The organism is Stenotrophomonas sp. NPDC077420, assembly GCF_044543385.1.
Classification (GTDB): domain Bacteria; phylum Pseudomonadota; class Gammaproteobacteria; order Xanthomonadales; family Xanthomonadaceae; genus Stenotrophomonas.
Map to the genome: position 1 here is coordinate 1 of NZ_JBITVZ010000015.1, position 56,133 is coordinate 56,133.

The 56,133-nt window shown below is 68.8% G+C and carries 54 protein-coding genes and 1 other RNA gene (1 of these 55 only partly in view); 34 read left to right on the top strand and 21 right to left on the bottom strand.

Annotated elements, in window-relative coordinates:
* Window positions 1-154: 154 nt before the first annotated feature.
* Window positions 155-769 carry an HAD-IA family hydrolase gene (locus ACIGII_RS14420; RefSeq protein WP_399639268.1) on the bottom strand — a complete coding sequence of 205 codons (615 nt, stop codon included), beginning with the start codon at window positions 767-769 and terminating at the stop codon, window positions 155-157.
* A 143-nt stretch (window positions 770-912) separates the two neighbouring features.
* Here ACIGII_RS14420 and azu point away from each other — a divergent pair, with 143 nt between their 5' ends.
* Window positions 913-1,341, top strand: coding sequence for an azurin (gene azu / locus ACIGII_RS14425; RefSeq protein WP_399639276.1), 429 nt, complete (start codon window positions 913-915; stop codon window positions 1,339-1,341).
* Between the two features lie 25 nt (window positions 1,342-1,366).
* Here the strand turns inward: azu and hemL are convergent, their stop codons facing one another.
* Entirely contained in the window at window positions 1,367-2,656 is a 1,290-nt protein-coding gene (hemL, locus tag ACIGII_RS14430; protein ID WP_399639266.1) for a glutamate-1-semialdehyde 2,1-aminomutase, read from the bottom strand.
* Window positions 2,653-3,300: a thiamine phosphate synthase gene (gene thiE, locus ACIGII_RS14435; protein WP_399639264.1), complete on the bottom strand. Its 648-nt coding sequence runs from the start codon at window positions 3,298-3,300 to the stop codon at window positions 2,653-2,655. Before thiE ends, hemL begins: the two co-directional genes overlap by 4 nt.
* A 72-nt stretch (window positions 3,301-3,372) precedes the next feature.
* Between thiE and ACIGII_RS14440 the strand changes: the two genes are divergently transcribed.
* Complete coding sequence (locus ACIGII_RS14440; protein WP_399639262.1) at window positions 3,373-3,564, top strand: rubredoxin; 192 nt, start codon at window positions 3,373-3,375, stop codon at window positions 3,562-3,564.
* A 169-nt stretch (window positions 3,565-3,733) separates the two neighbouring features.
* Here ACIGII_RS14440 and ACIGII_RS14445 read toward each other — a convergent pair whose 3' ends face one another.
* The 8 genes from ACIGII_RS14445 to ACIGII_RS14480 all read right to left on the bottom strand — a co-directional run bounded on the left by ACIGII_RS14445 (window position 3,734) and on the right by ACIGII_RS14480 (window position 7,781).
* On the bottom strand, window positions 3,734-4,579 hold the full coding sequence (locus ACIGII_RS14445; protein ID WP_399639260.1) for a SirB1 family protein: 846 nt from the start codon (window positions 4,577-4,579) through the stop codon (window positions 3,734-3,736).
* 73 nt (window positions 4,580-4,652) lie between these two features.
* A complete protein-coding gene (locus tag ACIGII_RS14450) occupies window positions 4,653-5,108 on the bottom strand; it encodes a DUF192 domain-containing protein (protein WP_399639258.1) in 456 nt (151 codons plus the stop codon).
* 46 nt (window positions 5,109-5,154) lie between these two features.
* Window positions 5,155-5,802 carry a ribose-5-phosphate isomerase RpiA gene (gene rpiA, locus ACIGII_RS14455; RefSeq protein WP_282247326.1) on the bottom strand — a complete coding sequence of 216 codons (648 nt, stop codon included), beginning with the start codon at window positions 5,800-5,802 and terminating at the stop codon, window positions 5,155-5,157.
* A gap of 24 nt (window positions 5,803-5,826) precedes the next feature.
* Complete coding sequence (locus tag ACIGII_RS14460; RefSeq protein WP_399639256.1) at window positions 5,827-6,303, bottom strand: EVE domain-containing protein; 477 nt, start codon at window positions 6,301-6,303, stop codon at window positions 5,827-5,829.
* Window positions 6,304-6,310: 7 nt separating this feature from the next.
* On the bottom strand, window positions 6,311-6,913 hold the full coding sequence (locus ACIGII_RS14465; RefSeq protein WP_399639254.1) for a 5-formyltetrahydrofolate cyclo-ligase: 603 nt from the start codon (window positions 6,911-6,913) through the stop codon (window positions 6,311-6,313).
* Between the two features lie 70 nt (window positions 6,914-6,983).
* Window positions 6,984-7,168, bottom strand: a non-coding RNA gene (gene ssrS / locus ACIGII_RS14470) — 6S RNA.
* A gap of 98 nt (window positions 7,169-7,266) precedes the next feature.
* Window positions 7,267-7,563, bottom strand: coding sequence for a cell division protein ZapA (locus ACIGII_RS14475; RefSeq protein ID WP_399639252.1), 297 nt, complete (start codon window positions 7,561-7,563; stop codon window positions 7,267-7,269).
* Window positions 7,560-7,781 (bottom strand): TIGR02449 family protein, encoded by a 222-nt coding sequence (locus tag ACIGII_RS14480; protein ID WP_399639250.1) that lies wholly within the window; start codon window positions 7,779-7,781, stop codon window positions 7,560-7,562. Before ACIGII_RS14480 ends, ACIGII_RS14475 begins: the two co-directional genes overlap by 4 nt.
* 129 nt (window positions 7,782-7,910) lie before the next feature.
* Between ACIGII_RS14480 and ACIGII_RS14485 the strand changes: the two genes are divergently transcribed.
* Entirely contained in the window at window positions 7,911-8,459 is a 549-nt protein-coding gene (locus ACIGII_RS14485; protein WP_399639248.1) for a UPF0149 family protein, read from the top strand.
* Between the two features lie 7 nt (window positions 8,460-8,466).
* Entirely contained in the window at window positions 8,467-9,795 is a 1,329-nt protein-coding gene (locus ACIGII_RS14490) for an aminopeptidase P N-terminal domain-containing protein (RefSeq protein ID WP_399639274.1), read from the top strand.
* Between the two features lie 250 nt (window positions 9,796-10,045).
* Here the strand turns inward: ACIGII_RS14490 and pepQ are convergent, their stop codons facing one another.
* The 7 genes from pepQ to rph all read right to left on the bottom strand — a co-directional run bounded on the left by pepQ (window position 10,046) and on the right by rph (window position 17,305).
* Window positions 10,046-11,371 (bottom strand): Xaa-Pro dipeptidase, encoded by a 1,326-nt coding sequence (gene pepQ, locus ACIGII_RS14495; protein ID WP_399639246.1) that lies wholly within the window; start codon window positions 11,369-11,371, stop codon window positions 10,046-10,048.
* A gap of 81 nt (window positions 11,372-11,452) precedes the next feature.
* A complete protein-coding gene (locus ACIGII_RS14500) occupies window positions 11,453-11,800 on the bottom strand; it encodes a PilZ domain-containing protein (protein ID WP_399639244.1) in 348 nt (115 codons plus the stop codon).
* Window positions 11,797-14,250: a DUF1631 domain-containing protein gene (locus ACIGII_RS14505; protein WP_399639242.1), complete on the bottom strand. Its 2,454-nt coding sequence runs from the start codon at window positions 14,248-14,250 to the stop codon at window positions 11,797-11,799. The genes ACIGII_RS14500 and ACIGII_RS14505 overlap by 4 nt, the downstream gene beginning before the upstream one ends.
* A gap of 89 nt (window positions 14,251-14,339) precedes the next feature.
* Entirely contained in the window at window positions 14,340-15,551 is a 1,212-nt protein-coding gene (hemW, locus tag ACIGII_RS14510) for a radical SAM family heme chaperone HemW (RefSeq protein WP_399639241.1), read from the bottom strand.
* Window positions 15,552-15,600: 49 nt separating this feature from the next.
* Window positions 15,601-16,197 carry an RdgB/HAM1 family non-canonical purine NTP pyrophosphatase gene (gene rdgB, locus ACIGII_RS14515; RefSeq protein WP_399639239.1) on the bottom strand — a complete coding sequence of 199 codons (597 nt, stop codon included), beginning with the start codon at window positions 16,195-16,197 and terminating at the stop codon, window positions 15,601-15,603.
* Entirely contained in the window at window positions 16,194-16,580 is a 387-nt protein-coding gene (locus ACIGII_RS14520) for a VOC family protein (RefSeq protein WP_399639237.1), read from the bottom strand. The genes rdgB and ACIGII_RS14520 overlap by 4 nt, the downstream gene beginning before the upstream one ends.
* A complete protein-coding gene (gene rph / locus ACIGII_RS14525) occupies window positions 16,577-17,305 on the bottom strand; it encodes a ribonuclease PH (RefSeq protein WP_282247465.1) in 729 nt (242 codons plus the stop codon). Before rph ends, ACIGII_RS14520 begins: the two co-directional genes overlap by 4 nt.
* 121 nt (window positions 17,306-17,426) lie before the next feature.
* On the opposite strand from rph, the gene ACIGII_RS14530 reads away from it, so the two are divergent.
* The 15 genes from ACIGII_RS14530 (at window position 17,427) to ACIGII_RS14600 (ending at window position 34,777) form a co-directional block, all read left to right on the top strand.
* Window positions 17,427-18,287 carry a YicC/YloC family endoribonuclease gene (locus ACIGII_RS14530; protein ID WP_399639236.1) on the top strand — a complete coding sequence of 287 codons (861 nt, stop codon included), beginning with the start codon at window positions 17,427-17,429 and terminating at the stop codon, window positions 18,285-18,287.
* Window positions 18,284-18,946 carry a guanylate kinase gene (gene gmk / locus ACIGII_RS14535; RefSeq protein WP_399639234.1) on the top strand — a complete coding sequence of 221 codons (663 nt, stop codon included), beginning with the start codon at window positions 18,284-18,286 and terminating at the stop codon, window positions 18,944-18,946. The genes ACIGII_RS14530 and gmk overlap by 4 nt, the downstream gene beginning before the upstream one ends.
* A 116-nt stretch (window positions 18,947-19,062) precedes the next feature.
* On the top strand, window positions 19,063-19,362 hold the full coding sequence (rpoZ, locus tag ACIGII_RS14540; protein ID WP_068853884.1) for a DNA-directed RNA polymerase subunit omega: 300 nt from the start codon (window positions 19,063-19,065) through the stop codon (window positions 19,360-19,362).
* A gap of 182 nt (window positions 19,363-19,544) precedes the next feature.
* A complete protein-coding gene (locus ACIGII_RS14545) occupies window positions 19,545-21,704 on the top strand; it encodes a RelA/SpoT family protein (RefSeq protein ID WP_399639232.1) in 2,160 nt (719 codons plus the stop codon).
* A 113-nt stretch (window positions 21,705-21,817) separates the two neighbouring features.
* Complete coding sequence (locus ACIGII_RS14550; RefSeq protein ID WP_399639231.1) at window positions 21,818-22,204, top strand: RidA family protein; 387 nt, start codon at window positions 21,818-21,820, stop codon at window positions 22,202-22,204.
* Between the two features lie 10 nt (window positions 22,205-22,214).
* Window positions 22,215-24,326: an ATP-dependent DNA helicase RecG gene (recG, locus tag ACIGII_RS14555; protein WP_399639229.1), complete on the top strand. Its 2,112-nt coding sequence runs from the start codon at window positions 22,215-22,217 to the stop codon at window positions 24,324-24,326.
* A 144-nt stretch (window positions 24,327-24,470) separates the two neighbouring features.
* Window positions 24,471-25,409 carry a nucleoside hydrolase gene (locus ACIGII_RS14560; RefSeq protein ID WP_399639227.1) on the top strand — a complete coding sequence of 313 codons (939 nt, stop codon included), beginning with the start codon at window positions 24,471-24,473 and terminating at the stop codon, window positions 25,407-25,409.
* 114 nt (window positions 25,410-25,523) lie between these two features.
* On the top strand, window positions 25,524-25,787 hold the full coding sequence (locus ACIGII_RS14565; RefSeq protein WP_399639225.1) for a type B 50S ribosomal protein L31: 264 nt from the start codon (window positions 25,524-25,526) through the stop codon (window positions 25,785-25,787).
* A gap of 281 nt (window positions 25,788-26,068) precedes the next feature.
* A complete protein-coding gene (locus ACIGII_RS14570; RefSeq protein ID WP_399657551.1) occupies window positions 26,069-27,385 on the top strand; it encodes a citrate synthase in 1,317 nt (438 codons plus the stop codon).
* A 697-nt stretch (window positions 27,386-28,082) separates the two neighbouring features.
* Complete coding sequence (locus ACIGII_RS14575; RefSeq protein WP_399639222.1) at window positions 28,083-28,595, top strand: CS1 type fimbrial major subunit; 513 nt, start codon at window positions 28,083-28,085, stop codon at window positions 28,593-28,595.
* Between the two features lie 49 nt (window positions 28,596-28,644).
* Window positions 28,645-31,263, top strand: coding sequence for a TcfC E-set like domain-containing protein (locus ACIGII_RS14580; RefSeq protein WP_399639221.1), 2,619 nt, complete (start codon window positions 28,645-28,647; stop codon window positions 31,261-31,263).
* Window positions 31,260-32,138 carry a CfaE/CblD family pilus tip adhesin gene (locus ACIGII_RS14585; RefSeq protein ID WP_399639220.1) on the top strand — a complete coding sequence of 293 codons (879 nt, stop codon included), beginning with the start codon at window positions 31,260-31,262 and terminating at the stop codon, window positions 32,136-32,138. Before ACIGII_RS14580 ends, ACIGII_RS14585 begins: the two co-directional genes overlap by 4 nt.
* The gene (locus tag ACIGII_RS14590) at window positions 32,104-32,394 is read left to right on the top strand and encodes a CfaE/CblD family pilus tip adhesin (protein ID WP_399639219.1); all 291 of its coding nucleotides are present in this window, start codon (window positions 32,104-32,106) and stop codon (window positions 32,392-32,394) included. Before ACIGII_RS14585 ends, ACIGII_RS14590 begins: the two co-directional genes overlap by 35 nt.
* Window positions 32,394-33,116 (top strand): pilus assembly protein, encoded by a 723-nt coding sequence (locus tag ACIGII_RS14595; RefSeq protein WP_399639218.1) that lies wholly within the window; start codon window positions 32,394-32,396, stop codon window positions 33,114-33,116. The genes ACIGII_RS14590 and ACIGII_RS14595 overlap by 1 nt, the downstream gene beginning before the upstream one ends.
* Window positions 33,117-33,238: 122 nt before the next feature.
* Complete coding sequence (locus tag ACIGII_RS14600; protein WP_399639216.1) at window positions 33,239-34,777, top strand: YadA-like family protein; 1,539 nt, start codon at window positions 33,239-33,241, stop codon at window positions 34,775-34,777.
* Window positions 34,778-34,795: 18 nt separating this feature from the next.
* On the opposite strand, the gene ACIGII_RS14605 is transcribed toward ACIGII_RS14600, so the two are convergent.
* On the bottom strand, window positions 34,796-35,443 hold the full coding sequence (locus ACIGII_RS14605) for a hypothetical protein (RefSeq protein ID WP_399639215.1): 648 nt from the start codon (window positions 35,441-35,443) through the stop codon (window positions 34,796-34,798).
* Window positions 35,444-35,764: 321 nt separating this feature from the next.
* On the bottom strand, window positions 35,765-38,185 hold the full coding sequence (locus tag ACIGII_RS14610) for a penicillin-binding protein 1A (protein ID WP_399639213.1): 2,421 nt from the start codon (window positions 38,183-38,185) through the stop codon (window positions 35,765-35,767).
* A 224-nt stretch (window positions 38,186-38,409) separates the two neighbouring features.
* Between ACIGII_RS14610 and ACIGII_RS14615 the strand changes: the two genes are divergently transcribed.
* The 15 genes from ACIGII_RS14615 to tkt all read left to right on the top strand — a co-directional run bounded on the left by ACIGII_RS14615 (window position 38,410) and on the right by tkt (window position 54,792).
* Complete coding sequence (locus tag ACIGII_RS14615; RefSeq protein WP_038686523.1) at window positions 38,410-39,468, top strand: pilus assembly protein PilM; 1,059 nt, start codon at window positions 38,410-38,412, stop codon at window positions 39,466-39,468.
* On the top strand, window positions 39,468-40,274 hold the full coding sequence (locus tag ACIGII_RS14620; RefSeq protein WP_399639212.1) for a PilN domain-containing protein: 807 nt from the start codon (window positions 39,468-39,470) through the stop codon (window positions 40,272-40,274). The genes ACIGII_RS14615 and ACIGII_RS14620 overlap by 1 nt, the downstream gene beginning before the upstream one ends.
* A complete protein-coding gene (locus ACIGII_RS14625; protein WP_399639210.1) occupies window positions 40,271-40,945 on the top strand; it encodes a type 4a pilus biogenesis protein PilO in 675 nt (224 codons plus the stop codon). Before ACIGII_RS14620 ends, ACIGII_RS14625 begins: the two co-directional genes overlap by 4 nt.
* Window positions 40,946-40,980: 35 nt before the next feature.
* Window positions 40,981-41,478, top strand: a complete 498-nt coding sequence (locus tag ACIGII_RS14630; RefSeq protein WP_399639272.1) for a pilus assembly protein PilP — start codon at window positions 40,981-40,983, stop codon at window positions 41,476-41,478.
* 20 nt (window positions 41,479-41,498) lie between these two features.
* Window positions 41,499-43,475, top strand: a complete 1,977-nt coding sequence (locus tag ACIGII_RS14635; RefSeq protein WP_399639208.1) for a type IV pilus secretin PilQ — start codon at window positions 41,499-41,501, stop codon at window positions 43,473-43,475.
* A 98-nt stretch (window positions 43,476-43,573) separates the two neighbouring features.
* A complete protein-coding gene (locus ACIGII_RS14640; protein WP_399639206.1) occupies window positions 43,574-43,843 on the top strand; it encodes a YkgJ family cysteine cluster protein in 270 nt (89 codons plus the stop codon).
* Window positions 43,844-43,933: 90 nt separating this feature from the next.
* Window positions 43,934-44,965 (top strand): AAA family ATPase, encoded by a 1,032-nt coding sequence (locus ACIGII_RS14645; RefSeq protein WP_399639204.1) that lies wholly within the window; start codon window positions 43,934-43,936, stop codon window positions 44,963-44,965.
* A gap of 7 nt (window positions 44,966-44,972) precedes the next feature.
* Window positions 44,973-45,899 carry a DUF58 domain-containing protein gene (locus ACIGII_RS14650; protein WP_399639203.1) on the top strand — a complete coding sequence of 309 codons (927 nt, stop codon included), beginning with the start codon at window positions 44,973-44,975 and terminating at the stop codon, window positions 45,897-45,899.
* Complete coding sequence (locus ACIGII_RS14655) at window positions 45,896-46,357, top strand: DUF4381 domain-containing protein (protein WP_399639201.1); 462 nt, start codon at window positions 45,896-45,898, stop codon at window positions 46,355-46,357. Before ACIGII_RS14650 ends, ACIGII_RS14655 begins: the two co-directional genes overlap by 4 nt.
* On the top strand, window positions 46,357-47,358 hold the full coding sequence (locus ACIGII_RS14660) for a vWA domain-containing protein (protein ID WP_399639199.1): 1,002 nt from the start codon (window positions 46,357-46,359) through the stop codon (window positions 47,356-47,358). The genes ACIGII_RS14655 and ACIGII_RS14660 overlap by 1 nt, the downstream gene beginning before the upstream one ends.
* Entirely contained in the window at window positions 47,355-49,055 is a 1,701-nt protein-coding gene (locus ACIGII_RS14665) for a VWA domain-containing protein (RefSeq protein ID WP_399639198.1), read from the top strand. Before ACIGII_RS14660 ends, ACIGII_RS14665 begins: the two co-directional genes overlap by 4 nt.
* On the top strand, window positions 49,052-50,734 hold the full coding sequence (locus tag ACIGII_RS14670) for a BatD family protein (protein ID WP_399639196.1): 1,683 nt from the start codon (window positions 49,052-49,054) through the stop codon (window positions 50,732-50,734). Before ACIGII_RS14665 ends, ACIGII_RS14670 begins: the two co-directional genes overlap by 4 nt.
* Window positions 50,735-50,795: 61 nt before the next feature.
* Entirely contained in the window at window positions 50,796-52,121 is a 1,326-nt protein-coding gene (locus tag ACIGII_RS14675; protein ID WP_399639195.1) for a dicarboxylate/amino acid:cation symporter, read from the top strand.
* 83 nt (window positions 52,122-52,204) lie between these two features.
* Window positions 52,205-52,624 carry a hypothetical protein gene (locus ACIGII_RS14680; RefSeq protein WP_399639193.1) on the top strand — a complete coding sequence of 140 codons (420 nt, stop codon included), beginning with the start codon at window positions 52,205-52,207 and terminating at the stop codon, window positions 52,622-52,624.
* Window positions 52,625-52,782: 158 nt separating this feature from the next.
* Window positions 52,783-54,792 (top strand): transketolase, encoded by a 2,010-nt coding sequence (tkt, locus tag ACIGII_RS14685; RefSeq protein ID WP_399639191.1) that lies wholly within the window; start codon window positions 52,783-52,785, stop codon window positions 54,790-54,792.
* Window positions 54,793-54,849: 57 nt separating this feature from the next.
* On the opposite strand, the gene ACIGII_RS14690 is transcribed toward tkt, so the two are convergent.
* Window positions 54,850-56,133 carry the 3' portion of an acetyl-CoA hydrolase/transferase C-terminal domain-containing protein gene (locus ACIGII_RS14690; protein ID WP_399639189.1) on the bottom strand. It continues 666 nt past the right edge of the window, so the window shows 1,284 of its 1,950 coding nt (coding positions 667-1,950); the start codon falls outside the window, past its right edge; the stop codon is at window positions 54,850-54,852.

Here is a 56,133-nt window from a genome sequence, read left to right on the forward strand (position 1 = left end):
CTCTTTGGGCGTGGACAGGTGTGGTAACCACCATTTTCCAAAGATGTCCCGGATGAACAACCTACTGAGAGATCACAACTAACAGTCGGCTCTACACGTCGGCGTTCCCGTCCCGTTGGGGGGTAGAGCCGACTGTTAGTCGGCTGCCCCTGCATCAGGCATCGATGCCGAACCGGTGCATGAGCTTGCCGAAACTACGGCTGTCGTTCGCGGTATCGGCGTGCAGCCCCGCGAGGCGCGCGCCGCGGACGTTGACGAACAGATCGTCGACGAACAGGGTGCGGGTGGGACGTGCGTCGAGCCGTTCCACCGCTTTCAGGAACACCGCCGGGTCTGGCTTGCGGCCTCCCAGTTCGCCGCTGCACAGGATGCGCCCTTCCAGCATCGGGGCCAGCGTGGGCAGGATGCGTGGAATGGTCTGCGCCATCAGTGCGCCGTTGTTGGTGAGGATGGCGATCGGCATTACCTGCGCGATGCGCTGCACGCGTTCGACCACGCCGGTCTGCGGCGGCGAGGCGGCCATGCGCGCGTCCTGCCACTGGGTGAGGCTGATGGCCACGCCGAGTGCATCGCCCAGTTGCTGCAGGTAGCGCGTGCTGTCCAGGCCCAGATCGAACTGCTGTTCCAGTCCGCTGTCGAACAGTGCCGCGTGCACCTGTGCGGGCGTGCATCCGCAGGACCCGGCCAAGTGGCGCACACGCAGGTGCCGCGCGTAGTTGACCAGCACGCCATCGAAATCCAGCAGCAGGCAGTCCAGGGCAACCGGCATGGTCCACTCATGGGCAAGGCGACAGCCGACGTTACCGCACTGTCGGGGTTCGCTGCGACATCCCGTCGCACCACGCCCTGGGTGCAGCTGCCTAGAATTGCAGTGATTGAAGGATGGAGAACGCCGTGAAACTGTTTGTCCCCATGATCCTGGCCGGGTTGGCGCTGGCGCCCGCCGCGCAGGCGCGCGTGTGTGCGGTCAGCATCGACAGCACCGACCAGATGCGCTTCAGCAGCAAGGAGATCAAGGTCGCCGCCGACTGCAGCCAGGTGAAGCTGACGTTGCGCCACACCGGCCGGCTGGCCGCCACGGCGATGGGCCACAATTGGGTGCTGACGAAGACGGCGGACTACCAGCCGGTGGCGATGGCCGGCATGCGGATGACGCTGGCCGACAGCTACCTGCCGAAGAAAGATCCACGTGTGCTGGCACATACGGCGGTGATCGGCGGCGGGCAGAGCGCCAGCGTGACGTTCTCTACCGCAGCATTGCGCAAGGGCGGCGACTACACGTTCTTCTGCTCGTTCCCCGGGCACTTCGCGATGATGAAAGGCAGGTTTGTGTTCGGCTGATGCCGAACACAAACCTCCGGGCTGCTCAGCCCTTGGCGACCTTGAACGCCTCGCGCGCGGCGTCAATCGTTGCGTCGATGATGCTGTCATCGTGCGCGCTGGACAGGAAGCCTGCCTCATACGCCGACGGGGCCAGGAACACGCCGCGCTCGAGCATCGCGTGGAAGAAGCGGTTGAACGCGGCGGTATCGCAGGCCGTGGCCTGGGCATAGGTTTCCACCTTCTGGTCGGTGAAGAACAGCCCGAACATCGCGCCCACCTGGTTGGTGGTGACCGCTACACCCGCATCGGCCGCCGCGGCTTCCAGCCCTGCGCACAGGCGCGCGCTGGCCGCGGAAAGGCGGTCATGGAAGCCAGGTTCCTGCACCAGGTCCAGCATCGCCAGGCCGGCGGCCATCGCCACCGGGTTGCCGCTCAGCGTGCCGGCCTGGTAGATCGGGCCAGCCGGGGCGATCTGCGACATCAGTTCGCGGCGGCCACCGTAGGCACCCACCGGCATGCCGCCGCCGATGATCTTGCCGAAGGTGGTCAGGTCCGGGGTGATCCCGTAGTGCGCCTGCGCGCCGCCCAGGGCCACGCGGAAGCCGGTCATCACTTCATCGAAGATCAGCACCGCGCCATGCTGCGTGCACAGCGCGCGCAGGTGCTGCAGGTAGCCGTCGCGCGGGGGAATGCAGTTGGCGTTGCCTACGACCGGCTCGATGATCAGGCCGGCGATGTCCGCGCCCTGCTCGGCGAACAGCGCCGTGGCCGCCTCGAAATCGTTGTAGGGCAGGGTCAGGGTGAGTTCGCTCAGGCCGGCCGGAACGCCCGGCGAGGTCGGCACGCCCAGGGTCAACATGCCGCTGCCGGCCTTGACCAGGAACGAGTCGCCGTGGCCGTGGTAGCAGCCTTCGAACTTCACGATGCGGTTGCGGCCGGTGGCGCCGCGCGCCAGCCGGATCGCCGACAGCGTGGCTTCGGTACCCGAATTGACCATGCGCACCATCTCGCACGAGGGCACCAGCCGGGTCAGCGTTTCAGCCATGGTCACTTCGGCCGCGCACGGCGCGCCGAACGAGAGGCCGTTGTGGATCGCGTGCTTGACCGCCTGGCGCACCGTGGGGTGATTGTGGCCGACGATCATCGGGCCCCACGAGCCCACGTAATCGATATAGCGGTTGCCGTCGACGTCGTACAGGTACGGGCCATCGGCGCGCTCGACGAAGAACGGCTCGCCGCCCACCGACTTGAACGCGCGCACCGGCGAATTGACGCCGCCCGGCAGCAGCGCCTGGGCGCGGGTGAACAGGGCGTGGGACTGGTCGTGCTTCATGCGGAAGGGTCCTGGAAACAAGCAAGGTAAGCGTGCAGGGTGGCCACCGGGTCGTTCGCGGCGAAGACGCTGCTGACCACGGCCACCAGATCGGCGCCGGCGCCGATGATCGGGCCCACATTGTCCGGCGTCAGCCCGCCGATCGCCACCCGCGGCACCCCGAGTGCGGCGCTTTGCCGCAGCAGGTCAGGACAGGCGCGGCTGCTGGTGACTTTGGTGGTGGTCGGGAAGAAGGCGCCGAAGGCCACATAGCTGGCGCCGGCGGCCACCGCCTGTTCGGCGTTGGCCAGCTGGTCGTAGCAGGAGGCGCCGATGATGGCGTCGGCGCCGAGCAGTGCCCGCGCGGCACCGATGTCGCCGTCGGTGCCGCCCAGGTGCACGCCGGCCGCGCCGACCGCGCGCGCCAGGTGCGGGTCGTCGTTGATGATCAGGGGCACGCCATGGGCCGTGCACAGGTCCAGCAGGGCGGTGGCCTGCTCGTGGCGCAGGGTATCGCTGGCGGTCTTGTTGCGGTACTGCAGCCAGGTCGGGCCGGCGGCCAGCAGCGGCGCCACGCGGGCCAGCAGGCGGCCGGTGTCGGGCTCGTCGGGCGTGATCAGGTACACGCCGCGCGGGGGCGCGGCCGGGGAAGCAGGAGCGGTCATCGATGGCTACCGGTAGGGCGGCGGGAGTGGGACAATGGCCTATGACCGTACTGCCCAACGCCTGATTATCCGATGACCGACGCCACTGCCACCACCTTCCGCACCTGGATGTGCGTTGTCTGCGGCTTCATCTACCGGGAGGTCGACGGCCTGCCCGAAGAGGGCATCGCCCCGGGCACTGCGTGGGAAGACGTGCCCGATACCTGGACCTGCCCGGACTGCGGCGTGACCAAGGACGATTTCGAGATGGTCGAGGTCGATTGACCGGTAGCGTCAACGGATGGGGCCGGCTGCCAGTCAGCGGGTAGAGCCAACTGACAGTCAGCGGGTAGAGCCGACTGTCAGTCGGCTGCAGCGCGCAGCGCTGCTACGTTTTGCGACCCCGCCAGGAGCAGCCGACTGACAGTCGGCTCTACCGGAGGGCGTCCCATGTTCAATGCAGCCGCGGTACCCGGCCACCCATCTCCACCAGCTTCTCGCGCACCCACTGGGCGTCGTTGGCCTGGCCGTTGCGTTGCAGGTACAGCGCCAGGTCCTGGCGCGCGCCCGCCTGGTAGTCCAGCTGCAGGTAGGCCAGCCCGCGGTCGCGCAGGGCGTCGTCCTGTTCGGGGGCCAGCTTCAGCAGGCGATCGGCGCTGCGCGCCGCGCGGTCCCATTCGCTGCGCTCCACGTAGACCCCGTGCAGGTTGCGCAGCATGCGCATCAGGATGGCGCGCGCGGGGGCGGCGTCCAGGATCTGCGCCAGCACCTGGTCGTCAGGCACCTCGCCCCCCAGATGCGAGCGGGCACGCTCGCGCAGTTCGTCCACGTCCAACGGGCGACCGCCATTGAACGGGTCCATCACCAGCATGCCGTCGTCCACCGGCAACCGGACCAGGAAATGGCCCGGGAAGGACACCCCATCCAGCGGGATGCCCAGGCGCCGCGCGACTTCCATCTGCACCATGGCCAGCGAAATCGGGTTGCCCAGGCGGCGTTCGAAGACCTGGTTGAGGTAGCTGTTGCGGGGGTCGTAGTACTCGCCGTGGTCGCCGCCATAGCCGAGCTCGTCGAACAGGTGCCGATTGACCGCGGCGATCTTGAGCGGCCAATGCGCGATGGTGTCCACCTCGCCGCGCAGGTGGTCGGCATGGCTCTGCACCAGTGCGTCGTAGACCTGCGGGTCCAGGTCGGGGTATTCGTCGCGTGCGATCAGCAGGGCCGTGGGCAACAGCGGCAGCGCGTCGTCGTCCAGTTCGGCCAGGGAGTCCCACGCCGGCAATGTCATCTGCCCCTGCATGGACACAGACTGGCGACAAACGCGGCCCGATTCAAGCGGTGCGGCGTGAAAACAACGCCGCACCGGCACCGGGTCAGGGCTGGTCGGCGATGCCGGGGCCGAAGGTCAGCAGGGCACCGTCCTGCAGGCCCAGTTTCTCGGCCTGGCCGGCGTTGAGCTCCAGCACGTAGCGGGCCGGGCCGCTGCTGGGGTAGGGCGGGCAACGGTCGCCGGCCGAGCACGGGGGCACGTCGCGCTGCTGGCTGACCAGCCGGCGCTGCTCGTCGAAGTACAGGATGTCCAGTGCGATCCGGGTGTTCTTCATCCAGTACGCCTGCAGCTCCTCGCGCTCATGCAGGAACAGCATGCCGTGGTCGACCGGCATCTGGTCGCGGAACATCAAGCCGCGGGAACGGGCTTCGTCGGTGGTGGCCAGTTCGACCTGGTAACGCGCGCCACCCAGTTCCACCCAGTGGCTGGCGCCGGTGCTGGCGCAGCCGGACAGGGTGAGCAGCAACAGCAGCGGCATCAGAAGACGCATCAAGCGCATGGGCAGGCCTCGCAGGAAAGCCGGCACGGGCGTGCCGGCGGGGGTATCAGAACACCATCGGCGGCTCACCGCCAACAATGACCACGTCGGCCGGGCGGCGCGCGAACAGGCCCACCGCCACCACGCCGGGCAGCTGGTTGAGTTCGCGCTCCAGCGCCACCGGGTCGGTGATCTGGAGGTGGTGGATGTCCAGGATCTGGTTGCCGTTGTCGGTGACGACGCCTTCGCGCCAGGCCGGCTGGCCGCCGGTCATGTCCATGATGCGGCGGGCGATCAGGCTGCGCGCCATCGGGATGACTTCCACCGGCAGCGGGAAGCGGCCCAGCACCGGCACCTGCTTGCTCGGGTCGATGATGCACACGAAGCGCTCGCTGGCCTCGGCGATGATCTTCTCGCGGGTCAGCGCCGCGCCGCCGCCCTTGATCAGGCACTTGTTGCCGTCGCACTCGTCGGCACCGTCGACGTACAGCGACAGGCCGCCGGTGTGGTTGAGTTCGAGGACGTCGATGCCGTGCTGCTTCAGCCGCGCGGTGCTCTGCTCGGAACTGGACACGGTGCCCTTGATGCGGTGCTGGATGCGGGCCAGGCCGTCGATGAAGTAGGCAACGGTGGAGCCGGTGCCGACCCCGACGATCATGCCGTCTTCGACGTATTCCAGGGCTTTTTCTGCGGCAAGGCGTTTGGCTTCGGACATGGCGGGAACTCGTGAAGGAAAGGGTCAATGCTTTTCGAGCGACAGCAGCAGCTTCCACTGCGCGGCGGTCACCGGCAGGATCGAGAGCCGGTTGCCGCGCGCAATCAGGGGGAACCCTTCGCCCAGCGCATCGGCGTGCAGCTTGATCTCGTCCAGCGAAATGGTGTCGCGCAGCTTGCGCTCGAAGGCCACGTCCACCAGCAGCCAGCGTGGCGTCTCGCGGGTGGCCTTGGGATCGTAGTAATCCGATTTCGGATCGAACTGGGTGTCGTCGGGGTACGCCTCGGTGGCGACCGTGGCGATCCCCACGATGCCCGGCACCTTGGTATTGGAGTGGTAGAACAGGATGCCGTCGCCGACCTTCATGCCATCGCGCATGAAGTTGCGCGCCTGGTAGTTGCGCACGCCGTTCCAGGGTTCCTGGCCCACGCGCTGGAGGTCATCGATGGAAAAGGCGTCCGGTTCGGACTTCATCAGCCAGTAGCGCTTGCGTGCGGTCATGCGGTATCTATTCGGGTAGGTGCCGACCGTGGGCCGGTACGGCGTTGATCGTGGCGCATTCGGTGCAGATCGCATCCACGCCGACGTCCCACGGCTGCACGGGCAGGTCATCGACCTGCTGCACCGAAAAACCGACGCCAACCAGCCACGGCGGGGCCGGGCGCTGGTTGCGGAATGCGAAACTGCGATCATACCAGCCGCCCCCCATGCCCAGCCGTCGGCACTGCGCGTCGAACCCCACCAGCGGGGCCACCACCAGCGCCATCTGTTCCGGTGCGAGGGTGTCGTCCATGGCCACGTCGGGCTCGGGGATGCCGAAGCGGTTGCTGGTCAACGCCTGGCCGGGACGCCAGGGAGCGAAGCGCAGCGTGTCGCCGGCCAGCACGGGCAGGCAATAAGGGGCGGTGTCGGGCAGGCGCATCTGCCAGCGATGCAGGGCGATCTCGCCATCCAGCGCCCAGTAGCCGGCAACAGGGCCGTGGGTGGGCGCGAAGGGCAACGCAAGCAGGGCATCGGCGAGCTGTTCGGCGGCGGCCAGGCGCTGCGCGGGGGGAATGTCTCGGCGGCGTTGGCGCAGCTGCTGGCGCAGCGCGGAGCGCGGGTCGGTCATGCCTGGGTCCGTTGGGGCCGGATAAAACAAGAGCGACGTCCCGTAGGAACGTCGCTCTTGCCGGAATACTGCATTCTCCGCGGTGACGATGCGTGCGAAACGACCTTGAACCCGGGGTTCAAGTGGGTACGCTGGGCCTCCATTGGGCTTCCCGCTACAAGGCGGACCTGCACTCCCGGCGACGTCGCGCACCCGTGGTCGTAATTAAGGGACAAGGCGAATGTTTGCACACGCCGTCGTTCACAGCAGAGAACGCGCTGCCATTATAGCCAACCCGACCGGATCGGATACCCCGTTCGTCGGTTCGATTACAGGCCAATTCAGAACGATGAAACCGGGCGTGCACCCGCCGCTCACGCGCCGTCGATGGCGCGGTCCATCCGCCTGTTCAGATCGGCCAGGGTCTGCTGCAGCGCGACCGCCTGGCGGGCGTGGTCGTCGCGCAGCTGCTGCAGTTCGTGGGCCAGGTTGAGCGCGGCCAGCACGGCGATGCGGTCCACCGCGGCCATGCGGTTGCTGCCACGGATCTCGCGCATCTTGGCATCGAGCAGGCGTGCGGCGGCGGTGAGGCTTTCGCGTTCGTCAGCGCCCACCCCTACGGTGTATTCGCGATCCAGGATGCGGACACTGACCGGTTCGGTCTGGCTCATGTGTGCTGCTCCAGGGATTTGAGCCGGGTGATCATGGCTTCCACGCGGGAACGGGCCTGCTCGTTCTTGGCCAGCAGCTGCGAGCGCTCGTTGACCAGGGATTCCTGCTGGTGACGCAGGCTGCGGTTTTCCTCGGCCAGGCGCTGGTTGCGCTCCAGCAACGCCTCCACCCGGGCGGCGAAGGCCTGCAATTGGGCGATGGCGTCGGCGGGTTCCATGTCCGGCACGATAGGCAAGGGGACTGGAGCCGGTCAAGCGAATAATGAACACCGGTGGATTGATACACTGTGACGCTGCCAACCCGGGGTCGCCGACAGCGTCGGCGGCCCACCTGAAAGAGCCCTGAAATGACCGAACTTCCAAGTGTCCATGACGTAAACCAGGCCAGCCAGGCGGCGGGCCTGGGGGCCGGTGCGGCCGAGCTCCACGGCGGCCTGTGCGGCTGGCTGTCGGCCGGCGGCGCGGCGGTGCGCGAATGGCCGGCAAGGGTGCTGGCCGACGACAATGCGCCCACGCCGGTGCAGGGCGACGCACTGGACCAGCTGCTGGATGCCACCGTGACGCAGCTGGAAGACCGCGAGTTCGCCTTCGAGCTGCTGCTCGGCGACAGCGATGACACCGCCGCGCAGGCTGACGCCCTGTTCACCTGGGCGCGCGCGTTCCTGGGCGGCTTCGGGCTGGGCGCGGGCGGCAGCCGTCCGACCCTGTCCGAAGAAGGAGAGGAGGCGCTCAACGACCTGGCCAAGCTGGCCCAGGCCTCGAGCGAGGATTTCGAAAGCGGCAATGATGACGACGAAGATGCGCTCGCGGAGATCGAGGAGTTCATCCGCGTGGCGGTGCTGATCCTGCACGGCGACTGCGTGATGGCCGCGCGCCACCGGCAGCGCCTGAACTGAGATGGATATCCATGCGTTGACCGGCATCGACGCGGCCGAGTACGCCGCGCGCCGCCAGCAGTTGATGGAGATGGCCGGCGATGACGCCATCCTGGTGTTGCCGGCCGCCTCCGAACGCGTCCGCAGCCTGGATACGCATTATCCGTTCCGCCAGGATTCGGATTTCTGGTACCTGAGTGGGTTCCCGGAGCCGGACGCGGTGCTGGTGCTGATTCCCGGGCGCCGCCACGGTGAAGTGATCCTGTTCTGCCGCGAGCGCGATGCCGAGCGTGAGGCCTGGGACGGGGCGCGTGCGGGCCAGGAAGGCGCGGTGGCCGACTACGGCATGGACGATGCGTACCCGATCGACGATCTGGACGACATCCTGCCGGGCCTGCTGGAAGGGCGCTCGCGGGTGTATTACCACTTCGGCCGCGATGCCGATTTCGACCTGAAGCTGATCGGCTGGGTCAACCGGGTGCGTTCGCAGGTGCGCCACGGTGCGCAGCCGCCGCACGAGTTCCTGGAGCTGGGCCACCTGCTGCACGAGCAGCGGCTGTTCAAATCCAGCGCGGAGATCGCGCTGATGCAGCGTGCGGCGGACATCACCGTGCGGGCGCATCGCGCCGCCATGCAGGTGGCGCGACCGGGCATCCACGAGTATGAACTGCAGGCCGACGTGGAACGGGTCTTCCGTGCCCATGATGCCTGGGCGGCGTATGGCAGCATCGTCGGCACCGGTGCCAACGGCTGCATCCTGCACTACCGCGCCAACAACGCGCGCAGTCGCGATGGCGAGCTGGTGCTGATAGACGCGGGTGCCGAGTACCGCGGCTACGCCAGCGACATCACCCGTACGTTCCCGGTCAACGGTCGCTTCACGGCCGAGCAGCGCGCGCTGCACGACCTGGTCGGTGCGGCGCAGGCGGCGGCGCTGGCCCAGGCCAGGCCGGGCGTGCCGTACGAGGCCGGCCACCTGGCGGCGGTGCAGACGCTCACCGAGGGCTTGCTGCGGCTGGGCCTGCTTGCGGGCACGCTGGAAGAGAACATCGCCGACGGCCACTACCAGCGTTTCTACCGGCACAAGACCGGCCATTGGCTGGGCCTGGACGTGCACGACGTGGGCGACTACCGCCTGGCGGGCGATTCACGCCTGCTGGAGCCGGGCATGGTGTTCACCATCGAACCGGGCCTGTACATCAGCGCCGACGACCGCAGCGTGGAAGCACGCTGGCGCGGCATTGGCATTCGGACCGAGGATGACGTGGTGATCACCGACAGCGGGCATCACGTGCTGACGGCTGGGTTGGCGCGAAGTGCTGATGAGATCGAGCAGGAAATGAACGCTGTTCGCTGAGTTGAGTTGAGTTTAAGGCGAAGAGCGGCGTTTCAGTTTTCCCGGGCTGGGGAGGCCGACGGGCAGCCCCTTACGGGACACGCCGTAAACCCATCCTTGGGGGCTTGGCAAAAACATCCATGTTTTTGACAGTCCCTACAGGGGCTGCCCGCCGGCCCAGCTCAGGCCACGCGATACGCACCGGCTGTTCGCCAAAATGCATGAAGCAGCCGGGCAACAGCCCGGCTGCATGGGCAAGCGTCGATCAACGTTACGCCTTGGCGAATTCCGGCCGGGTCAGGTTGTCCGCATCGCCTTCGGTGCACAGCACTTCGTCTTCAATGCGGATGCCACCGTAAGGACGGAAGAAGTCCACGCGGCTCCAGTCGATGCTGTCGCCGTGGCCGCGCTGCTTCACTTCGTCCAGCAGCATGTCGATGAAGTACAGGCCCGGTTCGATGGTGACCACCATGCCGGGTTCCAGCGTGCGGGTCAGGCGCAGGTACGGGTGGCCTTCCGGGCGCTCGACGCGACCGCCGCGGTCGCTGGCGGCGAAGCCAGCCACATCGTGGACCTGCAGGCCGATCAGGTGGCCCAGGCCGTGCGGGAAGAAGGCCGCGCTGACGCCGGTGGCCAGCGCCGCGTCCGGCGAGACCTTCAGCACCCCGACGTCCTTCAGGATGCCCATCAGCGACAGGTGCGCATCGATGTGCAGCTGCTTGTAATCCACGCCCGAACGCACGCCGGCACCCATTTTCTGCTGGGCCGCGTCGACCGCATCGATCATCGCCTGGAATTCGTCGTGGCCGGCGGCCGCGTAGGTGCGGGTGATGTCGCTGGCATAGCCGAACGCGCTGGCGCCGGCGTCGATCAGGAAGCTGCGCAGCGGCTGCGGCGCACGGCGGCCCAGGTCGGTGTAGTGCAGCACGGCGGCGTGTTCGTTGAGCCCGATGATGTTGCCATAGGGCAGTTCATTGGCGTCCTGGCCGACGGCGCTGCAGTACGCCATGTGGATCTCGAATTCGCTGGCGCCGGCGCGGAAGGCGGCTTCGGCAGCACGATGGCCGCGCACGCCCAGGCGCTGGGCCTGGCGCATCAGTGCGATTTCGTAAGGGGTCTTGTACGCGCGGTGCCAGTCCAGATAGTGCAGGACCGGTTCGGGATTGTTGGGCACGAACGCGCCCAGCGCGCTCTGCGCCTCGCCCAGGATCGCGCAGCGCGACGGATCGCGCGGCAGCAGCGCCCTGGCGTCATCGGCAGTGCGGATGATCTCGATGTCGAAGTGCTCCACCCACCAGCCGTTGGGTGCATCCGGTACCACGTGCCAATAGTCGAACGGCTGGTGGAAGATCACCTTCGGGCGCTGGCCCGGCGTATACACCACCCAGCTGTTGGGCACTTTGGTCAGCGGCAGCCAGGCCTTGAAGTTCGGATTCACCGCATACGGGTAGTCGCGGTCGTCGAACGCCTGGTAGTGCAGGGTGCCGCTGGGAATCACCAGGTGGTCGAAACCGCCGCGCGCCAGTGCCTGGTCGGCACGTTGGCAGAGCACGCGGACATGCTGGGAATACAGGGCGCCAAGGTCGGGCTGGTTCATCGCGGGGCTCATCAGGCAGTGCGGAATGCAGCCCTTGATTCTGCCGGAATCGGCCGTTGCGCGCTGTGCCGGAACCGGCACTCAGCGCGCCGAAGATTCCTCGGCGACCCACGCCCGCAGCTGCTCGCGGTGTTCGCGGCTGAGGGTCAGGAAGCGGAAGCCTGCCCAGCTCTGGCCGGTGACATGGCTGGGCTCGTTCCACAGCAGGTGCACGCCGACGTCGAGCGGCAGCGGCTGGCCGTTCGCACCGGGTATGGCGAAACGCAGCTGGTACAGCGCGTCTTCGTTCATCGGCACCGAACACAGCATCAGCATGCCGGTTTCGGACACGTTGCCCAGCCGGCCGATCACGGCCTCGGCCAGGGTATCGGTCACCGGGACCTGGTCGTCCACGTTGCGGCGCGGTGCGCGCCGGGTGTCGTCATTCATTCCTCGGACTCCGCAGGGGCCGGTGTGCCGGCCAGCGAACGCAGGGTGCGCAGGGTCGCCTGCCACGCCCGGTCGATCAGGCGGCTCTTGCCTTCGCTGACCAGTCGCGCCTGGCCATGCGCCATCAGCCGGGCCAGATGGTCCAGCGAGTGCTCGGCCACCTTCTGCCCGCGCGGATTGACGAACAGCGCGTTGTCGGTGATCAGGCTGTACCAGGACAGCCGCTGGCGGCGCAGGTCGCCCTGCTGGTTGGTGATGAACTCGAACCAGGTCCCGAACGGCAGCGTGCGCAGCTGGCGGTAGTAGTCCTCCTCCGCTGGGCTGCGCGCCAGCGGCGCCTCGCGCCGGGCGTCGCCGCCCTCGGCATGTTCGCCCAGCCGCGACCGCGCACGGATGCGTGCGGTCAGTTCGGTACGCGAGCTGGCCTCGTCTTCGCCACCCGGCGTGGACAGCCGCCGCGCGATCGCCGACGCCTCGTCCTGGTGATAGCCGACCTGCAGCAGCGCGGCCTCGACCTGCTGGCCCAGCTGGGCATCGCTTTCCGCACTGCCTGGCGGCTGGCAGGTCACCTCGGCGATCCGCGCGGTTTCCTGCTCGCGTGCGTGCCACTGTTCGGACCCCTCTCCATTGCGCAGCAGGGTGAGGGTGAGCACGTCCGACCAGGCCTGCTTCAGCAGCGACTGCACGAAGCGTGGCGGCGCCGTCTGCTCGCACAGCTGTTCGATGCTGGCGCCCGCCTGCTGCTTGGCCGATTCCAGGCGCTCCTTGCCGCGTGCGGCTTCCACGTGGCGGCGCTCGGCCAGTTCGGCCTTGTGCGCCAGCGCACGGAAGTGCTGCTGGATCTCTTCGTTGGCGGCGTCGAAGACCGCCGCGTCGCCTTCGTAGTCGGCGACCACCTTCTCCACGGCGCGGTCGAGCTTCTGCACCAGCTGCGGGTCGACATCCTCTTCGCCCAGCCAGTTGGCGCCGGCTTCGGCCACCGCGTTGAGCAGCTCCCGCGCCGGGTGCTGGTCACGGACGAAGAACGCCGGGTCGGACAATGCCGCCCGTGCCACCGGCACCTGCAGCCGGGTCAGCAGGTCCACGGCAACGGCGTCGGGGCGGACCTCGCGGTGGATCTGCCCGTACAGCATGTCCAGCAGATCGAAGGTGTCGGTGTCCTTGACGGTCAGGCTGGCCTGCGGCCCGTGGTCTGCCCGCATCTGCGCCAGCAGCGCGTTGTGCAGGTCGGCCATGCTGCGGCGCATGCCGGAGGTCTGCACCTGCAGCTTGGCCAGGGTGGCGTGCACGGTGCCACTGTCCACCGCCACCGGCGGTGGTTGCTGATCGGCGCCTGCATCGATGCCGGTCGACGCGGTGTCGGTGGGCAGGGCGCTGGATCCCTCCGGCGGGAGCGTCCCGGCCGCACCCGCGCCGCCCGTGGCGCCGTTGGCGACGCCGGCAGCGCCGCGGCCGACATGGGTGTGCCTGGCCGCATCCAGCAGCTGGTGCAGTGCCGACACCGCCGGCGCGTTGAGGTCGGCGGGGCCGGCACCTGCGGCGTCGGCCGGCAGGGGCGGCGGGGTCGCCGCTGCGGCACCGGGCGCGCTCATCGGGCCGATCGCCGCGCTGGTCATCGCGGCCCAGCTGCCGGTGCTGGCCGAGCCGCTCCAGCCGGTCAGCGGGCGGTTGCCGGTGCCGCCCGGTTCACGGCCGGGGCCGCGCTCGGGACCGGTGACGATGCGACGGGTGGTGGCTGAGCGGGCCAGATAGGGCGTGTAGACCAGGCCGGGCAGGATGCCTTCGTGGGTCAGCAGGATGTTGGCACGTTCCAGCAGCTCGCCCAGGCGTTCGACCAGCTGGCGGTCGAACACCCGGTACAACGCCAGCTGGGTTTCCAGGCCGAGCGCGAATGCGTCACCCAGGTCGCGGGTGATCCGGCACAACACGTGCGGCCCGAAGGGCAGGTCTTCCGCGTCGAAGGCGGGGCCCGCGGCGAGCACGCCGAAGCGCTGCCCGAGCAGCTGCAGTGCGCTGGCCGAACGTTGCGACTCGCGGCGGACGATATCGGCCAGCACGATGTCGCGGTCGATGTCGGTGTCGGTCACCAGGGTCAGGGTCGTGGCCGACAGTTGCGCACTGGGGGCCGGCAGGTGGCGGACACGCGGCTCGCGCAGGTTGGCCAGCGCCGTGCCCAACGCCTCCAGGAAGCGCGGGGCGAACTGTGCGTTGACCTCGTGCAGGCGCCGGGTCTGCGCATAGATATCGGCCTGGATCTGGCTGTTGCGCGCGCGCTCGGCGTCCCGGAACAGCTCGCGTTCGAGCTCCACGATGGTCAGCTTGAGCGGGGTGCTGAGCGTCTGCACGGCCAGCGCGTGCAGCGCGGCCAGCAGGCGCCGCACGCGCGGTGGCGCGGTGACGCCGGCGAACCGGGTCAGGTCGGGTGTCGATGTAGGTGCGGACGCAGACATCCGTTGTAGGTTCCGGCTCCCCTGAGAGCAGAGAATCTACCGTTTCCACCCCATCTACGGTAGTGCCCACCGTTGGTCGGCACCGCACCCTACAGGAACAGCTCCACCACATCATTGGTGAAGCGCCGGCCCAGCTCGGTCGGCCGCACCCGGTCGCCGTCCACCGTCATCCATCCCTTCGCCACCGCGACCTGCACCGGCGCGGCGATCCGGGCCCGCTCCAGCCCGGTGCGCGACTCGAAGTCCTTCAGCGAAAATCCTTCGTGCAGGCGCAACAGGTTGAGCATGTATTCGAACGGCAGGCGCGCGGCGTCGATCACCTCGTCGCCGCCGATCGAGGCGGCGCTGCCTGCGGTGTCCATGAAGGTCTGCGGGTGCTTGTGCTTCCAGCGCCGCAGCACCTGCTGGCCGGCGCCGCTGCTGATCTTGCCGTGGGCACCGGCGCCGATCCCGAGATAGTCGCCGAAACGCCAGTAGTTCAGGTTGTGCTGGCTCTGCCGGCCCGGCCGCGCATACGCGCTGACTTCATACTGCGCGTAGCCCGCCTCGGCCAGCAGGCGCTGGCAGTGTTCCTGCATGTCCCAGGCCGCATCATCGTCGGGAATGCCCTGCGGCGGTCGCGCGAAGAACACCGTGTTCGGCTCCAGGGTGAGCTGGTAATGCGACAGATGGGTGGGCTGCAGGGCAAAGGCACGTTCCAGGTCGTGTTCGGCCTGGGCCAGGGTCTGCTCCGGCAGCGCGTACATCAGATCGATGTTGAAGTTGTCATAGCCGGCGTCCTGGGCCAGCTTCACCGCGCGTTCGGCTTCGCCACTGTCATGGATCCGTCCCAGCCGCTGCAGGGCCGCATCGTTGAAGGTCTGGATGCCGAAGCTGATCCGGTTCACCCCCGCGGCGCGGTAGCGGTCGAAGCGGCCGTGTTCGGCGGTGCCCGGGTTGGTTTCCAGGGTCACCTCCAGGTTCGGGGCGAAGCGCAGCCGCGCCGACGCGGCCTGCAGCAGGCGGTCGATCGCCTCGGGCGGGAACAGGCTGGGGGTGCCGCCGCCAAAGAACACACTGTTGACCACCCGGCCCCAGACCAGCGGCAGGTCCTGGTCGAGGTCACGGACCAGCGCGTCGACGTAGGCCTCGAACGGCAGGTCGCCCTTGGCCTGGTGCGAATTGAAGTCGCAGTACGGGCACTTGCGCACGCACCAGGGCAGGTGCACGTACAGCGACAACGGCGGCGGCACCAGCGACACGCTGTGGTCGTGGTCGCAGCTTCCGTCCGGGTGGCAATGGTGGTCGGTCTGGGGGCTCATCGGCAGCGCCGGCCGTTGGCCGGCCCTCGGGAAATCATCGACATTCCAGTCAGCCCAACGCCGCCAGCTTCTGCTTCAACACCTGCAGTGCTTTGCCGCGGTGGCTCATCGCGTTCTTCACGTCCGGCGCCATTTCCGCCGCGGTCTGGCCCAGCACGGTGTCCAGGAACAGCGGGTTGTAGCCGAAGCCGTGGCTGCCACGCAGTTCGTCGAGGATCTCGCCCTCCCAGCTGCCTTCGCAGATCAGCGGCTGGGGGTCGTCGGCGTGGCGCAGCAGCACGATCACGGCATAGAAGCGGGCGGTACGGCTGCCGGCGGGGACATCGCGCATCGCCTCCAGCAGCTTGGCATTGTTGGCCGCGTCATCGGTCGAGGTACCGGCGTAGCGCGCGCTGTACAGGCCGGGCGCGCCCTGCAGCGCGTCGACGATCAGGCCCGAATCGTCGGCCAGGGCCGGCAGGCCGGTGCTGGCGCAGGCGTGGCGCGCCTTGATCAGGGCGTTCTCGACGAAGGTAAGGCCGGTTTCGGGCACGTCGCTGACGCCCAGCGCGCCCTGCGCCACGATCTCCAGCGGCAGCCCGGCCAGCATGGCCTGCAGCTCCTTCAGTTTGCCGGCGTTGCCGCTGGCCAGTACCAGTGTCTTCATTTCGGCTCCAGCAGGTCCCAGGTGTTGCCGTACAGGTCGCGGAACACCGCGACCGTCGCATAGGCTTCCTCGCGCGGGGCGTCCAGGAACTCCACGCCGCGCGCGGTCATTGCCGCGTGGTCGCGATGGAAGTCGTCGGTGTTGAGGAAGAAACCGACCCGGCCACCGGTCTGGTTGCCGATCCGGCTGCGCTGTTCGTCCGTGCTGGCGCGCGCCAGCAGCAGCCCGGCAGCCGTGCCGTCGGTCGGACCCACCACCACCCAGCGCTTGCTGCCCTGGTCGATGTCCTCGATCAGGGCGAAGCCCAGCTTGCCCGTGTACCAGGCGATCGCCTCGTCGTAATCGGCCACCACCAGGGTGACCAGGGCGAGGCGCCGGCTCACGGCTGCGCCAGTGCGGCCTGCTGGGCCGCGAACAGGTCGGTGATGCCCTTTTCGGCCAAAGCCAGCAGCGCGTCCAGCTCGTCGCGGCGGAACGCGTGGCCTTCAGCGGTGCCCTGCAGCTCGATGAAGCCGCCGCCGTCGTTCATCACCACGTTCATGTCGGTGTCGCAGTCGCTGTCTTCGGCGTAGTCCAGGTCCAGCACCGGGGTGCCGCGGTAGATGCCGACCGACACCGCGGCCACCGCGCCGAAGATCGGGTTGCGCTTGATGTCGCCCCGCTTGATCAGGAAGTTCACCGCGTCCACCAGCGCCACGTAGGCGCCGGTGATGGCGGCGGTCCGGGTGCCGCCGTCGGCCTGCAGCACGTCGCAGTCCAGGGTGATGGTGCGCTCGCCGAGGGCACCGCGGTCGATGCAGGCGCGCAGGGTGCGGCCGATCAGGCGCTGGATTTCCAGGGTGCGGCCGCCCTGTTTGCCGCGCGCCGCTTCACGGTCATTGCGGGTGTGGGTGGAGCGCGGCAGCATGCCGTACTCGGCGGTGACCCAGCCTTCGCCCTTGCCGCGCAGGAAACCCGGCACGCGGTTTTCCACGCTGGCGGTGCACAGCACGCGGGTTTCACCGAAGCTGACCAGGACCGAACCTTCGGCGTGGCGGGTGAAGGCGCGTTCGATGCGCACTTCGCGCAGCTGGTCGGCCTGGCGGCCGCTGGGACGGGGATCGGACATGGATGGGCTTCCGGTAAGACGGGGGATACGGTTCCGCGCCCGGCCGGGGACCGGCAGGCGAGGAGGCCTGGAGAAGGCCGCTAGGGTACCATTCCCCCTTTGAGAGCATCGGAAATCCCGAATGATTCGAAGCATGACCGCCTATGCCGGCGGCGAGCGGGCGACCCCCTGGGGCACGCTGGGTTGCGAGCTGCGCTCGGTCAACCACCGCTTCCTGGAAGTCGGCACGCGCCTGCCCGAGGAGCTGCGCGCGCTGGAGCCACAGCTGCGCGAGCGCATCGCCGCGCGGCTGAGCCGTGGCAAGCTGGATCTGGTGATGCGCCTGCGCGCGCCGGAAAGCGGCGCCAGCCTGCAGGTCAATGAAGTGCTGCTGGGCCAGCTGGGGGCGCTCGCGCACCGGCTCACCTCCGATTTCCCCAACCTGCAGGTCAGCTTTACCGACCTGCTGCAGCTGCCGGGCGTGACCCTGGGCGAGGCCACCGATGCGCCTGCGCTGCAGGCCGAGGCGCTGGCCCTGCTGGACCAGGTACTGGACGGCTTCGTGGCCGCGCGCGAGCGCGAGGGCGACAAGCTGGCCACGGCGATCAGCGAACGGGTTGACGCGATCGAACGCATCGCCGCCGACGTCACCACCCTGATTCCGCTGATCCGCGAGGGCCAGCGCAGCAAGCTGGCCGCGCGCCTGGCCGACCTGCCGCACCCGGTCGACCCCGGTCGCGCCGAGCAGGAACTGGTGCTGTGGCTGCAGAAGCTGGACGTGGACGAAGAGCTGGACCGCCTGCGCAGCCACATCGTGGAAATCCGGCGCGTGCTCACCCAACGCGAGCCGGTCGGTCGCCGCCTGGACTTCCTGCTGCAGGAGTTCAACCGGGAAGCGAACACGCTGGGCTCCAAATCTGTGGACAGCCGCACCTCCAATGCCGCGGTGGAGCTGAAGGTGCTGATCGACCAGATCCGCGAACAGGTGCAGAACATCGAATGAGCAGCCAGCCTCTCCAGAGTCCGGAACCCGCCCGCGGCACGCTGTACATCGTGGCCGCCCCGTCCGGGGCCGGCAAAAGCAGCATCGTCAATGCCACCCTGGCCCGCGACCCGCAGATCGCCCTGTCGATCTCCTTCACCTCGCGGGCGATGCGCCCGGGCGAAGTGAACGGCGAGCACTATCACTTTGTGAGTGCGCCCGAATTCGAACGGATGATCGCCGCCGGCGACTTCTTCGAGCACGCCTGGGTGCATGGCGACTGGAAGGGCACCGCCCGGCAGTCGGTCGAGCCGCAGCTGGCGGCCGGCCAGGACGTGCTGCTGGAGATCGACTGGCAGGGCGCCCAGCAGGTGCGCCAGCTGGTCCCCGGCACGGTCACGGTGTTCATCCTGCCGCCGTCGCGGCAGGCACTGCAGGACCGCATGCGCAAGCGCGGGCAGGACAGCGAGGCGGTGATTGCCCAGCGCCTGGCCGCCGCCCGCGAGGAAATGCTGCATTTCAACGACTTCGACTACGTCATCGTCAACGAGGTGTTCGACACCGCCGTGGACGAGCTGTGCGCCATCTTCACGGCCAGCCGGCTGCGCCGGGAGTCGCAGAAAGTCCGCCACGCCGGCCTGATCCAGGCCCTGCTGACCCAGGATGGCAACGGCAACTGACTGATTCACAAGGGGCGGGTAGCCGGTCGGCTTGATTTTGTCCAGCCCTGGCCGGTACAATCCGTCCCCTTTCCCTCATTCGATTGAGCAGCCCTTGCCGGCTGCCGGGAGCCCGCATGGCCCGCATCACCGTAGAAGATTGTCTGGAAGTCGTGGATAACCGTTTCGAGCTGGTCATGATGGCGTCCAAGCGCGCCCGTCAGCTGGCCAATGGCGTCCAGGCCACCCTGGACAACAGCGAAACCGAAGACAAGCCGACCGTGCTGGCGCTGCGCGAAATTGCCGCCCGCAAGATCGACAACGCGCTGATCGACGAAGTCGAGAAGGCCGAACGCGAGCGCGCCGAGCGTGAAGCACTGGAATGGGCCGCTGCCGAAGTCGTTGCCGACGAAGACATGTCCAAGAACGACGACTGATCGCGCACGCGATCGCCGTTGTCCACGAACAGCCCGCCCTTGGCGGGCTGTTTGCGTTCAGGACGCACTTCCCGGGTGTCACCGGCGATCCCCACCCGGTAGGTCACGACCGTTGGTCGTGACACGCAATCCCATCGCGCAATAATTTGCCGATATCGGCGTGCTGGAATAGTCTTCCAGCCATGAACCCAGGCCCCTCTGCCAAGGTCGCCACGTCTCCCGGCGCGGCCGTACCCGACTATGTCCTCCAGCTTGAACGCGCGGCGCACTACCTGCCGCCCGAGCAGTTGCCGTTGCTGCGCCGTGCCTGGGAAGTCGGCGCCTCCGCGCACGCGGGGCAGACCCGCAAGTCCGGCGAACCGTACATCACCCATCCGGTGGCGGTGGCCCAGGTGCTGGCCGAGCTTGGCCTGGACGTGGAAGCGCTGATCGCCGCGATCCTGCACGACACCATCGAAGACACGCCGCTGACCCGCGAGGAACTGGCGGCCGAGTTCGGCGAAGCGGTGGCCGAGCTGGTGGACGGGGTCACCAAGCTGGACAAGCTGAAGTTCCGCGACCGCCAGGAAGCGGCCGCCGAAAGTTTCCGCAAGATGCTGCTGGCGATGTCGCGCGACCTGCGCGTGATCATGATCAAGCTGGCCGACCGCCTGCACAACATGCGCACGCTGGGCGCGCAGAGCAGCGAAGCGCGCGGTCGCATCGCGCGCGAAACCCTGGAAATCTACGCGCCGATCGCCCAGCGCCTGGGCATGAGCCTGGTCAAGAGCGAACTGCAGAACCTGGGCTTCAAGGCGTTGTACCCGTGGCGCCACGCGATCCTGGAAAAGCACATCCGCAGCCAGCCGGTGGTCCGCCGCGAGGCCATGGCCCAGGTGGAAGTGCAGTTGTCGCAGCGGCTGGCCAAGGAAGGGCTGGAGCACCGCCTGGTGAGCCGGATCAAGACCCCGTGGAGCATCTACAACAAGATGCGCGACGAGAACAAATCCTTCGACCAGGTCATGGACGTGTTCGGGTTCCGCCTGGTCGTGCGCAGCGTGCCCAACGCCTACCACGCGCTGGGCGCGGTGCACGCCACCTTCAAGCCGCTGGACGGACGCTTCCGCGATTTCATCGCCATTCCCAAGGCCAACGGGTACCAGTCGCTGCACACCGTGCTGTTCGGCCCGTACGGCTCGCCGATCGAAGTGCAGATCCGCACCGAGGAAATGGACCTGATCGCCGAGCGCGGCGTGGCCGCGCACTGGACCTACAAGTTCGGCGGCGACAGCCCCAACAGCGCGCAGAGCCGCGCCCACGCCTGGATCGTCGAACTGATCGATTCGCAGCGCGCGGCCGGTTCCTCGCTGGAGTTCCTCGACAACGTCAAGGTCGACCTGTTCCCGGACGAGGTGTACCTGTTCACCCCCAAGGGCAAGATCCTCGCGCTGCCCCGGAACTCCACCGCGTTGGACTTCGCCTATGCGGTGCACACCGACGTGGGCAACATGGCGGTGGCCTCGCGCGTGGACAAGAAGCTGGTGCCGCTGCGCACCAAGCTGGTCAGCGGACAGACCGTGGAAGTGATCACCGCGCGTTCGGCCACGCCCAAGCCGCAGTGGCTGGAATTCGTGGTCAGTTCCAAGGCGCGTACCGCGATCCGCCACCAGCTCAAGCAGCTCGAACACGAAGATGCCGTGCAGCTGGGCCACCGCATGCTCGACCGTGCGCTGGAAGCCATGGACAGCTCGCTGGAGCGGCTGCCCAAGGGACGGCTGGATGCGTTCCTGGCCGAACACCGCTATCCGCGCCTGGAGGCCCTGCTGGCGGAAGTGGCGCTGGGCAACTGGATGCCCAACCAGGCCGCGCAGGCGCTGATGGCCTATGCCGAACTGCGCGGCGGCGCGCATTCGAAGCATTCGCAGGAAAAGATCCTGATCAACGGCAGCGAGCGCGGCGTGGTCAGCTTCGCCAACTGCTGCCAGCCGATTCCCGGCGACGACATCATGGGCTACCACACCGCCGGCAAGGGCATCGTCGTGCACCGCCTGGACTGCCCGAACCTGGCCGAACTGCGCAAGTCGCCCGAGCGCTGGGTGCCGATCGGCTGGGACACCACCGTCTCCGGCGACTACGACACCGCGCTGGTGGTGGAAGTGGAAAACGGCACCGGCGTGCTGGCGCAGCTGGCCGCGGCGATCGCGCAGAGCCATTCCAACATCGAGCGGGTGGACTACCTGGACCGCGACTTCAACGCCGCGGTGCTGGCCTTCAACATCCAGGTGCGCGACCGCAACCACCTGGCCGAAGTCATGCGCCGCCTGCGGCGTTTGTCAGTCGTCCAATCCGTGCGACGCCAATGATCGGAACATGGCAATGACGTAGCGCCACGCGCTGCGTGGCTGGCCGCGCAAAGCGCGGCAACGGGCGGAACCGATACAATGGGGCCCTTCACATTTCACAAGGTCCGACATCCATGTCCCGCCAGATCATCAACACCGAAAGCGCACCGGCCGCCATCGGTCCGTACTCGCAGGCCGTGCGTGCCGGCAACACCGTGTACTTCTCCGGCCAGATCCCCCTCGACCCGGCTACCGGCGAGATCGTGGGCGTCGGTGACGTCCAAGCGCAGGCGCGCCGCGCGTTCGACAACCTCAAGGCCGTTGCTGAAGCCGCAGGCGGCTCGCTGGACAAGGTGGTCCGCCTGGGCCTGTACCTGACCGACCTGGCCGAATTCGCCAAGGTCAACGCCGTCATGCAGGATTACTTCCAGGCCCCGTTCCCGGCCCGCTCCACCATCGAAGTGTCCGGCCTGCCCAAGGGGGCGAACTTCGAGGTCGACGCGGTCATGGTCATCGACTGACCGCCACCCCGTGGCACGAAAGACGGCGGTCACCCCGGCGCTGGCGCCGTCTGGCGAAGCATCCCTGGCGATGCTCGCCGGCGTCGGGCCCGCTGTTGCCGCCAAACTGGCGGCACGCGGCCTGGTGTCGCTGCAGGACCTGTGGCTGCAGCTGCCACTGCGCTACGAAGACCGCACCACGCTGACCCGTATCCAGGACCTGCGCAACGGCGTGCCGGCGCAGGTGGAAGGGCAGGTGGTGGGGGTCGAGCGCGGCATGCGCCGGCGGCCGATGCTGAAGGTGGCGATCGAGGACGAAGGGCAGGGCACGCTGGTGCTGCGCTTCTTCCACTTCCGCCAGCAGCAGGTCGCGCAGTTCGCGGTCGGCACCCGCCTGCGCTGCTTTGGTACCCCGAAACCGGGCCAGCTGGGGCTGGAGATCGTCCACCCCAGCTACCAGGTCCTGGGCCGGCACGGAGACCCGGCGCTGGGCCAGAGCCTGGACCCGGTCTACCCGACGCTGGAAGGGATGGGGCCGGCGACCATGCGCAAGCTGATCGGCCAGGCGCTGGACCGGCTGCCCGATGAAGCGACGTTGGAACTGCTGCCCAGCGGCTGGCTGCAGGGGCTGTCGCTGCCCTCGCTGCGCAGTGCGCTGCTCACCGTGCACCGGCCACCGCCGGACGCCAACCTGGCCGCACTGGCGGCCGGCACCCACCCGGCGCAACGCCGGTTGGCGCTGGAAGAGCTGCTTGCCCACCACCTGAGCCTGCGCCGCCAGCGCATGGCGCTGCAGGCCCACCATGCGCCGCCGTTGGCCGGGCCGGGACGCCTGGCCAAGGCCCTGCTCAAGCAGCTGCCGTTCGCATTGACCGGCGCCCAGCAGCGTGTGTTCAAGCAGATCCGGGAGGACCTGGCGCGGCCCAGCCCGATGCTGCGGCTGGTGCAGGGCGACGTCGGCTCGGGCAAGACCGTGGTCGCCGCGCTGGCGGCCATGCTCGCGGTGGAGCAGGGCAAGCAGGTGGCGCTGGCCGCGCCCACCGAACTGCTGGCCGAACAGCACCTGACCAACCTGCGGGGCTGGCTGGAACCGCTCGGCGTGCGGGTGGCATGGCTGGCCGGCAAGGTCACCGGCAAGGCGCGCAGCCAGGTGCTCGAACAGGTCGCCACGGGCCAGGCGCAGGTCGTGGTGGGCACCCACGCACTGATGCAGGACGCGGTGGTGTTCCATGACCTGGCCCTGGCCATCGTCGACGAACAACACCGCTTCGGCGTGCACCAGCGGCTTGCGCTGCGCGACAAGGGCGCCGGTGGGCACAGCGTGCCGCACCAGCTGGTGATGACCGCCACCCCGATCCCGCGCACGCTGGCGATGTCCGAGTACGCCGACCTGGACGTGTCGGCGATCGATGAACTGCCACCGGGGCGCACCCCGGTGCAGACCGTAGCGCTCAACAACGACCGCCGCCCGGAGCTGATCGAACGCATCGCGCTGGCCTGCCGTGAGGGTCGGCAGGTGTACTGGGTGTGCACCCTGATCGAAGAAAACGACGAGCTCGACGCCACGCCCGCGCAGGCCACCTACGCGTCGCTGCAGGCGCTGCTGCCCGGGGTGCGGGTGGGGCTGGTGCATGGGCGGCTGAAGGCGAGCGAAAAGCTGGCCACCATGGTCGCGTTCAAGGCCGGGCAGATCGACCTGCTGGTGGCCACCACGGTGATCGAAGTCGGCGTGGACGTGCCCAATGCCTCGCTGATGGTGATCGAAAACGCCGAGCGGCTTGGCCTGGCCCAGCTGCACCAGCTGCGCGGGCGGGTCGGGCGCGGCTCGGCGGTGTCGCGCTGCGTGCTGCTGTACCAGGCGCGGTTGTCGGCGATGGCGCGCGAGCGGCTGGAAACCATGCGCCAGACCAACGACGGCTTCGTCATTGCCGAAAAGGACCTGGAGCTGCGCGGCCCCGGCGAACTGCTGGGCACGCGGCAGACCGGCCTGGCCGGATTCCGGATGGCCGACCTGGTGCGCGACGCGGACCTGTTGCCGGAGGTGCATGCGCTGGCCGAGCGGCTGCTGGCCGACGCCCCGGCGGTGGCCGACCGCGTGGTGGAGCGATGGATTGGATCGGCCGTGCGATACGCAGGAGCGTAACGACCAACGGTCGTTACCTACCAATCCACCGTGGTTGTGCCGCCGGTAGATCACGACCGTTGGTCGTGACCGGCTTCGGCGCCGGCCTTGTATTTGTCATCTGCGGGTGAGACATTCCGTTGCCGCTAGATAAAGACGGCACGCATGACCAAGAAGATTCCGCTGTTGATCGACACCGATCCGGGTGTCGATGACGCCCTGGCCCTGTTGATGGCCTTTGCCGACGAACGCCACGACGTGGTCGGCCTCACCATTGCCGCCGGCAATGTCGGCCTGGACCATACGGTCCGCAACGCGCTGAAGCTGTGTGAAGTCGCCGGCCGCGACGACGTGCCGGTGTTCGCCGGTACCCCCGAACCGCTGGTCCACCCGTCGGTGGATGCGGCCCACGTGCATGGCGCCGACGGCTTCGGCGACGTCAACCTGCCTGCCGCCACGCGCCAGGCCGAGGCCGAACATGCGGCACTGGCCATCCTGCGCCTGTCCCACCAGTATGCCGGCGAGCTGTTCCTGGTCGCGCTGGGACCGCTGACCAACCTGGCCCTGGCACTGAAGCTGGACCCGACCCTGCCGCAGCGCGTCAAGCGCTTCCTGGTGATGGGCGGGGCAGTGACCTGCCACGGCAACATCACCCCCGCCGCTGAATTCAACATCGCCTTCGACCCGGAAGCGGCGCACGTGGTGTTCACCGGCTTCCCGCAGATCGAAGTGGCCGATTGGGAGGCTACCGTCGCCCACGGCCTGCTGCACAAGGATGTCGAACAGTGGCTGGCCGCCGACAGCGACAAGGCCCGCTTCTACGAGCTGATCTCGCGCCAGACCCGGCTGTGGTCCGAGGACAGCCGCGGCGACCGCTGGTTCGCCGCCGACGCCCTGGCCATGGCCTGGGCGCTGCAGCCGGAAGGGGCCCAGCGGGTCGAAGCGCGTCCGCTGAACATCGAACTGGCCGGCGTGCATACCCGGGGTGCTACCATTGTCGACTGGAACCGCCAGACGGGGCAGCCGGACAACACCCGGCTGCTGATGGCCTACGACCAGGGGCGCTTTGAAGCCCAGGTCCGGGCTGCGCTCGGCGTCGCCTGACGCCGCTGCGGCGGCCCTGTTACCGCGGACGATGGTCCCTGGCTTGCCCTTGGCGGCAACCGGGGCTATAATGCCGCTCTTGCGTTTTCCTTACCTTTTTCTACGGTGTGCCCCATGAAGGACGATATCCATCCGAACTACCGTGACGTCATCTTTCAGGACGTCACCTCCGATTTCAAAATCCTGACCCGCTCGACCATGGCCACCAAGGAAACGGCGACCTGGGAAGACGGCAAGGAATACCCGCTCGTCAAGATCGAAATCTCCTCGTCGTCGCACCCGTTCTACACGGGCAAGCACAAGGTGATCGACACCAGCGGCCGTATCGACAAGTTCCAGAAGCGTTTCGGCAAGCCGGCGGCGCCGTCTGCTGCCTGAGCTGTCGTACCCGCTGCATGAAAACAACGGTCGCCCAGGCGGCCGTTGTTTTTTTTTTGCCCCGATGAACCCTGCTGCCGGATGAACGGCGGTTCATAAATTGCGGCGGCAGCGGGAACACAGTGTCCATCGCGGCACGCTCCGGTCCCGCCAGCACAGGCGCGGGCAAGGCGCGGCGGGTGTTTGTCTACGACTTCCGTCCTAGGGCGTGGCAAATGTTGCTGTGCGATAATGACGTGATCCACAGCACAGGTTGTGGACTTCATTCACGTGCCCGCCCCATGCGCTTGGGTGGGCGCCTTCCCCGAGGAGCGCACACAGTGTCCGATCTTGATCAGGTCACGCTCAACGCCGGCGAAAAGTCGGTTGTTCTGCCTGTCATCAAACCCACGCTCGGCAACGATTGCGTCGATATCGCGAAGCTGACCAAGGAAACCGGTCTCTTCACCTACGACTCCGGCTTCACCGCCACCGCCAGCTGCAAGTCCGCCATCACCTACATCGACGGTGACAAGGGCGTGCTGCTGTATCGCGGCTACCCGATCGAACAGTTGTCGGAAAAGTCCAGCTACGTCGAAGTGGCTTACCTGCTGATCAACGGCGAGCGTCCCAGCGCCGAACAGCTCAAGGCCTTCACCGACGAGCTGGCCGCCGAAGCCAACGTCGACGACTCGATCAACGCGCTGATCGCCAGCTTCGACAAGGACGCCCACCCGATGGCGATCCTGGCCGCGGCCATCGCGCAGCTGTCGGCGAAGTACCACGCCGCGCTGGACCTGTCCGACGCCGAGCAGCGCCGCCAGTCCGCCGTGCGCCTGATCGCCAAGGTGCCGACCCTGTCGGCGCTGATCTATCGCCACGGCAAGGGCCTGCCGGCCAACACGCCGGACACCTCGCTGGATTACGTCAGCCGCTTCCTGAAGCAGACCTTCGAGTCGGCCGACGGCCAGTACGACCTGAACCCGGACGTGGTCAAGGCGCTGGACCTGCTGTTCATCCTGCACGCCGACCACGAGCAGAACGCCTCGACCTCGACCGTGCGTCTGGTCGGGTCGACCGGTGCCAACCCGTACGCGTCGGTCGCCGCCGGCGTCACCGCGCTGTGGGGTCCGGCCCACGGCGGTGCCAACGAAGCCGTGCTGAAGATGCTGGAAGAGATCGGTTCGGCCGACAACGTCGAATCGGCCGTGCTCAAGGCCAAGGACAAGACCTCCGGCTTCCGCCTGATGGGCTTTGGCCACCGCGTCTACAAGAACTTCGACCCGCGCGCCAAGGTCATCGGCGAGATGACCAGCAAGGTGCTCAAGCAGCTGGGCGTGCAGGATCCGCTGCTCGACGTTGCGGTCAAGCTGGAACAGGCGGCGCTGCAGGACGACTACTTCGTCGCCCGCAAGCTGTACCCGAACGTCGATTTCTACAGCGGCATCATCTACAAGGCGCTGCAGATCCCGACCGAAATGTTCACCGTCATGTTCGCCCTCGGCCGCACCTCCGGCTGGGTCGCGCACTGGCTGGAACAGCAGGTCGATCCGGAAATGAAGATCGGCCGTCCGCGCCAGGTCTACACCGGCAGCGACGTGCGCGATTACCAGGGCTGATCCTGCCCGGTAACGCCTGAAAAACACCTCCGCAAGGGGGTGTTTTTTTTTGGCTTCAGCAGACGCGGCTGCCGGTGGGGCGAGTGCGGGGCCGCCGTGCCCTTGTGGGCGAATTTCCCCCGGCGTCGGCCTGCGGCCGCCACCTTCCTCCTTTTAATTCGCCCACAAGGGCACGGCGGCCCCACACCCGCCCCACCGGCGTGGCATTGCGACATCCGCTTTTCCATTGCCCACCGCAAGACAGCCCCGTCGCGGCCGGTAGGTCCCTGGCAAAGTAAAGGAGGAGGTGTCGGCCGCAGGCCGGCGCCGGGGGACATTTGCATAGGGGCCTGCCGGCCGCGGCGGGGCCCTCAACGCTCGCCACGGACCCTTATCGAAGACCGAGCGCCATGCCCTGAAGGCACTCAAGACGAGACGCGTCACTCCGACGGGAGAAGAACGTTTTTTTCTCTTCCCCAGCGCGCTGGCACCCGGCGACAGCACGCGACGTGTTCAACTCCAACCTGCTCGGAATGCTTGTGTTCAAACGGTATCGCGCGCGCTGTCGCAGATTGCGGTGATGCGCGCTGGCTTTAAGAATGGTTGCGTGTGGACGCAGCGTTGCGTTGCCTACCTTGATCCTGTCGCCGCCACTGCATGCAAGCGGTACGCACGACAACCTCATGCGAGGTGCATTCCAATCAAGGGAGACAAACTCATGTTCCGCACTCTGAAGCAGGCCGCGTTCGGCCTGGCGCTTGCAACCGCCGCACTGTCCGCCCACGCGGCCGAAGCGCACATCACTGTCTGGGCCAACGTCGATCCCACCCTGTCGCTGCTCAAGGCCGATGGCAGCGTGCTTCCCGATGCGGTGCAGATGCCGTATCGCGCCGGGCAGGGGCTGGGCAGCTGGAGCGAACGGGTGCGGGTGTTCTCCAACGACACCAGCCTTGACGTCGACGTGCGCCTGGCCGAACCGGCCGTGCTGATGCCCAGAGTGACCGCCGCCGGTGCCGTCGATGTGCCCCTGTCGGTAACCCTCAACGGGCGCGAGCTCGGTGTCGCGCCCATCGCCTTTACGGCCGACCAGCTGTTCCTGGGCGCGATCCCCGGTGCCTCGATTGAAATGCCGTTGACCGTGGCCCAGGCCACGCCCGGTCCCATCGCCGCGGCCGGTCTGTACGACGGCCCGGTCAGCCTGGTGCTGGTGCAGCGGGCAAGCAGCCTCTGACCTGTCACGCCGGCACCGGCCCTGAGCGGCCGGCGCCGGCCTTTTCGCCATGCGCATTCCTGCTCCCGCCCTGGTCCGGCTGGCGGTGGCGCTCGTGCTGATGCTGGCCGCCGTGGCCGCACAGGCGGGCCCGGTGCCGGCCGGTTTCGAAGACCTGGTCACTGGCCAGCGCGAACGCCTCGAGGTGCGCGCCTTCGGCCGTTCGGCCGGCCTGTGGCCTGCCTGGGTCACCCTCGACCACATCCAGCTCGAAGACCCCGGCCAGGTGCTGGTGGCGCTTGGGCTGTCCCTTTCCGCCCAGCAGGCGCTGCTGCCTGCGCTGTCGGCGCCGTTGCCGCGCGACAGCCACCTGGCCTGCATTCCGGCCCAGCCGCACCCTGGCTGCGGTTGGCGTGCGCCGTCCGAGGATCTCCACCACGTGCCTGCCATCTTCGATGAAGGCGACAGCGCCCTGCTGCTGTTTCCGGCCCTGCGCTGGGTGCCGCGCGCGCAGCCTGCCAGCGACGGCCTGCACGCGCCCAGCGAGCACGCCGAAAATGCCCTGCTGCACCAGCACAGCCTGACCCTCAGTGGCGACGGCCGCGAGTACGCGCTCAACGCGCATGGCAGCGCCGCGCTCGGCGTGCAGCGCAACGGTTATCTCGGTGGCACCTGGACCCATGCCCGCCACGCCCGGCCCGGCCAACCCGCCCGTGATGTGTTCCAGGTCGACGACCTGTACTACCGCCACGACCTGGCCCGGCGCCATTACCTGCAGCTCGGGCGCATGGACCGGCGCAACCTGGCCAGCCAGCAGGGCGGTCAGTTCGGCCTTGGGCTGCTCCCGCTGGAGCGTTTCGACGGCGTGCGCGTGGGCACCACCCAGGCCTACGTCGATGCCGACGCCCCTTCCGGCGAGGCCCCGATCACGGTGCTGTTGTCACGGCCCGCACGCGTGGATGCCTTCGACGGCGACCGCCTGCTGCAGACCTTCTACCTGCCACCCGGGGTCAGCGACCTGGACACCCGCCGGTTCCCGGCGGGCAGCTATGAGGTCACCCTGCGCATCCACGAAGATGGCCGGCTGGTGCGCAGCGAGCGCCACCCGTTCGTGCGTGGCCAGGACTGGGGCCAGCCCGGCCTGCAGTGGTTCGTGCAGGGTGGACGGCACCAGGCGGCGTTCACGCCCGTCGGGCACGGCACGCTGCAGGCCGGGGTGCGCCTGCCATGGGCGGGACGGTCCGGGATGAGCCTCGGCGTGGCCCGGATCGACCAGCGCCGCTATGCCGAACTGCGCACGGGCGTGCGTCATCGGCTCGGCACCCATGAGCTGCACGCCGAACTGGGCATCATCTCCGGCAGCGATGGCAGCCGCGGCGGGCAGCAGCAGCTCAGTGTGCGCAACCGCGCGACCTGGAACCTGTTCCACCAGCGCATGCGCGGCACCCGCTGCCGCGAGCAGCTGGCCCTCGACCGCGACCGGCTCGGCTGCGCCGATGCCGTGTCAGCCTCGCTGAGCGTGCCGCTGGGCGTCGGCAGCCTGCACTTGGGGCATACCCGTCGGCGCAGCGTGGCGGCCGAAGCGCCGCGTTTCCCGGCGCCGCCCACGCAGACCGCGCGCAGCGTCCAGGTCAACTACAGCCACAGCCGGCAATGGCGCGGTCTGAGCGTGAGCGGCCGGGTCGGCGCCTGGCACCAGTCCGGGCCGCTGCGTGACCGCGGCGCGCAGCTGGGCCTGACCTTTTCGCGCCTGCGGCACGCGGCCGGCAGCAGCCTGCTGCGCCGGGTCGGCATCGACGCCCGCCAGCGCCGCCATGGCGAACCGGAGCACAGCCTGCAGCTGGCACAGTCGTGGCGCCGGGAGCAGGACGGCAGTGCGCGCGAAGCCGGCGCCGAGGTCCGGGTGCAGGACACCGGCGTCACCGATGCCCTGCTGGCGCTGCGCAGCGACACGCCGATGGGGCATACCGGGGTGGTCCTGTCCCACCAGCCGCGGCCGCACGGTACCGCCTACAGCCTCAACCACGGCTCGGCGCTGGCGCTGGCGCCAGGCGGCCTGTTCTGGGGCAGCGCCAGCGGTGCCGACGCCGGGGTCGCGGTGAGCGTAGCGGCCGCCGACCTGCCGGCGCAGCAGGGCGCCGCCGCCGAAGTGCAGGCCAGCGCACAGCGACGCCAGGTGGTGCGCTTCGGGCAGCGACGCCTGCTGCCACTGCGTGGCTATCAGCGCCATCGCGTCGACGTCCACGATGTGGCCGTCCCCCTGCAGGATGTCGACGTGCGCGTGGCGCAGCCGGGGACGGCGCATCGGCCTTTCCTGCTGCCAGGCCGGGTGATCGCGCTGCCGGTCGGGGTGGAGGCCAGCGTGTCCTACCTCGGCAGCGCCCGGGATGCGGCCGGCCGCGCACTGGCCGGCGCCCGCATCCTCAACGCGGCGCTGCCGCCGCTTGGGCGCGACGGTGGCTTCATCGCCGAATTCGCGCAGCGCCAGGAGGTGCTGTACCTGCTCCGGCAGGGCCAGCTGCTGCAGTGCCCGCTGCGGGTGCAGGCCCAGCGCAGCGTGATGCGGCTGGTCGGGCAGATCGTCTGCGCACCGCTTGCACGGGAGGCCTTGCCGCCCCACATCGCCGGGCAACCGCGCGTCCAGCGGCTGCTCGACGAAGCGCTGCCGATCGCGCAGGGCATGCCGTGAGCACGCCGCTGCACCGCTGGCCCGTGGTCGCCCTGGCGCTGATGCTCGCCTGGCCCGCGCTTGCGCAGCGGCCGCCGGTGACCCTTCCGGCGCCGGGCACCACGGTCACCACCTTCCAGCACGCCTTCGACCGCGCCGCGCCGCTGCCGCTGACCCTGTGGGCGCCACGCACCGTGCTCGGCTTCCAGGAAGTGGCTTACGGCCACGGCAGCCTGCATGTCACCTGCACCGACACCCCCGCACGCGGGCGGTGCCCGCGCAGCGACACCGGCGAAGGACCCGGCGGGCGCCGCCCGATCCTGCTTGAATTCCAGGAACTGCGCAGTGGCCAGCGCAGGGAGATCGGTGTGCTCGGCTGGCTGGAGCGTGTGGAATGGGAGCGCACCTGCAGCGAGGATTTCTGGGAAAAGTCGGAGTACCCGCTGTGGACCTCGGCGGTCCGCGAGTGCCACATCGCCCCGGCCGGCACCGCCGCGACGCTGCAGGTGGAGGCCAGCGACATCGTCGCGCTGGTGGCCGGCCGCTGGCAGGCCGAACTGCACCTGGACGTGCGCAGCGGTCGGGACGGCGCGGTACTCGGCCGTCATGTGTTCGTCCTGGACGTCACCGTCACCGATCCCGGTCGTGCCGCCATCCACCTGCCCGAACATGGCGGGTCGACCGCGCAGATGGACCTGCAGCTGCAGCTTCGCACCCAGCCGCCGCCCGCCAGCGTGGGCGGCGAGAGCGTACTGGACATGTGCCTGTACGACGGCATGGGGTCGTCCAGCAGGTCGCTGGTGCTGATCGCGCGCGATGGCGGGCCGGACGTGCCTGGGCGGGCCGCCGCAGCAGTTTTCGGTGTGGCACCAGGGCGGCGGCCGCGCGCCGCATGATCGCCTCGACTACCAGCTGCAGGTACTGCATGCCGGCCGCAGCCATGCGCTGGCCCGCGACGCCCACACGCTGCTGGAGGGCATCGACAGCGCCGAACTGCGCCCGGTGCTGCTGCCGGGCATGGAGCAGCCGGTGTACTGCGTGCCCACGCCATTGACCTTCCTCACCCCCTGGGTGCCGGCCGCAGGGAAGCGCGAAGGCCGCTACCAGGGCGATCTCACCCTCGAATTGCGCCTGCCCACCCGCCGTCCCTGATGCCCGCCGAGACCACCATGCGCCCGTACCGACCCGTCGTTGCCCTGCTGTTGTTGCTGTCGCCCGCCACGCCGGTGTTGGCCAACCTGGACGTGCACCCGATGCGCGTGCACGTCGACGCCGGTCGTACCACCAGCATCCGCGTGCACGCGCAGTCGCCACGGACCCAGTACGTCAGGGCCACGGTGAAGCGTGTGGTTGCACCGGCCACCGACGCCGAACATGAAGTCGACGAGCCGCCCGGTGCCGACGCCGCGCTGGTGGTGACACCGTCCCTGTTCGCCCTGGCCGGCGGCGGCAGCCGGCGGGTGCGGGTGATCGCGCTGGCGCCGGTAACCGAGGAAACCGCCTTCCGCGTGTACTTCGAAGGCGTGCGCGCCGACGATCCCGACGCGGTGCCCGAGCCGGGCAATACCGCCAGCGCCACCCTGGGCGTCAGCCTGGTCTGGGGGGTGCTGGCCAACCTGCTGCCTGCCGACGGGCAGGTCGCCATGGAGCTGGTAGAAGGCCGCCTGCACAACCGCGGCACGCTGCGGCTGGGCATCCGACGGGTCGAGCACTGCGTTGCGGCCGACTGCACCACCCATGACATCGAGCGCAGCGTGTACCCCGGTGCCGCGCTGGCGCTGCCGTTCGAGCCTGCGCCCGGCGCACGGCTGCGCGTGGATTACCGGCTCAGCCGCGACGGCTACCGCGAACACCAGCAGATCCTGCTGCCTTGAGAGGAAACACCATGCATGTTCTCTACCGATCCTTGCTGTTGATGGTGCCTGGCACCGCCGTTGCGACCGCGTTGCCGCCGCCGGGTGAGGCGGACACGCCACCTCACGAGGAACGCACGTCCGTGACCACGCGCAGCGTGGCCTTCGCCAGTGGGCTCGGCGTCGGCGTGGGCGTGGCCGGCGTGTTCGGCCGCGACCAGGTTCGCGAGCGCCTGGTGTACTGCGAAGCGCCCACGACGCCGCCGGCGGAGGTGCCGGTCGCACCGCCGGGGTGGGCCGATGCGCTGTGGCAGGTCAATCACAACCACGAGCGGATCGCGCGCAACCGGCTGGACATCGACCTGCTGCGCGACGGCGTGCAGGGCGTCAGCGCCGACCTCAGCGATGTGGTGCGCTTTGACAAGGATGCCCTCGTGCACCTGCGCGGCTCGCGCCTGGTGGCGCTGGGCGCCGGCGAGGTCAGCGCCGGCAGCACCCACGCGGTCAACGGCGCGCAGCTGTTCGCCGCCGAAGCGCGGGTGGCTGCACTGGAATACGTGCAGCGGTATTTCAAGGTCGGATCGGACGAACTGAGCCTGCCCGCGCATGCCGGCTTCCTGGCCACCGCGATGGGCGCCGACGCCCGCGCCGTGGCCAACGGCTCCACCGCTTACGGCAGCTACGCCACGGCGTTGGGCCACAACTCGGTGGCGCTGGGCCGTGCCGCCATCGTGCTGGAAGGGGCCGCGGACGGGTTCGCGCTCGGCACGCGCTCGCGCGTGTTGGCCGAGAACGGCATGGCGCTCGGCGGCTCCACCCAGGTGTGGGCCGACGCGCACGACAGCGTGGCACTGGGCTTCGGTTCGATCGTGCAGCGCCCCTGGGAGGTTTCGGTGGGCGGGCAGGGGCTGCGCCGACGCATCACCAACGTGCTGCCGGGCATCGCCGCCGACGACGTGGTGACGCTGCGGCAGCTGTCGGACATGGCCAGCGTGCTCGGCACCGGCATCAACGCCGAAGGCGGCGTGCGCGGCATGCGCTTCGCGGTGCAGGGCAAGTGGCACGGCACCGTGGCCGGGGCGCTGGATGCGCTGGATTACGCGGTGAGCGCGGCACACCGGGCGCTGGGCGACATGGGCGAGCAGGTCGACGCGCTCGCGGCGCAGAACGGGGCCGGTCCGCCTTCCAGCGGGGACGCCGCCGCCGGTCCGGCCACGGCGTCTGCGGACCCGACCCACGCCGCAGCGTCGCCGGCCACGCCCACCGGGACCGCCGTCGCCGCCGACGCGCGTGCGGTCGAGCCGGCCGCTGCGGCACCGTCGTCGGCACCGTCACTGCCGCCGGTCGACACCCGCGCCGTGGACGACGCGGTGCAGCGCGCGAACGCGTACACCGACCAGGCCATGGCGGGCGTCGACCGTCGCTTCGACCGCCTCGACCAGCGCATGAACCGCATGGCCGCGATGAGCGGTGCGCAGGCCGCTATGGCCATGAACACCGCGGGCCTGCCCACCTGGAACCGGCTGGGTGCGGGCATCGGCCATGCCGATGGCGAATCGGCCCTGGCGGTGGGTTACCAGCGCGTACTGGACCGGCGCGCCACCACCAGCTTCAGTCTCAGTGGTGCCTTCAGCCAGGGCGGCGAAAGCAGCGTGGCCATGGGCGTGGGCATCGGCTGGTAGGTCCTGCGCGGGGAGTACTCAGGGGCCGTCCAGATAGCCCCTGATCTCGTCCTCGGCCAGCAGGCTGCGCAGCTGCGCGGCCGACGCGCGCCGCATCGGCTTCTCATCGATGCTCGACAGCGGCGGCTGGCGCAGCGCATCGTAGGGCAGCACCACCACGTCGAAGCTCAGCCCTTCGGCCGAGAACACCCACACCGGCGCGTCCAGCGTGCGCTCGCGGTCCAGCCGCAGGCGGCGCATGCGCGACTCGGCCGGAATACGGTGTTCTTCGAGGAAGCGCTGCACGGCATCGGGGTCATCGCTGTGCAGCTGCAGCTGCACCGGACTGTTGGCATCGGCGGTGCCGTCCAGCACCGGGCCGCACAGGCGGGGTGCGAAGCCGTGCAGGAATTCCAGCGCACGCAGGCCGGCTTCGCGGCGGAGTCGCAGCTGCGTGCCCTGTCCGGGGCCGGCGAACAGGCGTTGGTACTCGCGCAGCGCGACTTCGATCTCGGTATTGCGCGGCAGCGAGGCATCGTCGTGGATGCCCAGCCGCCCGGCGGCTTTCAGCTTGGCCTGGTGGTAATCGCGGATTCCGCCTTCGGCCATCAACCGCGCCGCCTCGTGGGCAAGCCGGTGGCGGCGTTCGCGGGTCTGGCTCTCGGCATGCTGACGGGCGCGATGCATGAGCGATTCTCCCCTGATACGACCTACGCCGACTTTACACCCACGTTGTGACGATCAGGACACGCACGGCGTGTCCCCACGCAACGTCCCGACCAGGCACGGTCGTTCAACCTGCCCACACGACCAGAACGGGTCGTTCAACGCCAGCCCACCCGACCAAAACCGGTCGTTCGACCAAAGGCCGCCCGACCCAAATCAGTCGTTCGACCCCAACATCGCTCGACCCCGGATCGTAGTGACACGCCATGCGTGTCAACGCCATGCCGAACGAAGCCGCACCCCCGCCATGCGTGTCAACGCCATGCCGAACGAAGCCACACATCAGAAAATATCAAACGCCGCATCATCCGCCTGCTGGGTCTGCGTATTGAAGTCGTACTCGGCCAGCTTCTCCATGTCCTCCACCTTGACCCACTCGGTGGCGCCATTGAGCGTGGCCTGGACCATCCCGGTCGGCGGTTCGTTCTGCGCGATCGGCGTGTCCTTCAGCGCCACGCGCATGTAGTCGATCCAGATCGGCAGGGCCGCACGGCCGCCGTACTCGCGGTAGCCCAGCGAACGGAAGTCGTCGCGGCCCACCCACACCGTGGTGGCATAGGGGCCGCCGAAGCCGGAGAACCAGGCGTCGCGATGGTCGTTGGTGGAACCGGTCTTGCCGCCCACGTCTTCCCGGCCCAGTACCTTGGCCGCGGTGCCGGTGCCGCGCTGGACCACGTCGCGCATCATCGAAACGAGCTGGTAGGCGGTACGCGCATCGATCGCACGTGGCGCGGTGCGCGCATTCGGGTCGACCGGCACCTCCGGGGCGGCCGCCTGCTCGGGCTTGGGCGCGCCGGCCGGCGCGGGCGCGGCAGCGGCGCCGAAGTTGAACCCGTCCACCACCTGGCTGACCGGCGCCCCCCCGCTGGTGCCGACACACTCGCGGCAGGCGCGGGCCGGGTTTTCCTTGAACACCAGGTTGCCATCGCGGTCGCTGACCTGGTCGATCAGCCAGGTGTCCACGCGCGAGCCGCCGTTGGCGAACACGGCATACCCGCGCGCCACCGACAGCGGGGTCAGCGAGGCCGTGCCCAGCGACATCGACAGGTTCGGCGGCAGCTCGGCCTCGGCGAAGCCGAATTCGCTGATGTACTTGCGTGCGTACTCCACGCCCATCCCGTCCAGCAGGCGCACCGACACCAGGTTGCGCGACTGCACCAGCGCCTCGCGCAGGCGCATCGGCCCGCGGAAGCCACCGCCATCGTTCTGCGGCTGCCAGGTCTTGCCGCGCCGGTCGCGGAACACCACCGGCGCGTCCAGCACGATCGAGGCCGGGTTGAAGCCCTTGTCGAACGCCGCCGCATAGATGAAGGGCTTGAAGCTGGAGCCCGGCTGGCGGCGCGCCTGGGTGGCGCGGTTGAACTTGTTGCCGGAGAAGCTGAAGCCACCGACCAGCGCCTTCAGTGCGCCGCTCTGGGCATCCAGCGAGACCAGCGCGGACTGGCCGCGCGGGATCTGGTCCAGCAGCCACTCACCGTCCTTCTCGCCGCGGCGCACGCGCACGATGTCGCCGCGCTGGACCAGCTTGGCCGGGGTCTTGTTGGTCCAGCGGGCGGCCGAGGCCGGCAGCACCAGCTCGGTGCGGTTGGCCAGCACCACCGTCGCGCTGCCGTCGGCAGCGGTAGCGGCCACGATCGCCGGCAGCAGCCCGGACTGCGCGGAAATACCGCGCAGGTGGGTGGCCAGGGCCGCAGCATCGTCGCCGGCGCCCAGCGCCACCTGCTGTTCCACGCCGTGCCAGCCATGCCGGTGGTCGTACTGCAGCAGGCCATCGCGCACCGCCAGGTTCGCCGCCGTCTGCATCCCGGCGTTGATCGTGGTGGTGACGTGGTAGCCCTTGTTGAGCACGTCGCCGCCGAAGCGGGCGATCATCTCCTGGCGGACCAGCTCGGCCACGTACGGGGCCTCCACCTGGACCGGCGGCTCATGCGCGGTGGCGTGCATCGGCACCGCCTTGGCCGCATCGGCCTCGGCCTGGCTGATGAAGCCCAGGTTGGCCATGCGCTGCAGCACGTAGAAGTCGCGGCGCTCGCGGGCCCGCTCGGGGTTGCTGATCGGGTTGCCGCTGGAGGGGAACTTGGGGATGCCGGCCAGGGAGGCCATCTCGTCCAGGTCCAGCTCGGCCAGGGTCTTGCCGTAGTAGAACTGGGCCGCCGCGGCCACGCCGTAGGCGCGGTTGCCGAAGAAACTCTTGTTCAGGTACAGCTCGAAGATCTCGTCCTTGCTCAGTTCCTGCTCGATCTTGCGCGCCAGCAGGATCTCGGCCAGCTTGCGGGTGTAGCTGTACTCCGAGCTCAGGAAGAACTGCCGGGCCACCTGCTGGGTGATGGTCGACCCGCCCGGGACCCGCTTGTCGTTGGTGGTGGCCAGCAGCCACACCGCGCGCCCGATGCCCTTGTAGTCCACCCCGCCATGCTCGTAGAAGCGGGCGTCCTCGGTGGCCAGGAAAGCCTGCTTGAGGCGCTCGGGGACCTCCTTCATGGTGATCGGGGTGCGCCGGGACTCGCCGAACACCGCCATCAGCTCCCCGTCGGCGGCATACACGTACATCGGCTCCTGCATCTCGATGTCGCGCAGGGTCTGGACGTCCGGCAACCGCGCGGAAATGGCGAAGTACAGGCCGCCGGCGACAGCCGCGCCGACCAGGGCCAGGACCAGGAAAACCACCAGCATCCAGCGCAGCCAGCGTCGAAGACGAGTCATCAGTGACAGATTCCGATTGCGAATTTCGTGGCCGCAGAGTATAGATTACGCAAGGGAACGGCTGGGGTTGTTCCCGGGGAGAGCATTTCAGTGACCGTCAGGGGACGGGCGAAACGTGCGCTACTGCGCGTTTTGCACGTTGATGGTTGCGATTTGCAAAAAAAACGTTATTAATGCGCGGGCGCAGGTTATGCGTCCAAGTGCCCGTCGGCAGGGGAGAAACCGTGGGGCTTATCCCAAAAAGCCAGTCGCCGCTTATTGGCGTCGACATCAGCTCGACTGCAGTGAAGCTCTTGCAGCTTTCCCGCAGTGGCAATCGTTTCCGTGTGGAACACTATGCTGTGGAACCACTTCCGCCGAATGCGGTCGTGGAAAAGAACATCGTGGAAGTGGAGGCCGTGGGTGAGGCCATCCGCCGCGCGGTGAACCGCTCCGGTACCAAGGCACGGCATGCCGCCGCGGCCGTGGCCGGCTCTGCGGTGATCACCAAGCTCATCCCGATGCCGGCCGACCTGGACGAGAACGACATGGAAGCCCAGGTCGAGCTCGAAGCGGTCAATTACATCCCGTACCCGATCGAGGAAGTGAACCTCGACTTCGAGGTGCTCGGCGCGATCCCCAACAACCCGGAAATGGTCCAGGTGCTGTTGGCGGCCTCGCGTTCCGAGAACGTGGAGCTGCGCCAGTCGGCGCTGGAGCTCGGTGGCCTGACCGCCCGGGTGATGGACGTGGAGGCCTTCGCGGTCGAAAACGCCTTCGCCCTGGTGGCAAGCGAACTGCCGATCGCCAGCGATGGCGTGGTCGCGCTGGTCGACATCGGCGCCACCATGACCACCCTGAACGTGCTTCGTGGCGGGCGCAGCCTGTACAGCCGCGAACAGGTGTTCGGCGGCAAGCAGCTCACCGACGAGGTCATGCGCCGCTATGGCCTGACCTATGAAGAAGCCGGCCTGGCCAAGCGCCAGGGCGGGCTGCCGGAAAGCTACGAGATGGAAGTGCTCGAGCCGTTCAAGGAAGCCACCGTCCAGCAGATCAGCCGCCTGCTGCAGTTCTTCTATGCAGGCAGCGAGTTCAACCGGGTCGACCACATCGTGCTGGCCGGCGGTTGCGCGGCGCTGGCCGGGCTGCCGGAGATGGTGGAGGAACAGCTGGGCGTGGCCACCGTGGTGGCCAATCCGCTGGCGCAGATGACGCTGGGTCCGAAGGTACAGGCGCATGCCCTGGCCCAGGACGCCCCGGCGCTGATGATTGCCACCGGTCTGGCGCTGAGGAGCTTCGACTGATGGCAAGAATCAATCTATTGCCCTGGCGCGCCGAGCGGCGCAAGCAACGCCAGCGCGAGTTCATGACCATGCTCGGCTTTGCGGCCATTGCAGGCGTGGTGCTGTCGGCGCTCATCTGGTTCTACTACGACCGCCAGATCAGCGGGCAGGCCGATCGCAACACCTTCCTGCAGGCCGAGATCGACCGGGTCAGGGAGCAGAACAAGGAAATCGATCGCCTTGATCGCCAGAAGGACCGCCTGCTGGCGCGCAAGAAGGTGATCGAACAGCTGCAGGCCAAGCGCTCGCAGATGGTGCACCTGTTCGACGCGCTGGTCCGGACCATCCCCGATGGGCTGGTGCTGACCGCGCTCAAGCAGGAAGGCGACATCCTGACCCTGGAAGGTCGCACCCAGTCCAATGCCCGGGTCAGCGCGTACATGCGCAACCTGGAGAATTCGGGCTGGATGACCAAGCCGGAACTGTCGGTGATCGAAGCCCGCAAGCCGGAAGAAGAGAAGGACAAGGTAGTGGGCCCGGTCTCGGACATCTCGGCGTTGCCGTATGTGTTCGTGGTGAAGGTCACGCTGCCGGCGCAGAGCGAAGCGGTCGACGGCCTGGCGCCGGACGGCAGCGCGGTCACCCCGGACGCCGATCCGGCTGCCGCACCGGCGACCGCGCCGGGCGTGGCACCGCTGGCACCGGCACCGGGCGCCGCCCCGGCCGCCCCGGCGCCGGCTCAGCCCGCACCGGCCGGCAGCCGCATCGTTCCCGCCCCGGCAACGCAACCGGCGGCGTCCAGCACGCCGCAGAAGGGGGCCGCATGAGCCAGAAGAAAGTGAACCTCAAGGACCTGGACTTCAACAACATCGGCAACTGGCCGCAGCAGGCCAAGATCGTCTTCTGCGCGCTGCTGTCGCTGTTGATCATCGTCCTGGCCTGGTTCGTGCTCATCAGCGGCAAGCGCGACGAGCTTGCAGGCCTGGAGCAGACCGAAGTGGGCCTGCGCGCCGACTTCGAGAAGGAGCAGGGCCGGGCGGTCAACCTGGAGCCGCTAAAGCAGCAGCTGGCCCAGATGGAGCAGGTGCTGCAGCAGATGCTGCGCCAGCTGCCCAGCAAGACCGAAATGCCGGACCTGATCATCGACATCTCGCAGACCGCGCTGTCCAGCGGGCTGGTCAACGAGCTGTTCCAGCCCGGTGAGGAAGTGCCCAAGGAGTTCTACGCCGAAAAGCCGATCGCCCTGCGCATGGTGGGCAGTTACCACCAGTTCGGCGCCTTCGTCAGCGGCGTGGCCTCGCTGCCGCGCGTGGTCATCCTGACCATGCACGACATCAACCTCAAGCCCAAGGACCCCAAGACCGGCATCACCGCACGCAGTGGCGCGCTGGAGCTGTCCGGTACGGTCAAGACCTATCGGTACCTGGACGACGTGGAAATGGAAGCGCAGGAGAAAGCCGCCGCACAGTCCACAAATCCGAACGGAGGCACGCCATGAACCTGGCCCGCACCGCACGGATCTGTGGCCTGCTGATGCTGGTGCTGCTGGCCGGCTGCGCCCGCAGCATCTCCAGCACGCCCGGCGACGCGCCGAACCTGGAAAAGTGGGTGGCCGACGTCCGCGCACGTCCGGCCCCGCCGCTGGAACCACTGCCGGTCATGAAGCAGTTCGAGACCTTCGAATATTCCGCGCAGGGCATGCGTGACCCGTTCACCGACGCCTGGGCCAACCCCCAGGCCGGTGGTTCGGGCCTGCGCCCGGATCCGAACCGCCGCAAGGAGCCGCTGGAAGCCTTCCCGCTGGATGCCTTGGACATGGTCGGTTCGATCGGCAAGGGGGGCGGACTGGTCGCGCTGGTGATGGCACCGGACAAGGTCACCTATCGGGTGCGTCCGGGGGTCTACATGGGGCAGAGCGACGGTCGCGTGACCGGGGTCTTCGAAGACCGGATCGAACTGATTGAACTGGTGCCGGATGGCGCGGGCGGCTGGCTGGAACGGCCTGCATCGCTTGCGCTTGAAGATCAATGAATGATTATGGGGATAGCACGATGACCTTTTCCAACGCCATGCTGCAGCGTCCCGTCCGGCGCCCGAAGCTGATCCACCTGTGCGCGCTGGGAGTCGCGCTCATGGTGGCCAATGGCACGCTGATGGCGGCCACGCCGGCCGCTGCGGCAACCACCCAGGGGGCTGGCGCTGCGCCGGCCGCCGCACCGGCTTCGCTGGCGGTGTCCAAGATCGACTTCAAGCGCGGTGAAGACGGCAGCGGCCGCCTGATCCTGCAGTTCGACGGCAAGGGCGCCAACCCGGACCTGCGCACGCAGGGCAACAGCGTGGTCATCGACGTCGGTAACGCGACCCTGCCGGACACCCTGCAGAAGTCGATCAACGTCGTCGACTTCGCCACCCCGGTGCAGCGCATCGACCCGAAGCCGTACGGCGGTGGCACGCAGCTGGTGCTGAACACCAATACCGCGTTCGAGTCGCTGGCCTACCAGACCGACAACGAGTACGTGGTTGAGATCAGCGCCCGCAAGAGCGCCCCGGCCACCGGCGCGATCAACGCCACCACGGTGACCCAGGCGGCGGCGGCCGTGGCCCAGCGGGGCTACAGCGGCAAGCCGGTGACCTTCAACTTCCAGGACGTGCCGGTGCGCACCGTGCTGCAGTTGATCGCCGAGGAGTCCAACCTGAACGTGGTTGCCTCCGACAGCGTCGCCGGCAACGTCACCCTGCGCCTGATCAACGTGCCGTGGGACCAGGCGCTGGACATCGTGCTGCGTGCCAAGGGCCTGGACAAGCGCCGCGAGGGCGGTGTGATCTGGGTTGCGCCGCAGCCGGAGCTGGCCAAGTTCGAGCAGGACAAGGAAGACGCGCGCATCGCGATCGAGAACCGCGAAGACCTGATCACCGACTACGTCCAGATCAACTACCACAATGCCGCGCAGATCTTCAAAGCACTGACCGAAGCCAAGGGCATCGGCGGCGGCGGTGGCAGCGGTGGCAGTGGCGGTGGCGGCAGCTCTCAGGAAGACAGCGGGTTCCTGTCCTCGCGCGGTCGCCTGGTCGCCGACGAGCGCACCAACACGCTGATGATCAGCGACATCCCGAAGAAGGTCGCGCGCATGCGCGAGCTGATCAACGTGATCGACCGCCCGGTCGACCAGGTGCTGATCGAGAGCCGCATCGTCATCGCCACCGACACCTTCGCGCGTGAACTGGGTGCCAAGTTCGGCATCACCGGCAGCCGCGACAACGTGTACTTCAGCGGCAACACCAACACCAACCACGAAAACATCACCAGCGACGGCGAGAACGCAACCGAATACCAGGAAGCGCTCAACGAGTGGGCGGCCGGTGGCGGTACCGGTCCGATCCCGGTGCGTGCGCCGCGGCCCATCAGCACCGGCGGCCTGAACTGGAACCTGCCGGTGGCAGCGGCCAGCAATCCGGGTTCGCTGGCGCTGTCGATCCTCAACGCCGGCTACCTGCTGGACGTCGAACTGTCGGCCATGCAGCAGGAATCGCGCGGTGAAGTGATCTCCAACCCGCGCGTGGTCACCACCAACCAGCGCGAAGCGGTGATCAAGCAGGGTAAGGAAATCGGCTACGTCACCATCACCGGTGGTACCGGCGGCCAGGCCGCCACGCCGAACGTGCAGTTCAAGGAAGTGCTGCTGGAACTGAAGGTCACCCCGACCATCACCAACGACAACCGCGTGTTCCTGAACATGTCGGTCAAGAAGGATGAAGTCGAAAGCTACATCGTGCTGGACGGCTACGGCCAGGTGCCCTCGATCAACCGCCGTGAAGTGAATACCGCGGTGCTGGTCGACGACGGCCAGACCGTGGTGATCGGTGGCGTGTACGAGTTCACCGACCGCAACAGCGTCAACAAGGTGCCGTTCCTGGGCGACGTGCCGTTCCTGGGCAACCTGTTCAAGAAGCGCAGCCGCAACAAGGACAAGGCCGAACTGCTGGTCTTCGTCACCCCCAAGGTGCTGCGCGTGGCCAAGACCAACTGAGCCGCCGTTGCAGCTGCCTGACCTGGAATCGGCGCCCCTTGGGGCGCCGGTTTTTTTTTGTTCATGGCACGGCAAGCTCATGGGGCTATGCTCGCGGCATGACCCTGGCACATTGCTCCGGCTGCACCGCGCAATGCTGCCGACTGACGGCGGTACTGGCCGCGTCCGAGTCGATGCCGTCGAACCTGACCGTGAACATTGGCGATGGCACGCGCGCAATGGCCAAGGCCGACGACGGCTGGTGCGTGGCGCTGGACCGTTCCACCATGGCGTGCGGCATCTATGCGGCGCGGCCGGAGGTATGCAGGCGGTTCAAGATGGCCGGCCCCTACTGCAGCGCCATCTTCGATGGCGGCGATCGCGCGTAGCCGCGTTCAGGCAATCTTGATCCCATCGCCGGCCCGGCCCTGCCATGATGGCTGCGGAACCTTACGCCTGTCGCGTGGTCAGATGGACCCATGAACCTGCCACCCCCCATGCCTGCAACCGTCCCCACGCCTGTCATCCCCGCACCGGAGCACGAGCGCCTGCACGCCGGTTTCCGCGCGCTGCGCGAAGCGCTGTCGGCCGAGATCGTCGGCCAGGATGCGCTGGTCGAACGCCTGCTCACTGCATTGCTGGCGGACGGCCACCTGCTGGTGGAAGGTGCGCCCGGCCTGGCCAAGACCACCGCCATCCGTGCCCTGGCAGCGCGCCTGGACGCGGACTTTTCGCGGGTCCAGTTCACGCCTGACCTGTTGCCGGCGGACCTGACCGGCACCGAGATCTGGCGCCCGCAGGAGGGTCGCTTCGAGTTCGTGCCGGGCCCCATCTTCCACCCGATCCTGCTCGCCGATGAAATCAACCGGGCCCCCGCCAAGGTGCAGTCGGCGCTGCTGGAGGCGATGGGCGAACGCCAGGTCACCGTCGGTCGGCATACCTACGCATTGCCCGCGCTGTTCCTGGTGATGGCGACCCAGAATCCGATCGAACAGGAAGGCACTTTCCCGCTGCCCGAAGCGCAGCTGGACCGGTTCCTGATGCACGTGCGGATCGGGTACCCCGATTCCACCGCCGAAGCCGAGATCCTGCGCCTGGCCCGTGAACGTGCCCGAGACGCGCTCGGCACGCCGGCGCCGTCGCCGTCGCGCATGCCGCTGGACGACGTGTTCGCCGCGCGCCGCGCGATCCTGGAGCTGCACATGGCACCGGCACTGGAGCGTTATCTGATCGAACTGGTGCTGGCCAGCCGCGACCCCGCCCGCTACGACCCGGCCCTGGCGCGCCGCATCGCCTGGGGTGCCAGCCCGCGTGGCTCGATCGCGCTGGAACGCTGCGCGCGGGCGCGTGCCTGGCTGGCCGGTCGCGACTTCGTCACCCCGGACGACGTGCGCAGCGTGGCGCCCGATGTACTGCGCCACCGCGTGCTGCCCAGCTACGAAGCCACGGCCGAGGGCTGGGACGGCGAACGCCTGGTGGCCGAACTGCTGGCCCGCGTGCCGGTGCCCTGAGCGCGGCATGCACCTGTCCGACGACACCGCCGGCGCCGCGCTGGCCGGCAATGGTGTACAGCCCAGCCTGGCCGAGCTGGTGGCACTGCGGCGCAGCGCGCACCGGCTTGCGCCGGCGCGGCGTGGCCGCCTGGTGCATGCCGGGCAGGCCCCGTCGCCGATGCGCGGGCGCGGGATGGAGTACGCCGAGTCCCGCGACTACGTTCCCGGCGACGACGCGCGCCACATCGACTGGCGGGTGACCGCGCGCACCGGGCGCGCGCATACCAAACTGTTCCAGGCCGAGCGCGAACGCCTCACGCTGCTGGTCGCCGACACCGACCCGGTGCTGTACTTCGGCACCCGTGTGCGTTTCAAGTCCGTGCAGGCGGCCCGGGTCGGCGCCGTCGCCGCCTGGCTGGCGCAGCGCCAGGGCGATCGCCTGAGCGCCCTGCGCGGCAGCCGCACCGAGGCGCCGATCGCCCCGGCGGGGGGGACCCGCGGGGTGCTGCGCGTGCTCGACGCGTTGACCCGCTGGTACGCCGCACCGCCGACCGACGATGCCGGCCTGGACAGCGCCCTGCAACAGGCCGCGCGCGTGCTGCGACCCGGCGCGCGGGTGGTGGTGCTGGCCGACCCGGCGCGTGCGGCGGCCATCGACATTCCGCGCTGGACCGCGCTGGCCATGCACCATGAAGTACAGCTCCTGCTGATGGCCGACCCGCTGGAACTGGCCCCGCCCGACGCGGTGCTGCCGTTCCTGTCGCAGGGGCGCCAGGTCGTGCTCGACCTGCATGACGCTGCGGTGCGCGCGCACTGGCATGCGCGCTTCGTTGAACCGCTGGAGGCACTGCAGCGCAGTCTCGGCGCGCGCCGCATCCAGGTCCATGTGGTGAGTACCGATGATCCCAGCGATTGCTGGCTGGGGCCGTTGCCCTCGGCGGTGGTCGCATGAGCGCGGCCACCTCCCTGCCGCTGCGCGATGTGCACCTGCCCCCGTTTCCGTCGTGGTGGCCGTTGCCCCTGGGCTGGTGGCTGGTGCTGGGCGCGTTGGCGCTGGTTGCACTCGCGCTGTGGGCCTGGCGCGCGCAGCGCCGGCGCCGCCAGCGCCGCTGGCTGCGGGTATTCGACCACGCCGTGGACGAGGCCGGCACCGGCACCGCCCAGGTTGCCGCGATGGCCGACCTGTTGCGGCGCGCCGCCCGCCGCCGGCAGGCCGGGGCGGAACTGCTGCAGGGCCAGGCCTGGCTGGAATTCCTGGACGAACCTGGCAGCCGCGCGTTTTCCGATGGCGACGGCCGCCTGCTGCTGGACGGCGCGTACCGGGCGTCGCTGGATGCGGCTGCGGTGCAGCGCCTGCGTCCACTGGCGCGGGCGCGTTTCCTGGCCCTGATCGGGGGGCCGGCGCGATGATGCCGTCCCTGCTGGCCTGGCTGCCGTGGCTGGACACCTTCGCCTGGCCGTGGGCGCTGCTGGCGCTGCCGCTGCCGTGGCTGATGCGCCTGTGGCCGCAGCGCGCCACGTCGACCCCGGCATTGCGGGTGCCCTACGCGGCCGGCGTGCTGGCCGAACTGGGCCAGCCAAGGGGCGTAGCGACGTGGCGGCCCGCCCGGTGGCTGCTGTGGCTGGCCTGGGCCAGCCTGTGCGTGGCGCTGGCGCGACCGCAGGCATTGGGCGAACCGATCGTGCCGCCGCAGCAGGGCCGGCAGATGATGCTGGCCGTGGACGTGTCCGGCAGCATGAGCGAGCCGGACATGATGCTCGGTGCGCAGGTCGTGCAGCGGCTGTCCGCGGCCAAGGCCGTGCTGGCCGATTTCCTCGACCGCCGTGCCGGCGACCGCGTCGGGCTGCTGATCTTCGGAGAGCGTGCCTACACCCTGACCCCGATCACCGCCGACCTCACCACCGTGCGCAACCAGCTCACCGACAGCGAAGTCGGACTGGCCGGCCGCGACACCGCGATCGGCGACGCGATCGCGCTGGCGGTCAAGCGCCTGCGCGAACAGCCGGAGGGCCAGCGCGTGCTGATCCTGCTCACCGATGGGGTCAGCAACGCGGGCGTGCTGCCGCCGCTGCGTGCGGCCGAGCTGGCCAAGGCCGAAGGCGTGCGGGTGTACCCGGTGGCATTCGGGGGCGACGGCGGCATGAGCCTGTTCGGGGTGCAGATCGCCGCCGGCGACGATCCGGTCGACGAAGCGACCCTGCGCCGTATCGCCGAGCTCACCGGCGGCCGCGCCTTCCGCGCGCGCAACACCGACGAGCTGGCCGGCATCTATGCCGAGCTGGACCGGCTGGAACCGGTCACCGCGGCCGGTGCCGCGGTCCGCCCGCGCATCGAGCGCTACGGCTGGCCACTGGCGCTGGCGATGCTGCTGGGTGGGGTCGGCTGGTTGCTGCCGAGGCGGTGGGCATGAGCCTGGCCGACCTGCCACTGCACCTGGCTCGGCCCCATGCGCTGTGGGCGCTGGCGGTGCTGCCGCTGATCGCGCTGCTGTGGACCTGGCGCCGCCGCCGCGGCAGCGTCTGGCGCCGGAACGTGGACCCGCACCTGCTGCCGCACCTGCTGGTTGCCGGCGCACGCCGCGCCTGGGGCGGGTTGGCGCTGCTGCTGCTGGGCTGGACCCTGGCCGTGCTCGCGCTGGCCGGCCCCGGCTGGCGACAGGTGGTGCAACCGCTGTGGCAGGCACCGTCGCCGCTGGTGGTGGCGCTGGACCTTTCCTCGCGGATCACCGCCACCGACCTGCCGCCGTCGCGCCTGCTGCAGGCGCGGGCCAAGCTGGCCACCCTGCTGGCCAGGCGCAGCGGTGGCGAGCTGGCGCTGCTGGCGTATGCCGATGATGCCTTCACCGTGGCACCGCTGACTGCCGATCACGCCAACGTCGCCCTGTACCTGGATGCGTTGGGCCCGGACGTGATGCCGCGCGACGGCCAGCGTGCCGACCGCGCCATCGAAGCCGCGGTCCTGTTGCTGCAGCAATCCGGTGCCAGGGGCGGCGACATCCTGCTGCTGACCGACCACGCCGACGACGCCGCGCGGGCGGCCGCTGCCGCTGCGCACGCGCAGGGCATCCGGGTCTCGGTGCTCGGGCTGGGCACGCCGGGCGGCGCCGCGTACCGGAGCAGCGCTGGTCAGATCGAGCGCGCGCAGCTGGACCCGGACAGCCTGCGCGCGCTGGCCAGCGCCGGCGGTGGCCGTTATGCCAGCGTGGCCACCGATGATGCCGACCTGCGCGCGCTGGGCGTGCTGACCCCACGCAGCAGTGCGGCGGAAAGCGAACGTCGGCAGGGCGGGGGCCTGGCCTGGCGTGATGAAGGTTTCTGGCTGTTGCCGCCGCTGATGCTGTTGTCGCTGTGGGCCTTCCGGCGGCGCGGCGCGGTTGCCGCGATCGCGCTCTGCCTGCTGCTGCCGTTGGCAGGCCCCGCGCCGGCCTACGCGGCCGAGTCCTCGCTGTGGCAGCGCGCCGACCAGCGCGAGCAGCAGCGTATCGCCGCTGGCGTGGAGGCCTACCGGCGCGGCGACTTCGCGGCCGCCCAGCAACATTTCCAGGGCCTCGACGGACCCGAGGCGCACTACAACCTGGGCAACGCGCTGGCGCGCCAGGGCCAGTACGACGCTGCGATCGCCGCCTACGACGACGCCCTGCGCCAGCGCCCCGGCATGCCCGATGCCGTGGCCAACCGCGCCGCCGTGGAGGCCGCGCGCAAGCGCAAGCCGCCACAGGGCGGTGGCCAGCAGCAACAGCAGCAACAGCAGAACCAGCAGAACCAGCAGAATCAGAACGGCAAGCAGGATCAACCGCAGCAGGGCCCGCAGCAGCAGGGCCAGGCAGGACAGCCGCAGCAGCGGCAGGGCAGTGCCGCGCCGGACCCGGCCGAACAGGCGCGCGCCGACGCCGCGCAGCGCCAACGCATGGATGAGGCCATGCGGCGCCAGCAGGCGGCGTCCGACACCCCGCCCGCGCAGCGACGCCTGGCCAACGAAACCCCGCAGCAGCGCGAGCAGCGCCAGGCCGTGGAGGCCTGGATGCGGCGCGTGCCGGACGATCCCGGCAGCCTGCTGCGGGCCAAATTCCAGCTGGAAAACGAACGCAGGAAACGGGAAGGACCATGACCCCAGCGATCTCCACGCGTACCCCGTGGCGCGCCTGCCTGTGGCTGCTGCTTTGCGTAAGCGGGCTGGCCAGCGCGCAGACACGGGCCTGGCTGGACCGCGATGCGATCAGCGAGGGCGACACGGTGACCCTCAACATCGAATCGGACGGCGGCGCGCCGGACTACACGCCGCTGCAGGCCGATTTCGAGCTCAGTGGCCAGAGCAGCAGCCGCCAGGTGCAGTGGCGGCAAGGGGCGATGCAGTCGCGTTCGCTGTATGGCGTGGCGCTCAGCCCGCGCCGCAGCGGGGTGCTGACCATTCCGCCGCTGCGGGTCGGCAACGCGCTGACCGCGCCGTTGTCGCTGACCGTGGCGGCCAGCGCCGGTGCATCGGCCGCCGTACCGGGCAATGCGAAGGCCTTCGTCGAAGTCGACGTCGACGATCCCGATCCGTATGTGCAGCAAAGCGTCGGCGTGGTGGTGCGCCTCTACTACGCCTCGCAGCTGCTGTCGGGCGAGCTGGGATTCGACGCCCCTGACGGCGCGTCGCTGCAGCGGGTGGGCGAAGACCGCAGCCTGGTCCGCGAGCTCAATGGACGCCATTACAACGTGGTGGAGCGCCGCTACCTGCTGATTCCCGAGCGCAGCGGCCCGCTGCTGCTGAAAGGCGCGCGCTTCAACGGGCGCAGCGCCGGCGGTTTCTTCGATGACCTGTTCGGCGGTGACGGCCGGCTGCGTGCCAGCGCCCCCGACCGCACCCTGCAGGTGCGCGCACAGCCGGACGCGGCACCGCAGCCGTGGCTGCCGCTGCACGACCTGCGCCTGCGCTATACCGCCGCGCCTACCCGCGGACGTGCCGGCGAGGCGATCACCGTCGTGGTCGAGGCGGTCGCCGACGGGGCCACGCACGCCCAGTTCCCCGAGCTGCCGCCGCTGGATGCCGGCCCGGCGGCCCAGGTCTTCGCCGAGCCGCCACAGTACGACGAAACCTTCGATGGCGGCAGTCCGCGGCTGACCCTGACCCGGCGTTACTCGGTCGTGCCGCGCCAGCCCGGCACCCTGGCCATTCCCGGCCTGCGCATGGACTGGTGGGACGTGCGCGCCGGGCAGGCACGCCGCGCCAGCTTGCCCGACCTGAGCGTGGCGGTGGCAGCCGGCGCGCCCGGGCGTGCGCCCGCGCCGCTGGCGCTGGACACGACCTCGGCGCTGCCGGACGTGGCCGACACCGTGGCGCCGGCCGGTGCCGCCGGGACCCGCCCGTGGGGATGGATCGCCGCCGCGCTGGCGTTTGCCGTGTTGTGGCTGCTGACCCTGGCCTGGGGCTGGCGCCGCCGCCGCCGCGTTGACGCAGCGGGTGGCACCCCGGTAGTACCCCTTCCTGCGGCGGGGGCCCGCCGGCCCTCGCGCGGCGACCTGCGTCGGGCACTGGACCACCAGGCCCTGGATGAGATCGTGACCCTGCTGGCGGCCATGGGCGGGGTCCGTGACGATCTGGAGGCGGTGGTGGCGCAGCTGGCCGAGCCGGCCCAGCGCCACGCCCTGCGCGACCTGCAGGCCGCGCGCTGGAGTGCCGAAGGCGGCGACATGGCGCAGGCGCGCCAGGCGCTGCGGCGCGCCTTCCATGACGGACCGCACTGGCAAGCGGCCGCGGCAGCGGCAGATACTCCGCTGCCGCCGCTGTATCCCCCGGCCCGCTGAAGGGGCCGGACCGGTCGGCTTTGCTAAGCTCTTTTACTTATCTTCAAGGAACGCCGCTCCGATGACCGACGCCGCAACACCCCGGCAGAAGCTGCCACTGCACTGGAAAATGGCTATCGGCTTCGGGCTTGGCCTCGCGCTCGGCCTGATCGTCCACGCCATCGGCGGCGGCATTCCCTGGCTGCCCGACGCGGCCCGTGTGGTGATGACCTACCTGACCACGCCGTTGTCGGGGCTGTTCCTCAACCTGATCTTCATGCTGATCGTGCCGCTGATCTTCTCGGCGCTGGTGATGGGCGTGTCGGAGATGGGCGACATCCGCTCGCTCGGGCGGATCGGCTGGAAAACCCTGGCCTATACCGTCCTGCTGTCGGGCGTGGCGGTCGGCCTGGGCCTGGTCCTGGTCAACGTGCTCAAGCCGGGCGTGGGCGTGGACCCGGCCATGGCGCAGCAGCTGCTGCATGAAAACGTGGAGCGCAGCCGCGAGATCGTGGCCAACATCGGCGAGCAGCCCAAGGGCATGGACATGCTGCTCTCGATCGTGCCCAGCAACGTGCTGGCTGCGGCATCGAGCAATGGCGCGATCCTGTCGCTGATGTTCTTCGCGCTGATGTTCGGCATCGGCATGGTGCTGTCGCCGGACGAAAAGACCGCGCCGCTGCGCAAGGTCATCGAAGGCGTGTTCGAAGTGTCGATGACCCTGATCAACCTGGTGATCCGCCTGGCGCCCTATGCGGTGGCCTGCTTCATGTTCAACCTCGCGGCGATCTTCGGCTTCGACCTGCTGATCCGCCTGGGCGCGTACGTGGGCGTGGTGGTGTTGGCGCTGGGCCTGCACATGGTGGTCAGCTACGGCGTGGCGGTATGGCTGTCGGGCCGCTCGCCCCTGGCATTCTTCCGCGACACCCAGGAGGCCACGGTGATGGCCTTCTCCACGGCCTCCAGCAACGCCACCCTGCCGACCGCGCTGCGCGTGGCCGACCAGATGGGCCTGCCGCAGAAGGTCTCGCGCTTCGTGCTGACCGTGGGCGCGACCGCCAACCAGAACGGCACCGCGCTGTTCGAGGGCGTGACGGTGATCTTCCTGGCGCAGTTCTTCGGCGTGGACCTGAGCATCACCCAGCAGCTGATGGTGATGGTGGTCTGCATCCTGGGCGGCATCGGGACCGCCGGCGTGCCCTCCGGTTCGCTGCCGGTGGTGGCGATGATCTGCGCCATGGTCGGCGTCGACCCGATGGGCATCGGCCTGATCCTGGGCGTGAACCACTTCCTGGACATGTGCCGTACCGCGCTCAACGTCACCGGCGACCTGGCCCTGACCACGCTGGTGGCGAAGGGTGAGAGTGATGATGTTCACACTTCGGAGCCTGTCGTACCCGGCAATTGATCGCGCAGGGAATGACATGGATACTGACCTCCGCGCATGGAAGGCGTCGGGGTTGGCGTCGTGCGGGGAAAGGAGTACTACAGATGAGGAAGTATCTGATCGCGGCCACGCTTGGCCTGCTGGTTTTCAACGCCAGCGCCAAGTCGGACTGCCCGAACTACAAGCAGGTCGGCAGCTATTTCGCGGGCCGTACGTTCACCAGCTGGGACGTGGTCCCGGTGAGCGCGGAGGTTGCCTACAAGCGGATCAAGATCGAAGGGGTGAAGTCGGGCCTGACCCTGAGGTCGGAAGACAAGGAATCGGGCCTGTTGATGTTCGAACAGAACACGCAGGGCAGCAAAGGCCAGGTCACCCTGCCGTGGAACGTGGCCATCACCCCGCAAGGTGCCAACGCGTCAAAGGTCGAGGTCACCAAGCTCACTCCCGGTGGCTACATGACCGGCGAGAAGTTCCAGCGTGAGTCCACCTGCGCGGTGATCAACGCGGCCACCGGCGAAAGCTGACCGCCCACACCCGGATCCAAAGCGCCCCGCCTTGCGGGGCGTTTTTGTTGGTGTACCGCAGCCGTCTTCACGGCCCTGACTGGCCTGACCAGGCCGGTGGACTATGGGACAATAGGCCGCCCGCAGCTCCGCGGCCGCCTCCCGACCCCGACAGAACCATGACGCAGCCCACCCGCCGCCAGTTGGCCAACGCCATCCGCTTCCTTGCCGCCGATGCGGTCGAAACCGCCAAGTCCGGTCACCCCGGCATGCCGATGGGCATGGCGGATATCGCGGAAGTCCTCTGGAACGACTATCTCCGTCACAACCCGAACAATCCGAAGTGGTTCAACCGCGACCGCTTCGTGCTCTCCAACGGCCACGGCTCGATGCTGCAGTACGCGCTGCTGCACCTGAGCGGCTACGACCTGCCGATCGAACAGCTCAAGCAGTTCCGCCAGCTCGGCAGCAAGACCGCCGGCCACCCCGAACACCATGAAACTCCCGGGGTGGAAACCACCACCGGTCCGCTCGGCCAGGGCCTGGCCAATGCGGTCGGTTTCGCGCTGGCCGAAAAGCTGCTGGCCCAGCGCTACAACCGTCCCGAGCACGAGATCGTCGACCACCGCACCTGGGTGTTCCTGGGCGACGGCTGCCTGATGGAAGGCATTTCCCACGAAGCCGCGTCGCTGGCCGGCACCTGGGGGCTGGGCAAGCTGGTCTGCTTCTGGGACGACAACCACATCTCGATCGACGGCAACACCGCAGGCTGGTTCACCGACAACACCCCCGAACGTTTCGAAGCCTATGGCTGGAACGTGGTGCGCGGTGTCGACGGGCATGACCCGGACAGCATCAAGGCCGCCATCGACAGCGCGCTGGCGCAGGACGACAAGCCGACCCTGATCTGCTGCCGCACCACGATCGGTTTTGGCTCGCCGGGCAAGGCCGGCAAGGAATCCAGCCACGGCGCACCGCTGGGCAAGGACGAGCTGGAAGCCACCCGCAAGCAGCTGGGCTGGAACTACGGCCCGTTCGAGATTCCGGAAGACATCTACGCCGGCTGGCGTGCCGGCGGTACCGGCACCCTGCGCCAGGCCGAGTGGGAACAGCAGTTCGACAAGTACGCCGCGCAGTATCCGGCTGAAGCCGAAGAGCTGACCCGCCGTTCGCACGGCGAGCTGCCGGCCGATTTCGTGGCCAAGGCCGATGCGTACATTGCCCAGGTCCAGGCCGAAGGCCAGACCATCGCCTCGCGCAAGGCCTCCCAGCTGGCCATTGAAGCCTTCGCACCGCTGCTGCCGGAACTGGTGGGCGGTTCGGCCGACCTGGCACATTCCAACCTGACCCTGTGGAAGGCCAGCAAGTCGGTCGCCACCGATGACCCGAACGCCAACTACGTGTACTACGGCGTGCGCGAGTTCGGCATGACCGCGATCGCCAACGGCCTGGCGCTGCACGGCGGTTTCATTCCGTTCGACGCCACCTTCCTGGTGTTCAGCGATTACGCCCGCAACGGCGTGCGCATGAGCGCGCTGATCCCGGCGCATGCGATCCACGTCTACACCCACGACTCGATCGGCCTCGGCGAAGACGGCCCCACCCACCAGCCGGTGGAGCACCTGGCCTCGCTGCGCTACATCCCGAACAACGACGTGTGGCGTCCGTGCGATGCGGTCGAGTCGGCGGTCAGCTGGAAGTCGGCGATCACCCGCCAGGACGGTCCGAGCTGCCTGGTGTTCAGCCGCCAGAACCTGCCGCACCAGCCGCGCAGCGCCGAACAGGTGGCGCAGATCGCCCGTGGCGGTTACGTGCTGGCCGACGCCGAGGGCGGCGTGCCGGACGTGATCCTGATCGGTACCGGTTCGGAAGTGGGCCTGGCCGTGGCCGCCAAGGCCGAACTGGACGCCGCCGGCATCAAGACCCGCGTGGTTTCGATGCCCTCCACCGACGTGTTCGAGCGCCAGGACGCGGCCTACCGCGAAGCGGTGCTGCCGAACGCGGTGCGCAACCGCGTGGCGGTAGAAGCGGGCGTCACCGGTTTCTGGCGCCAGTACGTGGGCCTGGACGGCGCGGTGGTCGGTATCGACACCTTCGGTGCCTCCGCACCGGCCGAAGCGCTGTACAAGCACTTCGGCATCACCACCGAACACGTGGTGGCCGCCGCCAAGGCACAGCTGGCCAACTAAGCGCCAGCAACCGACGCAGTCCAGACGGCGCTTCCCGAAACGGAAGCGCCGTTTTTGTTACGCGGTGCGCGCGAGGCCCAGCCGCACCAACCGCGCTTCGATCTTTTCGCCGAATGTCTTCGGCGCGTCCAGCCCCATCCGCTGCAGGTACACCACGTCGCCGTCGCCGGCCTGCTGGGTCAACGCGGCCAGCACCGTGCGCAGCTTGGCGCCCCGCGTCTGCGTGTTCTGCTTCAGCCAGCCCAGCGCCTTGACCAGGTGCTGCTCCACGTCAGTGAAATCGCTGCCCAGCGGGTAATCGGGCAGGGCGCCGGACTGGCGGAACGGCGCCAACGACGCGCTCACTGCGGCGGCGGTGTTGCGGCGCGTCCAGTGCTCGGGCGGCGTGAAGCCGGCGTCCAGCTTCTTCGAGGCCTTCGCGGTCTGCAGCAGTTCGCCCTGGAACGCCGCATCGGTGATGCCGGCCATGCCGATGACGCAGTCCTCGTCGGTCAGGTTGCGCAGGTCGGCGATGCCGTATTCGTTGATGTAGATGTCGCGCAGGTGGCGCGGGATCGTAGTGTGCCCGTAGTTCCAGCGCACGTTCGACTGCAGCCGGCCCTTGTCCTCGCGCACCGCGCGGAACATCAGCGCGCTGCGTGCCTCGGGCAGGGCGTGGGCCATGGCCACGAAGTTGTATTGGCCGCCTACGCCTGACACCACGCGACCGTCTTCCAGCGCATCGGAGACCGCCGCGCCCAGCGCGGTGGCCATCATGCAGGAATTGAAGAAGCGCGCGTGGCGGCGCTGCAGACGCTCCAGCGTCTCGTTGCCGCCGTACAGCTGGTTGATCTCGCTGATCCGGCGCATGCCGATCGCGCTGCGCTCCGCGTCGGGCAGCTCGCGCAGCCACTGGTAGAACTCCGGTGAACCCAGGTAGAACGCACCGTGCAGGTACTCGCCCTCGGCCTCCAGCGTGGCGTGATCGATGGTAAGCGTGCTGCCGCTCTCGATCCGCTCCATCAACCCCAGGTCATCGTGCACCTTGCGCCGGATCACGCCGGTCTGCACCAGCCGCCGGAAGCCTTCGTTGAGCATCTCGCTGCAGCCGTACAGGCCCACCTCGAACGGGTCCAGTCCCCCGCATTCCAGCACCGTGGGGTGGCTGGCCAGCGTGGGATCCAGCGCATGCAGGATCTGCCGGTACCGGGCGTTGTCGGTGTGGCGCAGCACCAGCGCATGGCTGATCGCATCGGCCAGCGTGCCGATGCCGATCTGCAGCGTGCCGCCGTCGCGCACCAGCGCGCTGGCGTACAGGCCGATGGCGTAGTCGGCATCGGTGACCGGCTGGCGAGGCAGGCC

Excerpts from the sequence above, each read along its gene's own strand:
- ACIGII_RS14620 (WP_399639212.1), top strand. The coding sequence starts at position 39,468 with ATGGCAAGAATCAATCTATTGCCCTGGCGCGCCGAGCGGCGCAAGCAA.
- ACIGII_RS14545 (WP_399639232.1), top strand. The coding sequence starts at position 19,545 with ATGAACCCAGGCCCCTCTGCCAAGGTCGCCACGTCTCCCGGCGCGGCC.
- ACIGII_RS14420 (WP_399639268.1), bottom strand. The coding sequence starts at position 769 with ATGCCGGTTGCCCTGGACTGCCTGCTGCTGGATTTCGATGGCGTGCTG.
- ACIGII_RS14670 (WP_399639196.1), top strand. The coding sequence starts at position 49,052 with ATGACCCCAGCGATCTCCACGCGTACCCCGTGGCGCGCCTGCCTGTGG.
- ACIGII_RS14450 (WP_399639258.1), bottom strand. The coding sequence starts at position 5,108 with ATGCGCTTGATGCGTCTTCTGATGCCGCTGCTGTTGCTGCTCACCCTG.
- ACIGII_RS14640 (WP_399639206.1), top strand. The coding sequence starts at position 43,574 with ATGACCCTGGCACATTGCTCCGGCTGCACCGCGCAATGCTGCCGACTG.
- ACIGII_RS14630 (WP_399639272.1), top strand. The coding sequence starts at position 40,981 with ATGCTGGTGCTGCTGGCCGGCTGCGCCCGCAGCATCTCCAGCACGCCC.
- rdgB (WP_399639239.1), bottom strand. The coding sequence starts at position 16,197 with ATGAAGACACTGGTACTGGCCAGCGGCAACGCCGGCAAACTGAAGGAG.
- ACIGII_RS14530 (WP_399639236.1), top strand. The coding sequence starts at position 17,427 with ATGATTCGAAGCATGACCGCCTATGCCGGCGGCGAGCGGGCGACCCCC.
- ACIGII_RS14605 (WP_399639215.1), bottom strand. The coding sequence starts at position 35,443 with ATGCATCGCGCCCGTCAGCATGCCGAGAGCCAGACCCGCGAACGCCGC.
- ACIGII_RS14680 (WP_399639193.1), top strand. The coding sequence starts at position 52,205 with ATGAGGAAGTATCTGATCGCGGCCACGCTTGGCCTGCTGGTTTTCAAC.
- ACIGII_RS14675 (WP_399639195.1), top strand. The coding sequence starts at position 50,796 with ATGACCGACGCCGCAACACCCCGGCAGAAGCTGCCACTGCACTGGAAA.
- ACIGII_RS14660 (WP_399639199.1), top strand. The coding sequence starts at position 46,357 with ATGCCGTCCCTGCTGGCCTGGCTGCCGTGGCTGGACACCTTCGCCTGG.
- ACIGII_RS14465 (WP_399639254.1), bottom strand. The coding sequence starts at position 6,913 with ATGACCGACCCGCGCTCCGCGCTGCGCCAGCAGCTGCGCCAACGCCGC.
- ACIGII_RS14480 (WP_399639250.1), bottom strand. The coding sequence starts at position 7,781 with ATGGAACCCGCCGACGCCATCGCCCAATTGCAGGCCTTCGCCGCCCGG.
- ACIGII_RS14650 (WP_399639203.1), top strand. The coding sequence starts at position 44,973 with ATGCACCTGTCCGACGACACCGCCGGCGCCGCGCTGGCCGGCAATGGT.
- rpoZ (WP_068853884.1), top strand. The coding sequence starts at position 19,063 with ATGGCCCGCATCACCGTAGAAGATTGTCTGGAAGTCGTGGATAACCGT.
- ACIGII_RS14610 (WP_399639213.1), bottom strand. The coding sequence starts at position 38,185 with ATGACTCGTCTTCGACGCTGGCTGCGCTGGATGCTGGTGGTTTTCCTG.
- ACIGII_RS14565 (WP_399639225.1), top strand. The coding sequence starts at position 25,524 with ATGAAGGACGATATCCATCCGAACTACCGTGACGTCATCTTTCAGGAC.
- rph (WP_282247465.1), bottom strand. The coding sequence starts at position 17,305 with ATGTCCGATCCCCGTCCCAGCGGCCGCCAGGCCGACCAGCTGCGCGAA.
- pepQ (WP_399639246.1), bottom strand. The coding sequence starts at position 11,371 with ATGAACCAGCCCGACCTTGGCGCCCTGTATTCCCAGCATGTCCGCGTG.
- ACIGII_RS14445 (WP_399639260.1), bottom strand. The coding sequence starts at position 4,579 with ATGCAGGGGCAGATGACATTGCCGGCGTGGGACTCCCTGGCCGAACTG.
- ACIGII_RS14550 (WP_399639231.1), top strand. The coding sequence starts at position 21,818 with ATGTCCCGCCAGATCATCAACACCGAAAGCGCACCGGCCGCCATCGGT.
- ACIGII_RS14575 (WP_399639222.1), top strand. The coding sequence starts at position 28,083 with ATGTTCCGCACTCTGAAGCAGGCCGCGTTCGGCCTGGCGCTTGCAACC.
- ACIGII_RS14505 (WP_399639242.1), bottom strand. The coding sequence starts at position 14,250 with ATGTCTGCGTCCGCACCTACATCGACACCCGACCTGACCCGGTTCGCC.
- ACIGII_RS14665 (WP_399639198.1), top strand. The coding sequence starts at position 47,355 with ATGAGCCTGGCCGACCTGCCACTGCACCTGGCTCGGCCCCATGCGCTG.
- ACIGII_RS14440 (WP_399639262.1), top strand. The coding sequence starts at position 3,373 with ATGACCGACGCCACTGCCACCACCTTCCGCACCTGGATGTGCGTTGTC.
- gmk (WP_399639234.1), top strand. The coding sequence starts at position 18,284 with ATGAGCAGCCAGCCTCTCCAGAGTCCGGAACCCGCCCGCGGCACGCTG.
- rpiA (WP_282247326.1), bottom strand. The coding sequence starts at position 5,802 with ATGTCCGAAGCCAAACGCCTTGCCGCAGAAAAAGCCCTGGAATACGTC.
- thiE (WP_399639264.1), bottom strand. The coding sequence starts at position 3,300 with ATGACCGCTCCTGCTTCCCCGGCCGCGCCCCCGCGCGGCGTGTACCTG.
- hemW (WP_399639241.1), bottom strand. The coding sequence starts at position 15,551 with ATGAGCCCCCAGACCGACCACCATTGCCACCCGGACGGAAGCTGCGAC.
- ACIGII_RS14460 (WP_399639256.1), bottom strand. The coding sequence starts at position 6,303 with ATGACCGCACGCAAGCGCTACTGGCTGATGAAGTCCGAACCGGACGCC.
- ACIGII_RS14570 (WP_399657551.1), top strand. The coding sequence starts at position 26,069 with ATGCGCTTGGGTGGGCGCCTTCCCCGAGGAGCGCACACAGTGTCCGAT.
- ACIGII_RS14475 (WP_399639252.1), bottom strand. The coding sequence starts at position 7,563 with ATGAGCCAGACCGAACCGGTCAGTGTCCGCATCCTGGATCGCGAATAC.
- ACIGII_RS14625 (WP_399639210.1), top strand. The coding sequence starts at position 40,271 with ATGAGCCAGAAGAAAGTGAACCTCAAGGACCTGGACTTCAACAACATC.
- ACIGII_RS14485 (WP_399639248.1), top strand. The coding sequence starts at position 7,911 with ATGACCGAACTTCCAAGTGTCCATGACGTAAACCAGGCCAGCCAGGCG.
- tkt (WP_399639191.1), top strand. The coding sequence starts at position 52,783 with ATGACGCAGCCCACCCGCCGCCAGTTGGCCAACGCCATCCGCTTCCTT.
- ACIGII_RS14595 (WP_399639218.1), top strand. The coding sequence starts at position 32,394 with ATGCCCGCCGAGACCACCATGCGCCCGTACCGACCCGTCGTTGCCCTG.
- azu (WP_399639276.1), top strand. The coding sequence starts at position 913 with ATGATCCTGGCCGGGTTGGCGCTGGCGCCCGCCGCGCAGGCGCGCGTG.
- ACIGII_RS14655 (WP_399639201.1), top strand. The coding sequence starts at position 45,896 with ATGAGCGCGGCCACCTCCCTGCCGCTGCGCGATGTGCACCTGCCCCCG.
- ACIGII_RS14500 (WP_399639244.1), bottom strand. The coding sequence starts at position 11,800 with ATGAATGACGACACCCGGCGCGCACCGCGCCGCAACGTGGACGACCAG.
- hemL (WP_399639266.1), bottom strand. The coding sequence starts at position 2,656 with ATGAAGCACGACCAGTCCCACGCCCTGTTCACCCGCGCCCAGGCGCTG.
- ACIGII_RS14635 (WP_399639208.1), top strand. The coding sequence starts at position 41,499 with ATGACCTTTTCCAACGCCATGCTGCAGCGTCCCGTCCGGCGCCCGAAG.
- ACIGII_RS14580 (WP_399639221.1), top strand. The coding sequence starts at position 28,645 with ATGCGCATTCCTGCTCCCGCCCTGGTCCGGCTGGCGGTGGCGCTCGTG.
- ACIGII_RS14560 (WP_399639227.1), top strand. The coding sequence starts at position 24,471 with ATGACCAAGAAGATTCCGCTGTTGATCGACACCGATCCGGGTGTCGAT.
- ACIGII_RS14645 (WP_399639204.1), top strand. The coding sequence starts at position 43,934 with ATGAACCTGCCACCCCCCATGCCTGCAACCGTCCCCACGCCTGTCATC.